Genomic DNA, 55,775 nt, shown 5'->3' on the forward strand with positions numbered 1-55,775 from the left:
TGCCGCATAGCCCGAGGCTGCCTGAAATATAGCGCCATTGGCGCTCGCCGGGGTTTGCGCTGGAAGAGGCGTCGCAACAGAGGCTTCGAAGCCTTGCTGCGGTTTTGCGCCGCCGCTACCCATGCAGCTAACTAGCAGAAATGGCGCAATTGTGACTGCCATTGCTGTCTTCGTAAGGGATGATATTTGCATGATGCTAAGGCCTCTCGCTCGAATGCTTATTTAAAGTTGCTGGTTAACGAATTGCAGCATTTCATCGGTGGCCGAGATCATTTTGGAATTGACCTCATAGGCGCGCTGCGTCTCGATCATATTAACCAGTTCTTCGACAATGTTGACATTAGACCCTTCCAGCGCACCCTGACGGATCGTGCCGAGGCCTTCCGCGCCTGCTTCACCCACTTGTGGTGCTCCGCTAGCGGCGGTTTCGGTCAGAATATTATTGCCCACTGAAAGCAGCCCGGCCGGATTGGTAAAATTGGCAAGTTCGATCTGCCCCAGTTCACTAACTTCGGATTGGCCCGCCAATGATGCTGTGACCGTACCATTATTACCGATGGTCAGGGCTGTCGCACCTTGCGGGACTTGTATCGCTGGCACCAATGGATAGCCATCGCTGGTGACAAGAGTGCCTTCAGCAGTCATGTTAAAATTGCCGGCGCGGGAATAGCCGGTCGTGCCGTCGGGCAGTTCCACTTGGAAAAATCCGGAACCTTCAATCGCCATATCAAGGGCATTTTCGCTATTTTGCAGCGTGCCTTGTGTATTGATTTTGCCGATCCCAGACAATTTGACGCCGGTGCCCAGTTGCAGGCCACTGGCAAAGCGGTTTTGCGCGTCGGACGGTGCGCCCGGCGTGACGATATTTTGATAGGCAAGCGTTTCAAAATCAGCGCGATCAGCTTTGAAACCTGTTGTGTTCACGTTCGCCAGGTTATTGGCGATAACGCGCATTTTTGTATTTTGTGCGTCCAGTCCGGTGCGCGCAACTTGTAAAGCAGCATTGCTCATTTCATAGTCTCCTTCGTGCGATTATCGCACCCGTTATCCTTGCGGCAAGTTCATGACGCTGGCACTGCTTTCATCCAGCTCTTCGGCGGTCCGCAGTAATTTTGCCTGAGTTTCCCAAGCGCGGCTTGTTTCAATCATGTCGACCAGCGCAGCGGTCATATTGACGTTGGATCCTTCCAATGCGCCAGAGATGACCCGTGCATTTTCATCAACGGGCAGGGTGCCATCATTAGCCACACGGAATAGCGTATCCGGTCCCTTGGAAATGGCGCTGCCCGTCATGCTCACCAGTTTAATCTTGTCGAGTTCCTGTGGCAGTGTTGGATCGCCACCTTGGGGAACAAAAAACACTGTGCCGTCTGCACCAATGTCCACCCGTTCTGCGGGGGGCATCGTGATCGGCCCACTGGAACCCATGACCGGAAAGCCATCACCCGTAACCATCGCGCCAGAGGCGGCGATGCGGAAATCGCCGCGCCGCGAATAGGCTTCTTTGCCATCCGCGCCTTGCACAGCAATCATCGCATCGCCTTCTAGCGCAATATCCATCGAACGGCCGGTTTGGGTAACCGTACCGGCGTTCATGTCCGCTTGCATATCCCGCTCAACCGCCATGGCGCGGCTGTCTAAACCGGGGCCTTTCAAATACTGGGCTTTTGCCGAAACCATGTCGGCTTTAAAACCTACAGTATTTGAGTTCGCCATATTATTGGCGATGGCTGTTTGCCGGTTCATCAGCGATTTCATCGCGTTGACGCCGGTATATGCAAGCTTATCCATAGAATATTCCTAGGTTGCTATCGCTTTCAGACCCTAGACCTGAAGGTTGATAATCGTCTGGCTAAGGGTGCTGGCGGTCTCAATTGCCTGGGCATTAGCTTGGAAATTACGCTGGGCAGAAATGAGCGATACCAGTTCTTCTGTGATATCCACATTGGCCAGCTCCAGAGAGCCAGAGCGAATCTGACCCAATGGACCGTTCGCGGCTTGGTTAATCAATGCCGGACCTGAATCGCCACTGGCTTGCCAGTGGGCATCACCAACCGGGCGCAAGCCTTCTACGGACGTGAAACTGGCCACTGCAAGGGCGCCAATATTAACCTGGTTTCCGTTGGAGAAGGTTGCGCTGACGACTCCTTCGCCGTTAATCGAAATATTGGTTAAAAGCGCAGCCGGATCAGTTGGGTCGACATCTGGTACAACGAAATCGAACATATCTGCTGCATTGGTCGATGTGGCGACACCATTGGCGTCAACCGGCAAAAGTTGCGCCTTCATTCCAACCGTATCAACAACCTCTCGGTTTTGATTGACCGAAAAAGCACCATTACGGGTGTAGTTTGTATCTTGACGGGGGGGCTGACCTTTGACGGTGAAAAAGCCGTCACCGGCAATCGCCAAATCCAGCGTTTTATCAGTGCCCTGTAACGTACCTTGGGTAAATTGTTGCGTGATACCGGTTAAACGAACACCCTGACCGGCCACCGTCTTGGTCGCCTGGGTTGGTGCTGCGGCGAAAAGATCGCCGAACATCGCACGGCTTTTCTTAAAACCGGTCGAGCTGACATTGGCGACGTTGTTGGAAATAACATTCAAGTCGGTTTGTGCGGCTTTCAGGCCGCTAAGAGATGTAAAGAAAGACATTATATTCTCCTGGTTAAATTGGGGTGGGGAAGCTTTTTGCTTATCCGATACGTAGAGCTTCAGATGGCAACACATTGCCAATCGGGGTTACAAGTGTGGGCGAACCGCTGGCATCAGATGTTTTGACAGATGCGACCGGTACCCATGTTGCGAGATTAGATATTGATCCACCATTCACGCGGACTTTCAACCGTCCGAGATCTTGTGGGGTGCCATCCGTATTTTTGCTGTCAAAGTTAAACTCTACCGGTCCGGCTTCCTGACGTCCTAATTCAGCAAACATCACAATTTCGCCGTTTTCGTTCAGCAGATCGATCGAGAGATTGTCGGTCGCCTGATTCAGTTCGAATTCGCCGGTATATTCACCATTTTTATTCGCGACTGCATAATTGCCGGAGACGAGTATCGAGTGACCGATCCATTCTTTCGCATCGGAAAGGCGATTGTCGCCGAGCATGGATGCAATATCAGTCAGCGATTTGTTCATTTCGGAAATTCCGGCAACGCTTGAAAATTGTGCGAGCTGGGCAACCATTGCCTGGTTGTCCACGGGATCAAACGGATCCTGAAATTTAAGCTGCGTTGTCATTAGACGAAGAAAGGAATCCTGCCCCATCGTGCTATCACCTTTAGCACCTGCTGGCTGAGCTTCGGTGAGGCCAGCGATAGTTGACGTTTTCTTTTCAAAAACTGTTGGTGAAATTTCCATTATTGGTTCCTTACCGTTTCTAGAATGAGTGATTTTGCGGTCTGTAAAACTTGTACGTTGTTCTGGTAGTTTCGCGCGGTTTCGAGCATGTCGATAAGCTCTGCCGTTTCATCGACGGCGGCTTCCCAGACATAACCTTCCTTGTCAGCGATGGGATTATTAGGATCATATCGTTTCTGTGGTTCTGCATCAGTCTGAACCACGCGTTCGACATCGATGGTCGCCATATTGTCGTCCATGACGGACCGGAAAACCGGTCGCATGGCACGATAGGCTTCATCTTTGCTGGAATAATCGGTCTGGGCGTTAGCCAGATTGGAGGCGGTCGTGTTCAACCGCACCATCTGTGCTGACATGGCCCGGCCCGCGACGTCAAAGACATTCATTCCGCTCATCTCTATTCCCCTTTCAAGGCGCGTTTAATCGTCGCGACTTCCGCCTGTAGGAAGGAAAGGGTCGTACGATATTGAATAGCGTTTTCTGCAAACAGGGTCTGTTCAACCGACAGTTCGACGGTATTGCCATCAAGCGAGGGTTGAAGCGGCACACGGAAGCCCGTGTGGTCGTCCATGGCTTTATCTACGGTACTGCCATTTTGTGCTTGCTGCATCGCCCGATCAAAATCGAGATCCTTCGCCTTATATCCAGGCGTGGATGCATTCGCGATGTTAGAGGCAAGCATGTTCAAACGCTGGGAACGCAACTGAAGCGCTCCACCGTTTAGTGCAAATACTTGGTCCAAACTCGGCATCAAACTAAATCCTGTCTTAATCGCGCGGCCTTTCGACCGTCACCTTGGGCATGAGAAACACCGGGATAGGTAATCTCGAACAATACTTAGCAATGTGCGTGCCAGTTTTTTGACGCATTGCGGTAAATGGCAGTTTTCAAGGATTTTATGGCAGTGAACGTGGGAATTACATTCAGGGATAGGCCCGACCGGCAAAATTTTGCCGGTTGCCGGAAAATATTTGCCGCTTTTGGGGAAATCATAATCTGATGGATATTGTGCTCAGCAATGTCGGACGGTTTTTCGATCCTTTAACATTCGTTCTTGTGCTCGGCAGCGTGCTGATCATGGCTTGGATACAAAACGGTCGGGGATCTTTTGTTCTGGCCCTCTCAGCGTTAATTAATTGCGGCAGAGATCCCTTTGCGGAGAGTGGAGAGAACGCCACCTTCATGTGCCGCCGTATTGATTTTGTATTGCGAGAGGAGGGCTTTTTAGGGCTGGAGCGGGTTCGTAGCCCAGATGTTTTCGTGACCCGCGTTATTCAGTACCTTCTGAACGCCAAGGATGCAAAAACGTTCGAAGAATGGGCGCGGCTCGAAGAACATGCGATCCAAAAGAAGCAGAATATGATGGCGACCTATTGGAGCGCAGCGTCAGAAATCGCTCCAGCCATTGGCTTGATCGGTACAATCATTGGCTTGGTCCAGCTTTTTGCGACTGGCATTGACCCCCTGAAAATGGGGCCAGCTATGAGCTTCACGCTGCTTACCAGTCTTTATGGATTATTCATTTCTAACATTGTTGCTTTTCCCATTTATGTACGCTTGCAGGCCAGAGCGGAGATATTAAATGCGTATCGCGCCGCCGCGGTGCAGCACATGATCGCAATCGCAAAACGGGAGTTGCTCATTGTCGGACCGGTTCATTTTTCTCCGCAACAGCCTTTGCGGGCCGCGAGCTGAACGGTGCACGCGGGTCGCACAACTCTGGCATTTTTGGACCTAGCATTGATGTTGCTCAGCGCCTTTGCTTATGCGCATTTTATGAATCTTGCGGACCCTAAAACGCGTGAGAAAATGGGGGCTAAAACCGCGCAGGCTCCAGCCGTGCTAGGTAGCTTTGAATATAAGCCCTCCGAATTTTTCGATGACAGCAACGCTATATTGACGGACTTTGCCCGCAATGAAATTGCTAAAATTCTGACCGTCCAGCAAAAGCAGTTACTGGTGATCCAGGTTCCTGCTGCAGCTGAAGCGCGGCACGGCCAAAGGCTGCGGCAATGGGAAAAAGTGGCTGCCCGTTCGGCCGCAATTGCCGACGCATTTGAAAAAGCGGGGCAGGACGGCAAAATGATTGTCCTGAAAGTACCGGATAAGCTGGTTTCCAAGGAGCAAGAAAAGCAGAAGATCATGCTTAGCTTTCTACCGGCAGAAAATACCATTCCTAAAAAATGATGAACGTAGGTGAGAAACTGGCATGAAACCTGCTTTGGTGACATCAACCAAAAGTGCACAGGAAAACATCATGCTTTATCATCGCGTCGCTTTGCCCATATTATTCATATTTTCAATGGGGGCAGCTTCTCCATTTGAGGACACGGCTCAACTCGACCGTCAGGTTGCGATGCATCTAAGCGCAAATATTGGTGATGCTGGTGGAGCGCGTGCGCCGATTGACACAAAATTGCGATTAACGCGTTGCCCCGGCACGCTGGATTTATCGGAAACCAATAATAGCGCCGTGATGGTGAGCTGTCCTGCATTGGGGTGGCGGATATTTGTTCCGGTGCAGCGCGGTCAAACACAGTCAACTAGTCAGGACGAATTTGTGGTTTTACGAAACCAGCCGTTGACCCTTGTAGTCAAACGTCCGAGCTTTAGTATAAGCTACGGTGTGATCGCCCAAGAAAATGGAAGGTTAGGGGACTATATTTCTGTCCGTTCCAGCCGTAAATCCAAGGAGATAATGGCCCGTGTCTCCGGATCTGGCGAAGTGGAATTGACCCAGTAAATTTTTTTTTGGTGAAGTTATTAATTTTTTCACAACGCACCGTAAATTGTTATGAAAGAACTTAGAGGCATTTCAACCGGGTTTAAAAAAACTTCAATAGGTTGAACGGATTAAGGATAGATAGAGATGAAACCTATTGAAAGCTACTCGGCTATTAATACAAGGTTGGATCGACCGATATTGCAGGACACTGCCGCACAAGTTGGTGCTAGCGTAGATGCTGGTCAGGCAAAGGCAAAGCCGTCGATTACTACCACCGCTTCTATATTGGCCGCTAAAACGCCGCCGTTTGATGCTGCGAAAGTTGCTGAAGTGCGGCAGAAAATCGCATCAGGCATGTATAGTGTAGATACTGCGGCTCTGGCGCAAAAGATGCTCGACACGGGCGTATTCGGAATGGAAACGGACACATGAAGCACATAGTTGAAACTCTCCGTAACTCGCAGGACGCATTGTTCTCGGCCCTTGAAGGCCATGACAGTGACGCGATTTTTCAGGCCAGCACGAATTTGGGGCAGGCAGCAGCTGAACTCGGCGCCATTGAAGCTAATGATTTCGACCCCGGCCTGCGGCCTTTGATGTCTGAAGTAGACGAGATGATGCAGGCGTCTATCTATCGGCTGCGTTTTTTGCGAGACCATAGTTCTACGCGCTTGCAATTGCTGGCGGGATTTCGTGAAAACCAAGCCAATACATATTCTGCGGCTGCTAGCGGTCGTTAAGTCGACAAGCGCATGTAATTTGCGAATTTAAATATCTAATATCGCCTCAGGCGATGGCTGAATTGCGCGCGACATAGCTATGTCTGTGCGCTTTTTCGTTTTGGCGACAAAATAACACTAAAAATATCTCCTGATACAAATTTTTGGCATGATCATTGCTTATCTCCATGGCAGGAGACTTTGATACCACCATGTCCAACTTTTCAATCACCAACCTGACCGAACGGCGCGATCTGCCGGGTGTTATTGCGCAATCTGCGCAGCGGACCGGTGTGAATTTTGAATATTTAATCGCTCAGGCCCAGCTTGAAAGCGGAATGCGGCCAGACGCAAAGGCGCAGACGTCGTCGGCAACTGGCCTTTATCAGTTTATCGATCAGACATGGTTGGGATTGGTCAAGGAAAAGGGCGACCAATACGGGCTCGGCTGGGCGCAAAATGCCATTTCCAGAAACAGCAACGGAACCCTGACTGTCTCCGATAAAGTGCAGAGATCCAACATATTGGCGCTCCGCAATAATCCCGAGATTTCTGCAAATCTGGCCGGTGAATTTGCCCGCGACAACAGCCAGTATCTGCAACGGAAAACGGGCCGTACACCGGAATCCGTTGATCTTTATCTGGCGCATTTCATGGGGCCTGCGGGGGCTGCGAAATTTTTGAATGAGATGAATGTCAATCCAGGCGGATCGGCAGCGGCGTCCTTTCCATCTGCTGCGCGCGCGAACCGAAATGTCTTTTTCAACTCGGCTGGCCAAGCGCGTAGCTTTGAGGACATTCGCGGCCGTTTCGAACAAAAACTGGCGAATGCTGTAGATCTAGTGGGTGGCGGCAACGGTTTGCCGTCGGGCGGAAATCCTTTGCCGCAGTACGCCGGCACACAGCGGACAGTGCAACCGGCAGACTATCTGCGGATCGCGCAAGCTCAGGCCGCCGACAAAAGCAATTTGAATCAATCGAAGCCATTAAGCGAGTCGGCACGTGCCGCCTATCTGATGCTCGCTACACTGGGGATGTAACCTGTAATGAACCGAAAATATTTTTCTGTGCAACGGATCGCTGATCACTTGAAGTCGGGCTTGCTACCTTCTGCGACGCTGTTGCTGGTCATCTTCATGGTATTGCCGCTGCCCACGCTGTTGCTGGATATTGGCTTCATTACAAATATTATGATTTCACTTGCGATCTTGATGGTCGCATTAAATGCTAATAAGCCGCTAGATTTTTCCAGTTTTCCAACGGTGCTATTATTCGCGACATTGCTGCGTCTCGGGCTAAACGTTGCATCGACGCGCGTTGTGTTGGTGGAAGGACATGGCGGTGGTGCTTCGGCAGGCCAGATTATTGAAGCCTTTGGCGGTCTTTTGCTCGGCGGCAACTATGTGGTCGGTATTTTTGTTTTCCTAATTGTCATGATTATCAACATGATCGTCATTACCAAGGGTGCCGGCCGGGTATCTGAAGTATCGGCCCGGTTCACGCTGGATGCCTTGCCCGGCAAACAAATGGCTATTGATGCGGATTTAAATGCCGGATTAATCGCGCCGGAAGAAGCGAAGGCGCGGCGGTCGGAAGTTGCGACCGAAGCCGATTTTTACGGTTCGATGGACGGTGCATCGAAATTCGTGAAAGGCGATGCAGTCGCCGGCGTCTTGATCCTTGCTGTGAATATTATCGGCGGCGTCGTTCTGGGTACGACAATGCATGGCATGGCATTTGGTGAAGCGATGAGCACTTATACTATGCTCGCAATCGGTGATGGCCTGGTGGCTCAGGTTCCCGCGTTGATCTTATCAATCGCAGCAGCTGCGATCGTGACCAGAGTGTCCTCGAGCAAGAATCTTCCCGACCAGATTACATCACAATTCGGGTCAGGTGCCGCCTGGGTTCCCGTGGCCGTTATCCTGACGATTTTGGGCGTCTTGCCCGGTATGCCGCATATGATTGTACTTCCGGCGGCGGCGATGGCAGGCGGGCTTGCTTTCTATTTGATACGCAAACCGAAGCCAGTGGAAGCACTTCCCGAGCCGGTTCAGGAAAAACAACCGGAACAGATTGACTGGGAAGACGTGTCCGAAAAAGCCCGGCTGGGTATTGAGATCGGCTATGGTCTGGTCTCGATGGTGGAAGACCGCAAAGGCGCACCGTTGATGAAACGGATTACCGGCATCCGTCGCCAGATTTCCAAAGAACTCGGTTTTGTCGTGCCGCTGGTGCGGATCAAAGATGATCTGGAACTGGAACCAAATAGCTACCGGATCATGATGGGCGGCATGGTTCTTGGCGAAGACACTGTCTGGCCCAATGACTTTTTGGCTCTTGATGACGGGCATGTGGATGCCGTTATCGAAGGGCGGCCGTGTAAAGATCCGACATTTGGTATGGATGCCATTTGGATCGGGGCTGAGAAAAAGTCGCAGGCTATTGCAGAAGGCTACACCGTTGTTGATGCGCCCACCGTTGTTGCAACGCATCTAAACGAAGTGGTTCGCCGAAACGCGTCGCAATTGTTCAGCATGGATGAAACACAGAAACTTCTCGACTTGCTCAAGGAAACATCACCGCAGCTGGTCGATAGTCTGACACCGCAGCCGCTGTCACTATTTGCTATCACGGCAATTTGTCGCGACCTTCTGGCAGAAAAAGTGCCCGTCAAAGACTTCCAGAAAATCTGTCTGGCGATGCTGGAGGCTTCCAATCATCATACTGAAACCGATAAAATCGTAGATATAATAAGGCAGAAAATAGGCAGCTTGATCATTCAGACGATGGTTCCGATTAATCTCCCGCTGCCGGTAGTGACGCTTGATGCGGAATTGGAAAGCTTGCTCGTCAAAGCGCTTAAAATCGGAGAAGACGCAAATTATCCGATCGAGCCGCAGTTGGCGCAGCAATTGGTCGAGGCTGTTGATGAAACCGCCCGCTCCTTGCCGATGGAAGCGCGTAATATTGCGCTCATCACATCGCCGATTGTCCGGCGCCCGTTGGGAGCGTTGCTGAAGAACCGTTTCCCGGATTTGACAGTGCTTTCTTATCAGGAACTGCCGGAAGATAAATCCATTGAAGTATTGGCCAAAATTGGCGTCCCACAAGTCCTACCCGACACGCCCCGGGTTCATGCTAACCAAATCTCATAACCGAGTGGAATGTAAATATGTTGCAATCAAAAATCAGAGCATCTCAAGCCTATGGCGCGATGCAGATTGACGAGACCAAATTGGTCAAGGATCATCAGGGCCTGGTGACCAAAATCGCCTGGCAGATTAAGTCATTCTCTCCCGACCAAATTGAAATAGAAGACCTGATTCAGGTTGGTTTGGTGGCGATGGTTGAGGCGGCCGGCAAATATGTTGACCAGGGGCATAATTTCAGCACTTATTTATACGTCCGGGTTCGCGGGGCGATGATCGACTATCTGCGGAATGTCTGCAGCTTGCGGCGAAGCTCAGTTGAATGGAATAAAAGGTTACGCCGCGTCAGCGACCAGTTGGCCCAGCAAAATGGTCAGGAACCAACTGAAGTCGAGATGGCTGAAGCTATGGGCATGGATCAGGCTGAGTTTCGCAAAAATGCCGATCGTGCCATCGACGTTCACGTGGATTCTCTAGATGAAGTTTATTGCGATTCCAGTAGCTGGTTTACCAATGACGAGGATGACCAGCACGAGGCATTGGAAAAAAGCCAGATGGTCGAGCTATTAGCTGCAAATTTGAAAAAACTGAATGAACGGGAACAGATGATCCTCAACTGTTACTTTATTGAAGAGATGCAATTGGATGAAATTGGTGCTGCGCTGGATGTGTCGTCGGTACGCGTCTGCCAGATTAAAAAGCGGGCTTTAGAAAAGTTGCAGGCAGCGATGAGTGCAAATTAGTACGCAGCCAGATTATATTTTATCATTTAATAATTCTACCCGACAAAGAAAAAGCCCCCTCCCATAAAGGGAAGAGGCTTTTCCGTTTCGCCTGGTCGATTAATTAACGAAGGAGGCTAAGTACAGACTGCTGCGACTGGTTAGCTTGTGCAAGCATGGCTGTAGAAGCCTGGCTCAGGATCTGGTTTTTGGCCAGCTCCGTGGTTTCTGCCGAAAAGTCGACATCCATGATCCGCGAACGTGATTCGGAGATATTGGAAACTCGATCAGCGAGGTTAGACACTGTGGTTTGCAGACGGTTCTGATCGGCACCCAAGGAAGCCTGTGCCGTTGTTACGGTGTCCAAAGCGGTATCCAGAGCGGTCAAGGCCGCTGCGGCACCGGCTTCGTCGCTGATATCCAGGGCATCAACACCCAAGGTAGCAGCCGTTACGTCGGTCAATGTAATGGCAAGACTTTGACTTGCATCGGAACCGGTTTGAATATTAATTGTGGCATTGGTACCGTCAAGCAAGGCAACATCGTTGAAGGTTGTCCGTGATGCAACATCGCCGATCTGAGCGATCAATGCGGTAACTTCGGTCTGAAGGTTGGTACGGTCACCGGCAGAAAGCGTGCCGTTGGCAGATTGTACAGACAGTTCACGCATACGTTGCAGCATGTTGGTAATTTCGTTCATGCCGCCTTCTGCGGTCTGGGCCAGCGAAATGCCGTCATTAGAGTTACGGATCGCCATGTTCAGGCCGCGGACTTCAGAGGTCATGCGGGTAGCGATGGCATTACCGGCAGCATCATCAGATGCAGAGTTGATACGCTGACCTGTTGACAGGCGTTCGATTGATTTTGCGAGACCCATTTCAGCTTGGTTAGAAGCATAGCTGGTACGCATAGCGGCTACGTTGGTTCCTATTACAGTCATAGTGACATCCTTTTCACAATTTACTTACACGATTGATACTGTGGGTCACCTCAGTCTCCAGAAGCGGCCTCAGAGGAGTTAACGGCGGGTCCGGAATAAATTAATAAGAAAAATTTGTCGGTTCTCCGACAGGTGCCCTCAATAGCTGTCCGGTTTCCGACATATCCGTCGGAAAACCGACGGATATAAAATAAGATATGACAGTTTTTAGCCAGTTCTCATAACTGGCACGCGGATTGCGAGGTGTCGGATGAGCACAACAAGGATCCCGTGTTCAGAGTAAAACGTTAGGGAATGAGATGGTCAACAACGCGATAAAGTCTAGCCTGGTCTCTAGGTTTCCAGAGCTTGTTGATATGCTTGGGAGTGTTGAACCCCTCCACTCCAGCCACGCATCATTATCTGCTGCCGCGCCACTATCCCACATGAATGGCGCAGCAAAAACAGGTATGAATAGTGGTCCAAAAGATCCTGTCGTGATTTATCGCGATGGCCCATTCCGTTTCGTTCCGGCTACCCTCAGCCAATCCCCACGCATCGAATTCGGTGAAGCAGACAAAGAATTTGGTTTGTCTTGCATTGTCGAATCCATGCGTGGGGGCAAGGGGCCTGCTTTTGCGGATCCCAAATCTATTGCCTTATATAAATATGCCGCCCGTGTGGCGAAGAGCGATGCCAATGTCATGATCACCGGCGAAACCGGTACCGGCAAAGAGGGCGTCGCGAGATATATTCACGAACATAGCACTCGCGCTAACAAGCAACTTGTCACCGTTAATTGTGCAGCAATTACCGAAACGATGATCGAGTCTATTTTGTTCGGTCATAAGAAAGGTGCTTTTACCGGCGCCTATTCCAGCGCGGTTGGTCTGTTTAAAGAAGCAGATGGCGGCACGATCTTCCTCGACGAGATTACTGAGATGCCGCTGGAAAGCCAGTCAAAGCTTTTGCGCGTGTTGCAAGAGGGTGAAATTCTTCCCGTCGGTGCATCGCGTCATGAAAAGATTGATGTTCGCATCATCTGTGCTGCAAACCGTAACTTCGCTGAAGAAGTTAAAGCCGGGAAATTCCGTGAAGATCTATATTGGCGTTTGAATGTCATGCCGGTTGAATTGGAACCGCTGGCATCGCGCCCAGCCGATATTGTTGCAATCTCTGCATTCATGATGATCGACTTCCAAAAGGGCCACGACAAATTTATCGGCTTGTCTAGATGCGCCATCGCGCGGCTCAAGGCCCATCAATGGCCCGGTAACGTCCGTGAGCTCGCTAACGTGCTGCAACGGGCACTTGTCATGTGTGACAGCGATCGGATCGAAGCCGCCGACCTGATGTTTTCCGGCGCGAGCCTTTCCGTTCAACCCAAGAAGGATGCCGTAGAACCAGGCAGCTCCGCACGGTTTGTTCGCGGCCGCGACCTGCAATCTATTTCAAAGAGCGTTGAATATGATGCGATCAATCAAACGCTAGAACAAACCAATGGTAACCGCCGCGAAGCTGCAAAAGAGCTTGGTATTTCAGAACGGACGCTGCGCTATCGGATGGCCGATATGCGTGCGTTGGTCGCTTGAGCAGGAGATAGGATATGTCTTCGGTAAACATGAATAGCTTGATGGCTGCACGCAATGCGATCCTGACCCGCAATAATGCGCTTCAGGATATTGCAGGCAAAACAGCTGGTCTGGCTGGTTCCGGTGCTTTAGTCGGTCCAGGTCAAACGCCGCCCATCGACAAAGCAAATGGACCAGTTGGATTTGCGGCGCAAATGACCAACGCTCTTCAGGAAGTGAACAAATTACAATCCACAGCAGAGGCTAATACCACGGCCTATCAAATGGGTGAAACCAATGACGTCGCGGCAGTGATGCTGTCAAAACATAAAGCCTCGATCGGCTTTGAATCCACTTTGCAGGTTAGGAACAAACTTTTGTCCGCCTACAAAGATATCATGAACATGTCGGTATAAGATGGCTGAGGATACATCCTTTAACAAGAACCTTATGCCCGTAACAACCGGCGGCATGAATTCGTCCGGGGCAGGCGGCATGCTGGGTTCGATTCAGGGGTTTACCCAACAACCTGCTATTGCGCGGGCAATGCCGCTCCTTATTTTGTCAGCAGTGATTATAGCGGCGCTGTCAGCATGGTTGGTTTTGCGCGAACCAGCGCAGCGTGACTTGTTTCGCGGATTGCCGGACAATGATAAATCAGCGGTGATGCAGGCTTTGCAGAGCGCAAATATCGAGTATCAGGTTGATGATACGACTGGCACATTGATGGTCAGTAACGAAGATTATCATACCGCCAGAATTGAATTGGCCGGTCAAGGCTTGCCCCGTTCAGCTCCTAGCGGAGATTCCATCATGTCGAGCATGCCTATGGGCGCCAGCCGCGCGGTTGAATCGGAAAAATTACGTACCGCCAGAGAAATGGATCTGGCTCGGTCGATCGAGGCCTTAGATACCGTCATATCCGCAAGGGTCCACTTGGCTGTCGAACAGCCAAGTATTTTTCTGCGTGACAGAAACGAACCGGCGGCGTCGGTTATATTGCACTTGGCCGGTACAACCAAATTGGATGAGCGGCAGACAACGGCCATTTTAAATCTGGTCGCCAGCTCTGTACCCGGTCTATCTGCTTCCAATGTATCCGTCATCGATCAAAATGGGCGCTTGCTCTCCGATCATGAAAATGAGGGATCACGTGAGAACGACACACAGTTAAAAATCAAGGCCGAGATTGAAGATCGCTATCGTCAGTCGCTGGCGAGCCTATTGACCCCCATTGTCGGTCCTGGAAACTTTGTTGCCGAAGTCACCGCCGATGTGAATTTTGACGAAAGACAGGCAGCGAGCGAAACATATCCTGCCGAAGGTTCGGTCTTGCGGTCAGAGCGCGGCTCGCGTTCGGAAGAACCCGTTGGCGGACAGCAAGTCGGCGGTATACCCGGTGCGCTTGCCAATCGTCCACCTGCTGCTGCTGAATTTGCTGATAAGCCAGGCGGCGAAGGAGAGCAGGGTACCAAACAGGCAGAGCCACAGAGAACCAGTGAAGAATATAACCGTAATTTCGAGCTCGCTCGTGAAATCGCCATAACCAATCAGGCCACCGGTCAAGTATCCCGGCTTTCGGTTGCGGTTGCGATTGATGACAAGGCATTGAAAAATACGAAATCACCAAAAGAGATTCAGGAAATCGAGAAATTGGTCAAAGGCACTGTCGGATTTAACGCCGAGCGTGGAGACCAGATTGCGGTTTCTGCTCGCCAGTTCCGGCCAGTAACCGAAAGTGATGCTGAACAGCCTTGGTATGAATCCCCATGGTTTGCGGTCATAAGCCGTAATGTCACAGCGTTGGTTGTTGCCTTGCTTATCATCTTCGTAATCGGCCGTCCGATATTGAACCGGTGGCTGAAATCAGAGAAAAACCTCAAAGCGAATGCCGGCGGTCCGATCAGTCTGGAGGCACAAGTTGCCAGCCTGCCAAATGCCGAAGCAGCAAATGGCGGTGCGGCTGGAGGAACCGGATCTGGTGCGCAGAACGACGGTAGCCCCGTCACGATTGATATGATCCAGGCAGCTCCAAGCTATCAAGAACGGGCTTTATTGACCCAGAGTTTTGTCAGACAAAATCCTGACCATGCCGCGTTGGTTGTCAAAGAGCTTCTGAAAGAAACAGAAGAGTTGGAGGAAGCCGATGGCTGAGCCAGCCCCCAAAAATCCAAAAGGATCTGGCGAAAACGGCCAGCAGCTTGAACTCATATCGGGTCGTCAGACGGCCGCGATCTTGATGTTGTTATTTGATGATGACGAAGCCGCGAAAATCCTTGAACGCCTAGAACCTCAGGAAGTGGAATTGCTGGGCGAGGCTATGTTTAGTGTCGCAGATGTCGATGCGGTTCAGATCGACGGATCGCTTGACCGCTTTTTGCAACTGACGAAAAACCAGACAATGCTTGCGTATAAGTCGGATGAAAAAGTCAGCCGGGTTTTCCGTCAAGCGCTGGGAACATCGCGGGCGGAAAACATGATGAACCGCTTTGCACCAAAACGGCCGAGCAATATTGCAGAATTGCTGAAATGGGTGCCGGTCAAGGATATTGCGGAACTCGTGCAAAATGAGCCGCCGCAGATCGCGGCCGTCCTGATTTCGTTCATGACTGCGGAAGTTGCTGCAGAAATGTTGCAATTGGTCCCTTCAGATTTACAGGAAGAACTTATATATCGCGTAGCCACATTAGGGCCAGTTAGCGCCCATGCACTGGCGCAAATTCATGGCTTGCTGGAAAGCAACGGACCGTCAGCCGAAGAAATTGCGCCGCCCATGAATATCGGCGGAGTGATGGACAGTGCCTCGATCGTCAACAGCCTGCCCAAGCAACTCAGCCAATCGATCCTGAAAGGCGTGACAAAACGCGACCGCAAAGTCGGTAAGGAGATCGAAGATGAAATGTTCGTATTCGCCGATTTGATGAACCTGTCGAAAAAGGACATTGGCACGGTGGTTCGCAAAGTGGATTCTTCCATATTAGTGCCTGCACTGCGCGGCGCATCGAGCGAACTCAAAGCGAAAATATTCGAAGCTATGTCGCAACGTGCAGCGGAAACCATCCAGGATGAAATGGACGAAACACCGCCGCAGCCGATGGAAGCAGTAATCGGCGCGCAGAAAGGCGTCATTGCGATAGCCAAAGCCATGATCGATAGCGGTGAAATCACGATGTCGGCTGGCGGTGCTGATTATGTCTGATCTACATGCCGAGCAAAATCTTCATCGTGCATTGGGGAATGATGAAGTCGTTCCGTTGTGGCGCATGCCGGTGGAGCAGAAAGAATTTTCTGCATGGTCTGGCAGTGTATCGCCTGAAGCACCCTCCAGTGCCAATCATCAGTTTCAAAGCTTTGATGAAGCAGAGCCTGTTTCCGGGAGCACTATCTCTGGCAACGTCGACGACGATATATTTGAAGCAGCCTATCGCAAAGGCTGGGAAGACGGGCAGGCCGCGTTGGCCGCTGAACAAGAGGCGAATGTTCAAGCGTCTGCGGTTCTGGCCGACGCGATCAAATATTTAAACGACCTCTATTCCACAGGCAGTTTCGCACTGATCCTGAACGCCATCGAATCTCTGTTCCGTCGCTGCTCCGAATTGGCTGTGCCGGATCAACAATTGCTGCAGGCTTGGGCCGTACAGCTGGCCGACAAAATCGATCAGGATCAAAAAGGCGCAAGTCTGATCCTTCATCCCGATGACATGGCATTGATCGATCAGGATGTGTGCAAGCTGCCGCTCCGTGCCGACCCGTCGATGATGCGCGGCAATTTGAAACTTAGCCATGCGGGCGGCTGGATTGAAAAAGGGTCGGAGGTTGTCCTGGACGAATTGCGCGGACTAATTGACGAATTTAGCGATCAACGGTCGGGCGCAGATCATGCGTGAGCCGGCAAAGTCATTTGTAAGCGATCCCAATAGCGGGAAGGGCATTCAAGGCCTGTTGGCGCGGATCGAACATATCAGTAATGAACCGCGCCATGTCGGCAAATTGTCAGCGCATGATAATGGCATGTTGGAAGTTACCGGTTTCCCTTATCCTCTGGGGTATTCGGGGCGCGTCATTGCGACTGATGGGCGGGAAATTAGCGCCGAAGTCGTTGGCTTTAAGGGATCACGCACACTGATGATCCCGATGGTACAGGATGCGCCGCTGCGTAGCGGAAGCCCTGTGCTGCCTTATGTCAAATCCAACGAGGCCGCAGTCGGCGATGCGCTATTTGGCCGGATCATCGGCCCTATGGGAGAGCCGATAGACGGGAAAGGCCCGATCCTCGCGACCGAAAGTATCCCGTTATCGGGAATTACCGGCAATGTGATGCGCCGCGCCAGTGTGACCAAGTCAATCGACATGGGTATCCGGGCGATTAACGGTCTGCTGACCTTTGGTCAGGGCCAACGCGTTGCGGTTATTGCCGGGTCCGGTGTCGGTAAGTCGATGCTGATAAACCAGATTCTGGACGGTGTCGTCGCCGATGTCGTGGTCGTCGGCCTGATCGGTGAGCGTGGCCGTGAGGTGAATGACTTCGTTAATCGCCGTAAAGAGAAAAAAGATGCCGTGCCGACGATCACCGTCGCTGTGCCAGCCGACCATTCTCCATCTTCCAGGTTGAAGGCAGCGCACCGGGCCACTGCAATTGCAGAGCATTTCCGGTCGCAAGGCAAATCGGTGGTGCTTGTTATTGATAGCCTGACCCGTGTCGCGCATGCGCAGCGCGAAATTGGACTGGCGGCGGGAGAGCCGCCCACTATGAAAGGCTATCCGCCCTCAGCCCTGTCGATGATCCCGCGGCTTATTGAAAGGGCAGGGAATGATAGTGAAACGGGCGGTTCGATCACTGCCATTTATACCGTCCTTGCTGACGGCGATGATCTGGATGATCCCGTGGTCGATAATGCCCGCGCCATTGCTGACGGTCACATCATATTATCCCGGTCGCTGGCGGAGCAGGGTATTTTCCCAGCTATTGATGTCGGTAAATCGATCAGCCGTGTTGCGGTTGATATTATTGATGAGAAGCATCACGCGGCTCAAACCCATTTCAAGCGCCTCTGGTCCATATATGAAGAAAACCGTGATCTGGTTTTAATGGGTGCTTATCAGGCCGGGAGTGACCCCAATATTGATGAAGCGCTCGCGCAATGGCCCGTCATGGTGGAATATCTAAAGCAAAAACCCCGTGAACTTATCAATTTTCAGCAAAGCGTCGGTGATCTGTTTCGCTTGTTTGAGCCATGACACGCAAAGTGAAGGGGTTGCAGCGCATCTTGAAGGTGCGTGATACCCAAAAGAAATTGAAAGAAAGCGCGCTAGCCAAAGCGAACAATCATTGTGTGGCACTAGAGCATAGTGCGAGCAGAATTCGAAGTTTGCAGACCGAAACGCTGTCCCATGCGCAAGCAATAGATGTGGATATGCTGTCTGCCAGAATGGAGCTGTCGGGTCGATTAGTCGATGCCGAACGATCGGTTGAAGCCTCCATGATAACGGCACGGCAAGATTTTGCCCATGCAGAGCGGCAAAACCTTGCCGCTCGTACCAGTTATGAGGGTACCGAGAAGCTCCTCCATTCCAACCTCCGCAAGGCCCGTAGAGCAGAAATGTTCAAGACGGATATTCGGCATAACATCTTGTATAATATCAGTAATAATAAGAAAAAGGACCGCAGCGATGATCGGTAAAATCATGTCAGAGGCCTCGCATTCGATAATTGGCATGGTTTCTGCAAAGCCATTAGACATGGAAACACGTACTGCAAATAACGAGTTCAGCTCCCTTCTGCTTCCCAGTGAAGATCGGTCTCTTCCGGCTGTTAAAAACGGCGTTGCAGAGACGGCTGATGAAAGTCGCAGTGACGAGTTTCTCCAACAGTTAATGGGTTATGATGCCCAGCCGGTTCCCGCAACGAACCAGACCATTGGTTTCGGAATCATCGCGGCGAATATCTCTGCCAACAGTGATGCGGGTGATATCGAAACTCCCTCTGATCTTCCACCAGCGACCAAGGCTGCGTCGGACTTGGAAAGTTTCAGCAAAACCCTGAAAGCCCCAGCAGCGGAATTGGCCGGAGACGACACCGAGCACAAACTAGCCGATGGAGCTAATGCTTCCAACACTTCCAAATTATCTCAAGTGGCTGATAAATTGTCCACGATATTTGCTAACCCGCAAGCGGACAGAAAAACTGCGACAGAAAATGCCGAAAAACTGGTGGATGCTAATATTCCCACAAACGGACTCGCCAAGCAGGTGCCCGGCATTGACATGCCCGTCACCGCAAAGCCCCGTTCTGACGTTGAAATGGCCGATCCCTCTAAGGATATTGGTCTGAGTGCGAAAATGCCAATGGCATCCGAAACAATGCAGGACGAAGGTTACCAACGGAAGTTACGCGATACGCTTGAGCTTCGTCTGGCTAGCCAAGGTAAGGTTGAACCTACAGGATCATCGATAGCCCCGAAATTTGATCTGGGTGAGGTCATGGCTTCCGCTGACAAACCAATGACCATTGATGTCAAATCTTCATTGCCAAAAGCAGATAACCTAACCGTTCCAACCCAATTGGAAAGCGATGGGGAAACGACAGTTCCAGTCCCGTCAGCTCCAGTTAACGGCGGGCAAGCCGTGACTGCCAAGACAGTTAGTCTTGATGGAAGCGCGCCCCAGTTTGCGGAGCGTTTTGCTGCGGAAATTAGAGACTTGAGCGTTACCGGAGATCTGAAGAAATTTGAAATTAATGGCAAAAATATGGGCCGCCTGGAAGTGTCGCTCATATCTCGCGGATCGTCCGAAATTGTAAGGATTGAAGCCGATAGTGAAGCCACACGCGAGATGATCATGCAACATAGTTCGGCGATTCAGGACATGCTGAAAGTGCAGGGACGGGCGGACCTGGCTCTGCGGGTGGATGTCAGAGAGAATATGTTCGCCGCATCCCAGAATAACGGCATGAATTTTGGCCAAGAATCCAGCGCTGATGCGCGGGATGAGGGATCGCTGCCCTCTCAAAATCGTGGCGGGACCATGCCAACCGAGAGCGATGCCGATCTGGGCCCGCCATCGGACAATAGTCGCTACGCCTGAGCAACAGTCGCAAAATCCTAAACATTAGAAATTTCAGAGGTTAAAAATGTCAGACACCAATCCAGAAGAAGAAAAGCCCAAAAAGAAAAAGGGCAAGATGAAAGGTCTCGTCATCGGGCTTTTGGCGGTAGCTGTACTGGGCGGCGGCGGTGCTGCCGGCGGGTTTTATGTTGCTGGTACAATGGGCGGCGAAGATCATGAACCGGAAGATCCAAACAAGCCGAAGATCATTTTGAAAGACGGCACAGCGGTTAGCGAAAAAGAAGCAAAGACAGCAGTTCCGGCCGAGACGGACAGCAAGTTCAAGGTTTCCTATCATCAGATTGAGCAGCCGTTCACGTCAAACCTGTCGAATTCAGAAAGCTTCGCTCAATTGTCGCTCGCGATTTCAACCTATTATGACGAGCGGGTTTTCCAGAATGTTACGGACCATGAAATCGCGATCAGGTCTGCTGTGTTGATGGAACTGGGTCAACAGGATCCGTTTGAGCTGGAAACATCTGAAGGAAAGCTCAAACTCAAGAAAAAATTGAGGGATGTTATCAACCAAACACTTACCGAGAAATCGGGATTTGGCGGGATTGAAGACGTCTATTTTACCAGCATCGTTGTTCAGTAAAAATTTGAGAAAGCGATAAGCCCATGTCCAACCCTTCCACAGAAAATATGTCTTCCGGCGGTGCCACTGCAGATAATACCGCTTCTCGCGCGCCCATCGAGCACAGCCTGCTGAAAAAAGGCGGCGCCGATGTTTCGCTTCTGACAGCCTATCGTAAAGTGGAAAAAAGAATGGGTGGTCAGCTCAAAGGCCATTTGATGAATGTTGTTGGCGCCGAACTGGCCGTCGAGTTGGCCCAGAATGATGCCACTCCATATACAGGTTGGCTTGACGCACAGGATGCGAGCGCGGTTTATCTGGAATATCATTCGGGCATTGCCGGACCACAAATATGGGTTCGGATTTCCCGGCTGTTTCTAACTGGCTGCGTTGACTGTTTCTTCGGCGGACAATTTGATGGTCAGTCATGTGCCGAAGGTAAGTTGACCCGGTCCGAAGTCGGGATGATTGAACGCCTAGCTCAGGCCATTGGTGATTGCTTGACCGAAAGTTGGTCGGTGCTTCTCGAAGCAAATTTTCGCTATGCCGGTTATTGTTTTGACAAAGATGATCTCGAGATGGAACTCGATGATCCCAATATCATCGTCAGCTCGACCCGGATCGCGCTTTCGGGCCATGCGGTTCACGCCATTGATTTTATGCAGTCCGTCGATGGTCTGCTTTCCATTGAGCCGCAATTAAATCGTCATGTCAGTCGCGAAATCGACCAGGTTGATCCGGTATGGAAGCGGTCGATGAAAGAGTCTTTTGATCAGGTCTATATGCCTGTTCGCTCTGTATTGGCGCGGCCAATCATGGATTTATCGCAACTGTCGAAACTTGCAGTGGGCGATATCTTGCCCGTCTCCCCGACCGATAACGTTCCGTTGATCGTAGGCGACCGCGTCTTTGCTTATGGCAGCATCGGTGAGCAAAATGGCGGCGTCGCCTTTAAAATTAAACAGTTTCTATAGGACCAGACTATGAACGATATGACCCATGACAATGAGGCTCTCGGAGCCGCAGAACCAGCCAGAGTAAACGTCAGTCAGCAGCAAGATCATTACGCATTTCTGGCTGATATAAAGGTTCGCCTGTCGGTGGAAGTTGGCAGCGTGTCGATGACCGTCTCCGAAATAATGGATCTTCGTGAAGGCTCGGTTGTGGAATTGGACCGGCAAGTCGACCAGCTCATTGATATTAACGTCAACGGTACGCTTGTGGCGCGCGGCGAGGTTGTTCCGGTCAAGAATAAATTCGGCGTGCGGATCGCGGAGATCGTGTCGAACGGCATGGCGCGGGCGCGGGTTGAAAGGCGCAACTAATGACCTTTTACATCCTTAAACTGGTGGTGATGCTGCCGCTTATTGGACTGCTTATTTACGGTTCGCTTTGGCTCTACCGCAAATATCAGCCGGCAACGATGATGCGTCAGAATTCGAACATCCTCAACATTGTCGAAGTTCTTCCAATCGGCGTGAACAATAAATTGGCGGTGGTCGATTTTGAAGGCCGCAAAATTCTCCTCTCTGTCACCCGTAATGGTGTTGCAAAGATTGACACGAAAAATGCAGATTAATTTCAAAATACTCTGGGTCTTGTTTGCGATTTTCGCCGTTGCGATTTTTGCAGACCCAGCATTGGCTCAAGCGCCTGCGGGCGGCGCATCAGGCGCCCTTGAACGTGCCCTTGGGGATGTTTCAGGCGACGGACAGCCGCTAAGCACGACATTACAAATCCTCATTCTCATGGGTTTGCTGACGATATTGCCGTCCCTTATTTTGATGATGACCAGCTTTACCCGCATCATCATTGTTCTTTCGATTTTACGCCATGCATTGGGTTTGCAGCAAACGCCGCCTAACCAAGTATTGATCGGCCTCTCCCTGTTTCTGTCCTTATTCGTGATGGCTCCCAGTATCGAGAAGATCAACGAACAGGCCATCACCCCTTATTCCACTGATCAAATCTCGCTGACCGAAGCAATCGATATTTCCGGCAAAGTCATGCACACATTCATGTCAAAACAGACACGGCAATCGGACCTGCGCTTGTTCATGGACCTCGCCAAAGAAGAAGGCTTTAAATCCACCGCAGACATCCCGTTTTCCATCATGCTGCCGGCTTTTGTCACCAGCGAACTGAAAACGGCGTTCCAAATCGGATTTCTTATATTCCTGCCATTTCTGATCATTGATCTCGTAGTGGCTGCCGTCCTGATGGCGCTCGGTATGATGATGCTATCTCCCGTGATTATCTCTATGCCGTTCAAGTTGCTGCTCTTCGTCCTTGTTGACGGCTGGGCCTTGACTATGGGCTCTCTAGCGGCATCGTTTGCGACCTAGACCATGACCGATAATGCAGATTTCTTTGTAGGCATTGCCCAGCAAGCATTGTGGATCACCGCCCTTGCGGCTGCTCCCTTGTTGATCCCCGCGCTACTTGTCGGGTTGGTATTGGGCATGGTGCAGGCCGCAACTTCGATCAATGAACAGACATTGAGCTTTGTGCCCAAGCTGATCATTGTTGCAGCCGTAGCAGCCGTTTTTGGCGGGTCGATCCTCGTGTTAATCGTCGATTTCACCAGAGAGATATTCGCCCGCATTCCGGACTTGCTGCTGTGATTGCACCGGGCTTCGCTGATGTCGAGAGCCAGATCTGGCTATGGATGATGGCGATGATCCGGCCAGGTGCAGCGATGTTCGTGGCGCCCGTATTTGGCGCAGCAAACGTACCCATTCAGGTCCGTATTATACTGGCATTTATGATCGGCTTGGTTGCCACCAACAGCGCCAGTTTCGATTTGCCTGCTGATTCTGCCATTAGCCTGGGAAATATAATATTTATTATGGGCGAAGTGCTAGTCGGTGTGGCCATCGGCTTTTCTCTGCAACTGGGCTATTCCAGCGTGTTAATTGCCGGCGAAACCATCAGTAACGCCATGGGCCTTGGCTTTGCAAGCATGTCCGACCCACAAACAGGACAGTCCACACCGGTTATTGGCCAGTTTTTGACCATTCTCGCGACCTTGTTGCTATTGGCCATTGATGGTCATTTGATGCTGATCCGAGTCATCGTCGACAGCTATACAGCATTGCCGCCGGGCTATGCGTTTCTTGGCGCTGATTTGGCGTTCGGGATCGTGAAATTTGGCGGCACTTTATTTTCCATGGGCTTGTTAATTGCTCTTCCGGTCGGCGGCGCGCTTATTCTCATTCAGCTGACAATGGGTTTTCTGGCCCGCACAGCTCCCGCGCTTAACCTTTTCGCCGTCGGCATTCCGGTTACAATTTCGGCTGGTTTGGTGATGCTCGCGATAACGGCGCCGATTATGGCGGATGCGATTACCCAGTCACTCGGTATGGGGCTTGATCACGCCGCCGCAATAGCGGGGGGCAAATAATGGCAGACGAACCCTCCGGTGGTGGAGAAAAGACCGAAGCACCAACCCCCAAGAAACTAAAGGACAGTGCTGAAAAAGGTGATGTCCTTCAATCCCGCGATCTTGGCGGTGCGATGGTTATATTCGTCGGAACGGCGGCCATGCTGATTTTTGGCGGTACATTGTTTCAGGCTTTGGCCGACATGGTGACCAATGCCCTGATATTTGACCATCAGGATGTCGAGATATTCGACGTTGGCGGACGCAGCTATACATTGGTTGCTGGATTAGCACCGGAATTTCTGGCTTTATTTGGTGCATTGCTAGCCGCGGCTATAGCAACACCGGCTCTGCTCGGTTCTCTCGGCTTCCGCTGGTCAGCCATGAAGCCCAAGCCATCGAAGATGGACCCGATTAAAGGGCTCAGCAAAATATTCGGTACAAATGGCCTGATGGAACTGGGCAAGTCACTGATGAAGGTCGTGTTGATCGGGATCGTCGGTAGCGTGATCTTGTACCAGCATTTGAATGATCTCGCCCAGCTTGCCGCACAGGATGTGTCAGGCGCGGTTGCAAGCTATGCCTCTCTATTCCTAACGTTGCTGGTAGGCATTACCGTCAGCCTTGCCGTAATCGCCATGATCGACGTGCCGATCCAGCTGTTCCAGCGCGGCAAGCGATTGAAAATGACCAAGCAGGAAATAAAGGACGAATATAAGCAGACGGAAGGTTCTCCCGACACACGCGCCCAGCAACGGCAACGCCGCAGTGAGATGTTGAACGATTCAACCCGCAAAGCTGTCACAGATGCAACGGTGTTGCTGGTCAATCCAACCCACTTTGCCGTCGCTTTGCGCTATGACCGGGAACAGGATTATGCACCTGTCATGCTGGGTAAAGGCTGCGATGCCATTGCTTTGGCCATGCGTGAAATGGCCGCTGAAGTGGGTACGCCGGTAATGGAATATCCAGAGCTTACACGTTCCATCTATTATACGTCGGAAGTCGGACAAACTATTGATGATCGCCTCTATGCCGTCGTCGCAGCAGTCCTGAGCTTCCTGATCCAGCTTGATGCCAAAATGGTCAGCGCAATCCGCAAGCCAAATATCCGCCTGCCGGAAGATATGCGATATGCAGCCGACGGGAGCCGCTTGGCATGATCTGTAAAAAAGGCCCCCTCTTAATCCGTCCCCCCGCACGCCGTAAATCATCTGAAAGGTGAGAAAAGCGAATGTATAGCAGTGTCATAAATAGCCTCGGTGCCGGTTCAGGTCTCAACTCTTCTCAGTTGGTGACTGATCTGGTAGCGGCATCAACCGGCGTGAAGTTGCAGCAGCTTAATGCAAAGAGCCAGCTTAATACCACTCGGATTTCCGCAATGGCGTCAACCGCTTCGGCGTTGACCACATTTGCTGCTGCCGTCAAAGAAACGCTGAACGGACAGGGGTTTGTTGGTGAGCTAATATCCAGCAAGACGAATTTGGCCAATGCCACTGCAGTGGAAGGTTCTCGGCCTGAAGGACTGCCAGCTTCGGTGGAAGTTGTCCAAGTCGCCACTGCACAGCGGGAAATGACAGCGGTATTTGCCAGTCCATCCGCTGCAATTGGCGAACGGACGATGACGATCACCAACGGAGGTGGCAGTTTTGATATTGTGATCGATGCTACCAATAACAGCCTGACCGGATTGAAAAATGCCATAAATGCCAGCAACAGCGGCGTTACAGCATCCATCATAACGGACAAAGCCGGATCCCGCCTTATATTAGAGGGCCAAGAAGGCATCGACAACAGCTTTACGATTGCGGAGAGCGGACCGTCGGCCGCCATGGCTTTAACCAATATCGGCGCAGCCGCAGATAGCATTATCCGGATTGATGGCATTGAGCTGACCAATAATAGCAATATTGTAGAAGGCGCTATTCCCGGTGTGAAGCTATCTTTGTTGGCCGCCGAACCGGGTACCACTTTCACCATTAGCGGCGATTCAGAACCGCTTGATGTGCGCAGCCTGGTGACAGAATTTGTCACCGCTTATAACGAACTGCGCAAGGCATTAAATGCCGCAACAGCGCCTGGGCTGGAGGGCGGAAGCGGTGGTCCGCTGGCTGGAGATCGCGGCGCGCGGGAAGTGATCCGGCGTCTGAGCCAGCTGACATCGACTCCGTTGGCCGGCACCGGTGACTTTAAAACGCTGGCGGATATTGGTGTGCGAACGGGAAATGATGGCACCTTGTCCATTAACGACGCCCGTCTTGACGCTGCGCTCGCCTTGGATTCCGGCGCGATTAAATTGATGCTGGAACCTGTTGTGGCAACAGAGACAAATATTGGACTAAGCGGCGCGCTTGATGCGATTTCATCGACGTTGCAGGCCGATAACGGGGCCTTGGCACTGGCGAAGGAACGGCTTAATACAATCAAGGAGTCGATCGCAGAGCGGCGTCAGAAAATTACCGATGAAGGTGATCGCCTCCGTGAACAGTTACAGACAACATTTTCGGGGTTGGAGCGGCAGCTCTCTCTCCTGCGTTCGACCCAATCCTATCTCACACAGCAATTCGCTTCTTATGATGACAACTGACTTTAGAAAGTTTTAAAGTATGACATTTCAATCAAATATCCGTCGCTCATCCAGCTATCAATCCGTTCAAAAAAATAGCCACGTGCTTTCTGCGAACCCTTATGATCTGGTTGCGATATTATTCTCTGAACTGCGCGACAATCTCGATCTGATGATCGAAAGTGCGCGCCGCAAGGACCACGGGAAACTGTTTGAATTTCGGGCCAAAGCCTTGAGTATTCTTAATGGGTTGGATGAATCGCTGGATTTTCAGTCAGCGGGTGAACTCGCCCAAACGTTGCACAGTATTTATACTGAAGCAGGGCGCCGTATTCAGGCAGAAGTCGGTGCATCATTCATCCAACGAGTTGAGTCGGCGCGCGAAATGCTACATGAAATTGAAAAGGCTTGGATGGCGATCGCGCCGGGCAGATAAGAGGTGAAGCGGTTATTCGAACAGGCGATATGGGATTTAGAAACCGGCGGCCACAGCCACGTTTTCTTCCCATTGCTTGTCGATACTATGTTTGCGCATTTTGTCGATAAAGGTTGTCCGCTTGATATTGATCGACCGCGCTGCCTTTGAAACAACCCCATGGGATGTCTCCAACGCCTGCATGATGATGCGCCGCTCTTCATTTTTAAGATGGGCATTCAGATCGATTACATTATTGGTACGGGCCGGTTCGATGAACGGACTTTTTTGCGCAAAAGCCATATCGTCGCCGGAGCGTGAAGCATTTTCAATAAACTGTGACCGTGTATCCAAATGATCTGGTTGAAACGCTGGGGTTGGGGCCGCGAGTTCGCCTTGGATGACGGGCGCGATTTCTGATTTAACCAGCGTCGCGATATCATGCGCGTGAACTTGTTCGCCAGAAAAGAATACCGTAGCGCGTTCAACCACATTGCGCAGCTCACGCACATTGCCCGGCCAATTATAGCTTTGAAGAGCTGTAAAAGCCTCTGCGGTGAAAATTGGCGGAGGATTGCTATCTGATTGATTGTTCAGAAAATGTTCGACTAACGCCGGGATATCTTCGGTGCGTTCGTTGAGGGCAGGGACTTCGATCGGTACGACGCAAAGTCGGTAGAAAAGATCCTCGCGAAAAGACCCGCCCTGGATCGCCGCGCCCAGATTTTTATGCGTGGCCGCAATCACTCTGACATCTATCGGAATATTCTGGCTGCCACCAACCCGGTTAACGATTCGTGATTCCAGCACCCGTAGCAATTTGACCTGCATGTTCAGCGGCATGTCACCGATTTCATCCAGAAAAATAGTGCCGTTGTTGGATTGTTCAAACAAGCCGACATGCTTGTTAAATGCACCCGTGAAGCTGCCTTTTTCGTGGCCGAATAATTCTGATTCAATTAACTGTTCGGGCAATGCGCCGCAATTGACAGTGATATTGGGACTGGCTGTGCGTTGTGAGATGCTGTGAATAGCTTCTGCCACAACTTCCTTACCACTACCCGAAGGACCTGTGATCATAATCGAGCTGTTGCAGCGTCCGGCGAATTTCACCAACATCCGCAATTGCTGCATTTTTGGACTGCTGCCGATCAACTTTGATGCAAGGAGCGTCTCTAAATTTGCGTTACTCATTTAACTACCCAGATAACTAATCACAAGATCCGGCAAAGCCGGGGATGGGTGGCCCGGAGATCCCGCAATCTCCGAACCGTCACCTGGTAAAAACATAAATGAACAAAGATAGTTAAGTTCGAGTTAACGCGATTGTTTCGCTAGATAGAAATCTGCAGAAACGCAATTTCTGCCGCGTGATATTTAGGTAAACTCTTGTCAATTAGCGGGGGTGCGGTCCAGCAGTGCAATCAGGTTAGAAAGCGCAATATGGTGGAAATTTTATCTTTGCAGATGTCAGTGCTGGAAATAAATATCATGCGATGGTCCGACGGATTTGGCGATTTTTTTAGCAGACCTTCTGCGGACATGACATTAATGTAGCGCATCGCGGTAGTCATCGGAATGCCAGAGCTATGGGCTATAGAAGAGACGGTGATCTGTTTGTCTTTTAGATCGCAAATATAAACATCCAGACACATGTTCCAGCAGGAGTCCGCAAATAAGCCTGAACCCAAATTCAGTGTTTTTGATTTGAACCGACTCCACTCGAGCAATTTCTCTGCGCGGGAAACCAGCTCTTCGGTGCTGATATCTTCATCGGCCGAGAGAGGTTGATCGCGTGGTGCATTATCATCAGAGACGATCAGCTCATCCAGAGCCGCTATTTTTTGGGTTGCGAGCGCTAATGCCGATTTTATCGCGGCAATTTCAACACTGACTTCGCCCATATCTATAGACCGTGCTTTCTCATAACTTATATAAGTAGCTGACCTTGTTGAGAATAGCTACAAAATTACTGGATAGCAGGTGCTGGATATGCATATATTTTAATTCTCGGTATGTTGAGACATATATAAGAATAAAATGATCGTTTGTGCACAGTGACCAATATATCTGGTATCTATGATGACGACCAACTGCGATCGTTGCGATCTGGCCTGGGTTTGGTTTAAGCGGGGCTGTCATGTTTATCCGCGCAGCTCTTTAATCTTACTAACCTTGCAGATGCTCCACTTCCTCGGCCAGTTCCAGCCAGCGCATCTCGGCCTCGTCTTTCTCATCAATTAAGGCCGCGTTTTCTGCCGACAGCTTATCAAATTGCGCAAAATCTCTGGTATAGAGATCTGCATCGGAAAGGGCGGCGGTAATTTCCAACATTCGCGCATCAATCGCTTCTATTCGCGCCGGTAGCATGTCATAGTCACGCTGGTCCTTGTAACTGAGCTTCTTCGCTGGACTGTTCGATTTTACAGTTGCTTTTGCAACCACCGGTTTGTTTTTGGCCTTTGCTGCATCGCCATCTTCTTTGCGCTTGGCTTCCCATTCCGCATAGCCCCCGGCAACAATATCCACTTTTCCGCTGCCATCGAGACCCAAAGTGACGGTCACGGTGCGGTCGAGGAAGTCGCGGTCATGGCTGACGAGCAGCACAGTGCCCTCATAATCTGCGATGACTTCCTGAAGCAGATCGAGTGTTTCGAGGTCGAGGTCATTGGTCGGCTCATCGAGGACTAGCAAATTGGACGTGCGCGCAAATTCGCGGGCAAGGAGCAGCCGTGATTGCTCGCCACCGGATAAGGTGCCGACTTTGGCGTCGATCAGGCTGGGGGCAAACATAAAGTCTTTGAGATAGCCCTGGACATGTTTCTTCTCGCCGCGCACTTCCACCCAGTCACTGCCATCCGCAATTATGTCGCGGACTGTTTTATTATCTTCCAAAAGGCTGCGTTGTTGGTCGATGAAGACAGCATTGAGCGTTTTAGCCAAGATGACAGAGCCGGTATCGGGGGCCAGTTCACCGGTTAGCATCTTCAGCAAAGTGGTTTTGCCCGCACCATTGGCGCCGACAATACCAATCCGGTCTCCGCGCTGGATGCGTAAGGAAAAGTCGCGGATAATGGTGCGCTGAGTTTCGCCTTCTCCAAATATCTTGGAAATATTCTCGGCTCTGATAACGGATTTCGTCCGCACATCATCGCTCTGCGCTTTCAAATTGGCTGTTCCCGCCGGTCCGATCATCGCTGCGCGTTGTGCCCGCATTTGATAGAGTTTCTCTAGCCGTCCCTGATTGCGCTTACGCCGCGCAGTCACGCCGCGTTCGAGCCAACGGGCTTCAAGTTTCAGTTTCGCATCGATTTTATGGGCGGCCTGCGCTTCATCGGCGTGGATTTTCTCCATCCATGCGTCATAGCCGCCAAAACCGATTTCCTGACGCCGCAGTGCGACGCGATCCAGCCAGATAGTCTGTTTGGTCAGTCGGGTGAGGAAGGTCCGGTCATGCGATATGGTAATAAACGCGCCCTTATAACGCCGTAGCCAATCTTCCAGCCAGTCAATCGCACCGAGGTCGAGATGGTTGGTCGGTTCGTCCAGAAGCAACAGGTCCGGTTCCAAGGCTAGCGCCCGGCAGATGGCTGCCCGGCGCTTTTCGCCGCCACTGGCTTTGTCTGCCCGGATGGAAAGGTTGGTGGATAGCTGGTCTGCAATGGACAGGACTTCATATTCTGCCGGACCCGGATTTCCTGACATGGCGAAGTCAAGCAGGGTTTCGAATGGCGTGAAGTCCGGTTCCTGTTCCAGCATCACGATATTCGTGCCCGGCTGGATCATCCGCTTGCCTTTGTCAGGCTCGATTTGATCGGCGATCAGGCGCAGCAATGTGGTTTTTCCCGCACCATTGCGGCCGATTAGTGCCAGCCGGTCGCGCGGTCCGACGTGTAGATCAAGGTCTTTGAACAACCAACCTTCTCCTTGATGGAGGGAGAGTTGGTCATAAGAAAAAATAGGAGGTTGTGACATGGTCCTTGCGCGTTAGGGCTAAGCTGCGTTTTGCTCAAGGGACGTTTTCAAAAAACAAGGCCAATAGGAACTAATAAGAGAGAACAGCGTACATATGGCGTACATATATTGGCCCATAACAGGGCGTATAGCGTGAAATTTTTTTGGAGGGATTATATGAAATATTTTGCACCGATCAGTCTGGCTGCGGCACTGGTGGGAGCCAGTCCGATGGCTTACGCTGCGAACGTTCAGGTCACGACTCAAAATCCCGTAATCGAATTGAGTATATCCGAACAGATTGATAGTCGTCCCGATACAGCAACCTTTAGCACAGGTGTCGAAACCAAGGCACCCACAGCGACACAGGCAATGCGCGACAATTCGCGTCAGGCCAAGGTGGTAATCGACAAGTTAAAGTCGCTTGGCATCGCGGAGAAGGATATCCAGACGACCGGAATCAACCTGAACGCCGATTATGAATATGATCGCACAAGCGAAACAAACCGTTTTGTCGGCTATCGCGTTTCTAATCAGGTTCAGGCGACGGTCCGCAACATAGATAAGCTTGGCACAATATTGGATAGTTTAGTCAGTAGCGGCGGTGCGACAAATCTAAGTGGACCATATTTTTCCCTTGATGATGATGTTGCGATTAAAAAATTGGCGCGGGAGCGTGCGCTTATTAGCGGTAAGCAGCGGGCAGAAAGCTATGCTAAAGCATCGGGATATAGCGGTGTCAGAGTGATTTCTATTTCCGAAGCAATGAGCAACAATAGTCTCGGCCCTATGCCTGTTAGTCGCATGGCGGCGGTACAGGAAAAATCCGTTCCCGTGGCACCGGGGCAGGTCGGAACAACGATTAATCTCAATATTAGCTATGAAATGACGCGTTGAGCTTATAAAGCGGCAAGGTGAACTAGCTGTTCACGTGATGTTAAAAGCGCCGAAGGTAAACATTGGACCATGTTGAACAAGATCACTCTGATCCTCGGTGCTTTTACCGCTTTTGCCGTCACCACACTTCCGGTGGACGCAGTGGAGCGCCGTGACGAGCAAAATGGTGCGCGCCAGCAAATGATCGCGGGCCAGGTGAAATCTTTGCGTTCGATTGAAAACAACATTTTGCCGAGAATGGCAGGCAGTCAGTATATCGGTCCCGAATATGATTCCTCGGCTCAGGTTTACCGGTTGAAATTCATTCGCGATGGCCGTGTCATTTTTATCGACGTGGATGGTCGGACGGGCACTGTCCTGCGCCAGCACCGCTAAGTTGATTTTCTCTCCCTGTGCGGCCGCCGGTCGCCCATTACTTCCAACTATCCAGTGTTTTCTGCTTGGGGGTCTTTATCATTGTGGGATTTAATGATGGTGATATAGCTATATCATCATGAAAAACGGTTTTCTGGAGTAACTTTATGCGCGTGCTTATAGTCGAAGATGAACCTACATTAGGGCAGCAGCTAAAATCGACGCTGGAAAGCAATGGCTATGCGATTGACTTGTCCACCGATGGTGAAGATGGCCATTTTATGGGGTCAACCGAGGAATATGACGCGGTCATATTGGACCTTGGCTTGCCGGAAATTGACGGGCTGACGGTTTTGGACCGCTGGCGCAAGGAAGACCGCAATTTCCCTGTGCTCGTCCTGACCGCCCGCGATAGCTGGTCGGATAAAGTCGCTGGTTTGGATGCCGGCGCAGATGATTATCTTGCAAAGCCGTTTCAGACAGAAGAGCTTATTGCCCGGCTACGCGCGCTTATTCGCCGCGCATCGGGCAATGCGTCGTCTGAACTTACGGCGGGGGATGTCCGGCTTGATACGCGCTCCGGTAAAGTGACTTTGGATGGCAGTCCGGTAAAAATGACGGCACAGGAATATAAGCTTTTATCCTATCTGATGCATCATAAGGGCAAGGTTGTGTCTCGTACGGAACTTATCGAGCATATTTACGATCAGGATTTTGATCGTGATTCCAATACCATCGAAGTTTTTGTCACACGAATACGGAAAAAACTGGGCGCGGAAGTGATTTCGACCATCAGGGGGCTGGGCTATAGTCTTGAGGATCCCGACAGCTGAATGAAACAAGCCAAATAGATTCGCCGCCCGAAAAGGCGGCCGCAGAAACAGCTCCTGAAGCTAGCATTCGGCAAGTCACGCAAACCACAGGGTCGCTAAGTCGGCGCATGATCGGGATAGCGGCGGCTTGGATCATTGTGCTATTATTGGGCGGCGGCGTCGCGCTCGACCGCGTGCTAGTCAATGCGGTGACGCGCAATTTTGATAACCAACTGGAATATGTTCTAACGGCCATGATCGCTTCGGCAGAAATAGGACCGGACGGAGAGATATTGCTGAACCGGCCTCTGGGTGACCAAAGGTTCCTCGAACCTAATAGCGGCCTTTATTGGCAGATTAGCGGAGAAGGTTTTGATGACTTTTCTTCTAGGTCACTATGGGACCGGACATTGGAAGATGTTGTCAGCCATGACGACCCCGAAACGCATATTTATGACAGCGATCAATTTCCCGATGAACCATTAAGGATGTTGGAGCGGACGATTATTCTACCGGATTCCGACGTGCAATGGGTCTTTCAGGTCGGCCAGAGCCGCGACGGGCTGGATGCGCAGATAAGCGAAATACGATCGATATTGGTCAATAGTTTCCTGCTTTTGGCGGTGGGTTTGATCGGTATGGCGGCGTTGCAAACGCTCTATGGATTATGGCCGCTGCGTAAAATCCGCAAAGCGATTGGCGAGATGCGCAACGGACAGCAAAAACGGGTTAGCGAACCTATGCCGAATGAGGTGACTCCCATGGTTGACGAGCTGAACGAGCTACTCGACCATAATGAGAAACAGGCGGAAGAAGCGCGGCGCCATGCAGGCAATCTGGCCCATGCGCTGAAGACTCCGCTGACCGTCATCATGAACAGCGCCACGGCAAAGGCGGACGATCTGGCCGATACCGTCATCAGGGAATCGGGCGTGATGCGCCGCCAAGTGGACCACCATCTGGCCCGCGCCCGCGCTGTCGGTCGGCGCGGTCATGCGCATAGCCGATCGCGGGTATGGCCCAGCTTGCAAGCGGTGGAGCGCGCTGTCGGTCGGCTCTATAAACATGTTCGTATCGATATTGACGGCGATCAGGACGCGGTTGTGTCCGTCGAGCGGCAGGATCTGGATGAGATGATCGGCAATCTCGTCGAAAATGCCGCGAAATATGGTGGCGGTAGCGTCTTTGTGACGGTCGAAACCGGCGACGAATTTGTCGAATTGCTCATCGAAGATGATGGTAGAGGCATCCCGGAAGAAGAACGCCAGCGTATTTTTGATCGCGGTGTCCGGCTGGATACAGGCAAGCCCGGCACGGGCCTTGGCCTTGCCATTGTTCGCGATGTGGCGGAAATTTATCAGGGCAAGGTATCGCTCGAAGAAAGCGAAGATCTTGGTGGATTGATGGTCCGGCTATGCTTGCCGAAGTCTCAGGTTCAAAAGCCTAGCTAGCTTCTTCGCGAATTTGATCATGGTGGCGGATGACTTCGTCAATGATGAAGCGCAGGAATTTTTCGGAAAATTCGGGATCCAGATTGGCCTCGCTGGCGAGTTTCCGGAGGCGGGCTATCTGTTCCTTTTCACGCGACGGATCAGCAGGCGGTAACTTGTTCGCGGCCTTATATTCGCCGACGGCCTGTGTGACTTTGAACCGTTCTGCCAGCATGAAGACCAAGGCGGCGTCGATATTGTTGATGCTTTCGCGATATTGCTTGAGCTTGTCTTCCATGGATAGATGCCTGATTTGCCTAAAACATTTCGTGCCTGATAGTCCCGCCTGCAAGTTTTGCAATGGTTACTCAAAAAACTGAACCGCTGTTGCTGTGAATTCACTTGCCTTATCTTTAATCCCTTGCCACATCGCGGGCAACATGTCTGCAACTGTCCATCATTTGGGGCGCAAAGCTACCCCTTCGCTCGAACCGCTTATGGCGCTTGTCGCCAGTGATATGAACCATGTGAATAGCGTGATCCTGAACCGGATGCAGTCCGAAATTCCGTTAATTCCCGAACTCGCTGGCCACTTGATCGCTGGAGGCGGCAAAAGAATGCGGCCTATGCTGACGTTGGCCGCGGCAAAATTGATCGGATATGAGGGCGACCGTCATTTCAAGCTGGCCGCTGCAGTGGAATTTATACACACGGCGACATTATTGCATGATGATGTGGTGGACGGCTCTGACCTCAGACGCGGCAAAAAGACCGCCAATCTGGTTTTCGGCAATCCTGCGACTGTGCTGGTCGGCGACTTTCTCTTTAGCCGTGCTTTCGAACTGATGGTGGAAGACGGATCGTTGAAGGTTTTGAAGATTTTATCCAGCGCCTCGGCCGTGATCGCAGAGGGTGAGGTTAACCAGTTAACCGCCCAGCGCAAGATCGACACGAGCGAAGACCGTTATCTTGATATCATCGGTTCTAAAACTGCGGCTTTATTCGCCGCTGCCAGCCGTATTTCGGCGGTTGTAGCAGAACGCGACGAAGAAACGGAAATGGCGCTCGATTCTTACGGCCATAATTTGGGAATCGCGTTCCAGTTGGTCGATGACGCTATTGATTATTCGTCCGATAGCGCGACCATGGGCAAAGAGGCTGGCGATGATTTCCGTGAGGGTAAAGTTACTTTGCCGGTGATTCTGGCCTATGCACGCGGTAATGAAGAAGAACGCAAATTCTGGAAAGACGCGGTTATCGGCCATAAAGTGACCGAAGATGATCTGGGTTTTGCCAATATTTTGCTGAAGAAAACCGGAGCGATAGACGACACTATTTCCCGCGCGCGCCATTATGGCCAACGGGCAATTGATGCGCTGGGCATTTTTCCTTCGGGCAAGGCGAGGGCCGCAATGACCGAAGCAGTTGAATTTGCGATTTCACGCGCTTATTGAGGCGACCATTAACGAAGGAAAATGTGATGGCTGCACGGATTTATCAAATACCCATGAATGCTATGCAGTCGGGCAGGGCGCTCACCGATAAATGGATGCTGGAATTCGAACCAGCCGAAGCGCGCAAACCCGATCCTTTGACCGGTTGGGCTGGCTCCGGTGATACCCAGCGGCAAGTGCAGTTGAAATTCCCGAATGTTGAGGCTGCGATAGCCTATGCCGATAAATACGGGATAGCATATTCAGTCGTACCAACGCCGCATAAGACCCTTAAAATACAGGCTTATGCCGACAATTTCCGGTAAAATACAAGCAGCGTCAATATTTCTCAAATCAGGTTGGACAATAATAGCAGGCGCACATCAATGCCGGTGCCTTCCTGCCGCTTTGCTGCAATAAAATCGTCAAGGCTCGCCAATGCGACGCGGTGGACGGTAATATTCTCGCCATCAACGCCGCCGCCTTCGCCGACTTTGGTCAAGCCGGTGGCTTTGAATAGGGAGAAACTCTCCGACACCATGCCGGGCGAGGAATAATATTGCCCGCAATCTTCCATAGCTTCGGCGCGATAGCCGGTTTCTTCTTCTAGCTCCCGTATGGCGGCCAGAGATGGGTCTTCGTCCTTATTCGCGTCATGATCGCCAACAAGCCCCGCAGGTAATTCAATGCAATATTTGCCCAGCGGAACACGATATTGTTCCACGAGTAGGACATGATCGTCATCAACGGCCAATATTACCGCTGCCTTTATGCCGCGGCTGCGTGAGACATATTCCCAACGACCTTGCCGCTTGGCTGTGATGAAGCGGCCTTCCCACATTGTTTCGACTGTTGCATCGGAATCGACGGTGCTCAAAGCTCTATCAGCCGATCGGGTAATTCATTGGGATTATTGTCGGTTTTGGGAAAATGTTCCGCCAGAACAATGCCGATTTGGTGGACCGCAGCGGCCATGCCTTCGCCGGGCCGACCGGCTCTGATTTTATCGATCAGCGCAACCATGGCATCGCCCCAAATTTCGGAGGATACTTTTTCGGCAATCGCCGCATCAGCAACGATTTCAGCGCGATGTTCTTTCAACGAAACATAAATTAATATGCCGGTAAGGCCCATTGTGCGGCGCTCTGCGCCAACTTTAAAGAAATCTATCGCCCGGCTGCGCACGCGCCGCTGTTTGATGCTTTTCGGGGTTACGAAGAGCCGGAGAGGCTTCCACGTGAATATAAACCATGAGACCACAAACAAAACCAGACTGGTAATGAAAAGCACCGACATCTGTTCACCCGCTGTCGTAAAATCCTGTTCCCATCCGCCGAAAAGGCCGACGATCATGGATTGATAAAAAGCCGGAAAAATCGCCAATGACGACAGGAATAAAAAGGTTATGCCAATGGGCCATTGCAAACCGACATCATCATATTTGTCGGACATGTTGGTGACGATGGTGACAATTTCTCCATCGGTTGATTTCTCTGCCTCACCGACTGCTGTGGTGACGAGTTTGTGATCCGCTTCGGAAAGCTGGTTTACCTTTTTCATTACCATCCCCCTGATGCGCCGCCGCCGCCAAAGCTTCCGCCTCCGCCGCCGAAACCGCCGCCGCCAAAGCCGCCAGAGCTTCCGCCGCCCCAGCTGCTGCCACCGCCGGAATGATGACCACCACCCCAGATGACGACGGGACCAGCGCCGCCGCGATGTCTGCGGCCACCGCGGGAATTACCGACCGACATGAAGAATATAATGACCATCACAACGATCCAGAATATGACTAATCCGCCTTCGCCGTCACTGGCCTGTTTGCGCTGCTGCGCAACAGCCTGCGCCGCAACAGCGCGTGCTTGTTCTGGGGGCAGAGCTAGCTGCGAGGCAATTCTGTCGATACCGGCATCAATCCCGGCGGGCATGTCGCCCGCGCGAAATTGCGGTAGGATATCATTCTGGATGATCACGCTGGACAGGGCATCGGTTAAAATGCCTTCCAGGCCGTAACCGACTTCGATACGGACTTTGCGGTCATTGGGGGCGACCAGCAATAATATACCGTTGTCTTTTTCCGCTTCCCCTTCGCTATCATGGCCTATGCCCCATGTGCGGCCTAACCTATAACCATAATCGGCAATATCATTGCCTTCGAGATCAGAAATAGTGGCGACGACCAACTGCCGGTTTGAACTGGCCTCAAGCGCCTCTAGCTTGGCTGTGAGAGCGGCTTCCTGCGCAGGATCGAGTAGATCTGCCTGATCCACCACCCGGCCCGTCAGCGCAGGAAAATTCTGCGCTGCGGCGGGTAGTGCGGGAACCATGACCAATAGGGCTAAGGCAACCCAGATAGCCTTGATTGAAACCTCTTTGATTATGCGGTGGGTAGTTTTACCCATCACCCGTTAAAATCAACGGTTGGCGCTTCATCCGCACCTTCGCTGGTGGCCTTAAACGGCTCCATCGGTTTTGCGCCATGAATAATCTTTGCGCCAATAATATCGGGGAAAGTCCGGATGGTCGTATTATATTCCCGTACCGCTTCGTTATAGTCACGGCGCGCCACGTTAATGCGGTTTTCCGTGCCTTCCAACTGGCTTTGCAACGCCAGGAAATTCTGGTTAGATTTCAAATCAGGATAAGCCTCTACGGTTGCCATTAGGCGGCCAAGGCCTTGCGAAAGCGCACCTTGTGCTGCGGCAAATTCCTGAATTTTCGAGGCATCGCCAAGATCGTTGGCGCTGACTTGAATGGATGATGCCTTCGCACGTGCTTCAACCACTGCGGTCAATGTGTCTTGTTCCTGTGTGGCAAAGCCCTTCACGGTCGCAACCAGATTGGGGATAAGGTCAGCGCGGCGTTGATAGGAGCTTTCGACATCAGCCCATTTGGCTTTTGCCTGTTCTTCTGCCGTCGGCACACTGTTTATGCCACAGGCGCTGAGCGCTAGTGCCACAACCGGTACCATCAATAACTTGATAAACTTGCCGCGCATTTTGATTTTCTCCCACGTTCAGACTGATCGCCTCTTCAAATGTAAAAATAGGTATGGAAACAGCAAATTGCAATGAGTTCCCTCGACAAATTAGGGCCTGTCAGGCATTTAACCAACAACTAAAGGGAAGAGGAATATTGCAATGTTTTCAGAATTTAAAGATTTCATATTAAAGGGCAATGTGCTGGATTTGGCTGTTGCGGTCATTATCGGCGCAGCTTTCGCTACGATTACGACCTCGTTGACCGAAGACGTTATCATGCCGGTCGTTAGTGCCATTTTCGGCGCGCCTGATTTTTCCAGCATGTTCATCATCCTTGCTACGCCGCCCGCTGAATTGGTAGGGTCAACCGATTATGCCGCACTGAAAGAAGCTGGCGTTCCGATGCTGGGTTGGGGCCAGTTTTTGACTGTTGTGATCAACTTTGTGATTCTAGCGTTCATCATTTTCATGATCGTCCGCTATGCAAATAAAGTCATGGCGAAAAAAGAAGCCGAAGCGCCATCCGGTCCAAGTGAAATTGATTTGCTGACCGAAATTCGCGACAGCCTAAAAAAATAATACTTAAAACAATAAGTTATAAAAAAATTTAATCCCTTTGGGAACTGACCGGCATTTTGCTCGTTGGATTTCCAGAGGGATTTTTTTGTCCCTTTATTTAAATGAGGGAATTTACACATGCGTAAAATAGCAATTGCAACCGTTAGCGCCGCCACCTTGGCACTTGCAGCCTGCGCCGGTGAAGATACATCAGGTGCAGAAACCGAAACAGAAGCAGCAGCACAAAAAGCCGAAATGGAAGCGGATAGATTAGACGAAGCCGCTGACAATGCGACCACAGAAGCCGGTGAAGAAGCTATGGAAAACAAAGCCGAGGCCATGGAAGACAAGGCAGACGTTCTGGAAGATAAAGCTGACGCAGAAGAAGGCGTTTTGGCTCAGTAATTTGATATTGCTTAATTAGAAATCACGGATTTCCCCTTGGGGAACTAGAGGAGGGCTAATCGGTTTTAACCGGTTGGCCCTTTTCCGTTACAGACACTAGTCATTCATAATTTAATGCCTATATAGGTCCTGTCCGCTTCGGCGGTCTATGGTGATAAATTGTGATGTGCAATAGGCACAACGGACCCGGGGGCGGTACCCGGCGGCTCCACCATTTGGGATGTTTTCGGACATCTTGGTTGATGGGGCCGAACTAGGATCGACGTGTGTTGAAAAGCATTATTTTTACCCGGCCTGAGTACGCCGTGATTGCTCAAAAACTATAAGTGCAAACGATAATGAAGCACTCGCAATAGCGGCTTAAGCCAACAACCTCACGGTTGTAACTTAGGAAGTTAAAGCGCGGTTGGACCCACCGGGCAACAGAAGGGATACCGGCGGTTTGGTGAGCACCGAGCAACAGAAGCTCACCACTTTATGTTTTTCGGGGGAGCGCCGAGCAACAGAAACCCCCACCTTCAAAAAACACGAAATGCTTAAATGCTAATAATCGCGGCCATAGGCTTTGTGATAATCAATCGCGTCGATCATTTTTGCGCCTGCCATGAATACCGACCCCGTGCAGGCCAGAAACAACAGCACGCCGCCATAGCCGGGATATTGGACCAGATAATCCTCTCCGCGTGCAATGGCCCCTGTAGCAAGGGCATAAGTGATCAAAAAAACCTCAAACTTGGTCTTGATAATGAACAGTCTTTTGATCTTTTTCCACATGTAAAATAAAGTAGCAAGGCCTGTGCCAAGCCCGGAAAACTGGGAAATTTTCAAAGGGCAACATGGTTAACTGTAAGTTAATTCGACAGTCGGCGGGAAGCCGTTAGGCTGCAAGTTCCATAAGCCCGCATATTTGCAAAAGTTTGCGGCGTGCATTCCCAACGCTTTTAAGCAGGTCAATATCTGCCAACTGATCGGGTGTGATCGTTTTGGGCCAATATTGCTCGACCACCTGTGCGATAGTCTCCAGCTTTTCTGATGTCGCGATAAAGCGCGGATCGACCGCAGCGGGATCGGCAACCACGCGCAATCGTAAACATGCCGGTCCGCCGCCATTGGCCATCGATTGACGAACATTAACGGGGTATAGCGTGCGGATGGAACCATTTCCGGCAATAAGTTGCTGGAGATAGGTCCAGACCGCTGCATTTTCTTTGGCTTCCGTCGGTAAAATCAGCGCCATTCCACCATTATTAGGTAATGTCACGAGCTGCGCATTGAACAGATAGGATTTAATGGCATCCGACAGGCTGACCTGGTCGGCGGGTACAGTGATAATCTCTGCTTCCGGAAATTTGACCAATAGTTCGGCGTAGAAATCTTCACGATGTTCAAACGCGTCTTCATGAGCGAATAAAACCCGCTCATTGGCGACTGCCACCACATCATTATGGAACGCGCCGGCAGCAATGGCTTTCTCCGATTGCTGGGCAAATAGGATGCGTTCCTGATCAAGCCCGTGCCGCCTTGCAACCGCTTTGCTGGACTCGACATGTTGTCGGGCAGGGAAGGGGCCTCCGCTTTTGCCATAGACAAATATCTCGACACCTGCCTCATCATGAACGCTGCATAGCCGCATATGATTGGCCGCGCCTTCATCGCCAAAGGGGGTCGGGACGGGCTGGTGAACCACAAAATGGTCGGAATTAGCGAAAGCAATTTTAAGCTGTGCCAACGTACCCGGCCATTCGTGGCTGCGATGCGGCATGGTCATCAAATTGGCCACGGTCAGATGGCATTTGCCGTCATCGCTATCTGGCGTTGGCGATACGGTGGCCGCATTGGCGGCCCACATGGAGGATGCGGAATAGGCGGCTGCGCGCAAATGTGGCTCCGCCGCAGTAAGGTCGGTTCCCAAAGATTTTAACCAGCCCGTATTGGGCCGATCCAGCGGCATGAAAAACCCCTGCGCCAGCCCTAGGCCTAAATTGTGACGCATCTTGGCAATGCCCTGAAGCGCGGCTTCACGCGGGTAAGAGGCCTCTCCGCTATGGGTGGAAGACGCGATATTGCCGAGGCTGAGCCCCGCATAATTATGGCTGGGACCGATAATGCCATCGAAATTAATTTCCTGAAGCTTGGACATGTCGTTCTGCTACCTTGGAATGTGCCGGATGGTGTCGCCAACCGTCAGGCCGATATTGGTCGCCGCATTTTCGTCAATCGTCACGCCGCCTTCTGCTTCGCGGATATAGGCGTAAGTCGCCTGAAAATCATGCAGCCTCCCATAGGATATGATGGATTTTAGACCGTCTTGGGAGTTTGTGATTGCGGTAATTATATCGGACTTTGCGTTTCTTACGCTCGTCACGTCATTGGTCTTGGCGATCATCGTTGGGCCGCCGTCAAAAATATCGACATAGCCATCATAGGAAAAATTCTCGTTCTCCAACATCCGCATGGCGGCCCGGCCCTTGGGGTGGGGAATACCGATGGCGGCGCGCGCGGTGTCGTTTAGCATCGCGGTATATATCGGATGTTTGGGCATCAGATCGGCGATGAACTGGTTGCCATGAATGGCATTGAAATAATCCGCTTCCTGAAAGCCCATGCCGAAAAACCGGCCAGCCAACCCGTCCCAAAAGGGGGAGCCACCGGCTTCGTCAATCACGCCGCGTAATTCTGCGAACAGCCGGTCGCCAAAGCGGGAGCGATGTTCCTTGATGAACAAATAACGGCTGCGTGCGAGCAACATGCCCAGCCCGCCAGCGCGTTCCCCTGGATGGAGGAATAAACCGCCGACTTCGCTCGCACCCTCCAGATCAGTGACCAGCGTCAGCATCTCCGCCCGAAATGTCCGGTTCAATTCCTTGCTGGTTTGGGACAAGGTGCTCAGCCGATAGGAATAAAAGGGCCAGCTTTGCCCGACCATCGTGAAAAGCTGTGACGTGCCGCGCACCGCGCCGGTTTCAATATTCTCCAGCACCATGACGAACAGGTCATTGCCATGGTCGTCGGTATCTCGGTCACAGGCTCTTGCCGAGCGTTCCAGTTTGGCGATCAAGCTATCCTTGTCGGCGGGCAGGTTGGTAAACCCGCCGCCTGTCAGCTTGGCCATTTCATAAAGATGTTGCAAATCATCTGTCCGCGCGGCTCTGATCCTGAAGCTCATAATCCTCCCTTTTCGGCGATGCGTATGATGGTCAGCGCCGATAACTGTGTGCGTTCGACCAGACTGTCGCTGATCAGAAATTCATCGGCGCTGTGGATCGCTCCGCCGCATACACCCATCGTATCCACCACCGGTACACCGCAAGCCGCGATATTATTCCCGTCGCAAACTCCGCCCGTGCTGCGCCAGCCAATATCGAGGCCAAGGTCTGCACCGCAGCTTTTAACCAGATGAAATAATTTTTGGGCCTGCGGATCAATCGGTTTGGGCGGGCGTCCAAAACCACCATGGCAATGGACGTCGAGATCATGGCCGCGAGCAATGATAGCAACCAGATTATCGAGCGTGTGCTGGGCCTCTTCTTGATCCGCCAGCGATTTGGGCCGGAAATTTACCCGTAATATAGCATGATCCGGAACCGCATTATTCGGCCCGCCGCCCTCGATTTTAGCTGGATTAACGCTCAATCCTTCCCGGTGCAAAGCTTTGAGCTGCAATGTCATGTCTGCTGCGGCGACAAGCGCATTGCGGCCTTCATCGGGGTTCCGGCCAGCATGAGCGCTTTTGCCCGTGAAAATTATCGAGAAATTACCGCTGCCGCCGCGTTCTCCCGCCAATGTACCATCCGGCAGGGCAGGCTCATAGGTGAGGGCGGCGACCTTACCCTTCGCGCATCGTTCGATCAAAGCGGCGGAGGAACCTGAACCGACTTCTTCGTCGCTATTGATCATGATGTCATAACCAATGCGGCTCGCCTGCTCGCTTTGCTCCAGCAATTGCAAAGCGCCGAGCATGACCGATAGTCCGCCCTTCATATCCGCAACGCCGGGGCCATTGAGTATGCCGTCTTCCAGCCATGTGAGCTTTTGGAAGGGGTGATCGGCCGCGAATACTGTGTCCATATGTCCGGTGAGCAATATGCGGACGGGTGCATCGGGCCGGATGGTTCCCAAAAGATGCTGGCCGCGCTGAATTTTGCTGATGGAACCATCGGGGCATACCGCCTCCACAGGAGTGGGTTCAACCAGCTCTATGGTTCCAGGTAAGACTGTAAACGCATCGGCCAGATATCCGGCAACGATTTTCAGTCCATCCAAATTGGTGGTGCCGCTGTTGATCTTTGCCCATTGCTCTGTACGCTTGAGCAGCGGCAGGTCATTTGCTTTGTTGAGCAGGGGCGTTTCTGGCAATATTGGACTGGTCATAGCAAACTGATAGCATTTGCAATCAATTGCTGTCATCTTTTTCCGTTAAAGCCGGAGCGTAACGCCAGTTTAACAAAGCGAGTTTGACAGGGACGGCTTAGCAGCGACAGTTCAATTACGGGCCTCTGCGATCAGGCCGTTAACGCCTGTCTGGATCTCTTTCCAAAGGGCGTGTTCGTCCCGCTGTTCGTCAGGGATAGTTTCGCTAATGACATATACTGCAGCATCGACGAGTCCGCGGAACCAATCACTGTTTACGTGGAGCGTTTCCTCATGATGCGGCACGGTACTGCCAAATATAATGCGAATTTCCTGTGGCGCTTCGAGCCAGTTCATCAGGGCGTATAAGACGCTTTCTACCATATCGGCTTCAAGCTTTACCGTGTTGCCCAATCCATGTTCGTGGAAGGATGCACGCGCATCCGGATATAGGCTATAGTAGCGTTTCATCACGGGGTCGGTAATGTCACCCAGTTTGTCCGCTGCACGTTCAAGACTGGTTTCCAGCAGTGCAGTTTTCTTATCTATGTCCATCAGCAGTGATTTTTAAACTATCCCCATTCCATCGGCAAGGATAAGATTTCGATCATTTACAAAAACTGCCTCACCGGCCATAGGATGGGGCCAATTCCTCCCCGGATTATCTGCTAATATGCTCAGACAACATGTCGGGGCGTAATAATTTTTATATGAATAAGAGGAACTGCGCATGTCCGAATATGTAAACCAAAATGGTATCCAGATTTCCCGGGAGCTGTTTGATTTTATCAATGATCGCGCTTTACCGGGCACATCGCTGGATCAGGGACAATTTTGGTCCGGCTTTGCCGAGCTTCTCGGTAAATTTGCTCCACAAAATGCTGATTTATTGGCCAAGCGTGAAAAGCTGCAATCCCGGATTGATGACTGGCATATTGCCAATAAAGGCAAGCCGATTGAGCAGCCTGCCTATCAGGCCTTTTTGAAAGAAATCGGCTATTTGGTGGACGAACCAGCACCTTTTGAGATTAGCACTGAAAATGTTGATCCGGAAATTGCGACCATGGCGGGACCGCAGTTGGTGGTGCCATCGCTTAACGACCGGTTCGTGCTCAATGCCGCTAATGCGCGCTGGGGCAGCCTTTATGACGCTTTTTATGGCACGGATGCTCTGGATGCTGCACCAGCCCAGCCGGGCGGTTATGATCCTGTGCGCGGCGCGGCGGTGATCAAAGCGGCCAAGGCATTTCTGGACGAGACATTTCCGTTAGCATCCGGTTCCTGGACCGGCTTTACCGGCGGCGTACCTGCCTTGCAGGATGCAGCGCAGCTCATCGGCCGTAAAGGTGACTCGCTGCTGTTCAAGCATAATGGCCTGCATGTTGAAGTTGTGATCAACGCCAATCATCCGATTGGCAAAGATGATCCGGCACATATTTCCGATGTGCTCATGGAAGCGGCGCTGACCACCATCATTGATATGGAAGATTCAGTCGCAGCGGTGGATGCCGAGGACAAGGTGCTTGCCTATACCAATTGGTTTGGCCTGATGCGCGGCGATTTGGCCGCTAAATTTATGAAAGGCGGCTCCGAAGCAGAACGGCGTGCCAATCCTGACCGCGAATATCAGGATATGGACGGCGGTTCCTTTACCCTATCCGGACGCAGCCTGATGTTCGTTCGCAATGTCGGTCATTTAATGACCACCCCGGCGGTTCTGTTGGCTGATGGTTCAGAAGCGCCGGAAGGCTTGCTGGACGGCGTGTTCACTAGCCTGATCGCTATGCACGACCTCAAAGGATTGGGCGACTTGCGCAACAGCAAGGTCGGATCAATCTATATCGTGAAGCCGAAAATGCACGGACCGGAAGAATGTGCCTTCACCAATAATCTATTTGATGCCGTCGAAGATTTATTGGGGCTTTCCCGCAATACGATCAAGGTCGGGGTCATGGATGAAGAGCGCCGGACTTCTGCCAATCTTGCGGCCTGTATATATGCCGTGAAAGACCGGATCGTGTTTATCAATACTGGTTTCCTTGATCGTACGGGTGACGAAATTCACACCAGCATGCAAGCAGGCGCCATGGTGGCGAAGGCTGACATGAAATCCAGCGACTGGATTCAATCTTATGAAGCGCGCAATGTCGCCATTGGCCTGGACTGCGGCATGTCCGGCAAAGCACAGATCGGCAAGGGCATGTGGGCTGCCCCCGATAGGATGGCGGATATGATGGAGCAGAAAATCGGCCACCCGATGACCGGCGCCAATACCGCATGGGTGCCCAGTCCGACAGCGGCGACGCTGCATGCCATTCACTATCACCGGCTCGACGTGTTTGCGCGCCAGAAAATAGTGGCTGGTGAAGGGATTCCCTCGTTGGATAAGCTGCTTACCATTCCTTTAGCGGAAGGCCATAACTGGTCGGCGGAGGAAATTGAGCGCGAGCTGGATAATAATGCACAAGGCATATTGGGTTATGTGGTGCGCTGGATTGATCAGGGCATCGGCTGTTCCAAAGTGCCCGATATTAACGACGTCGGTTTGATGGAAGACCGTGCAACCTTGCGGATTTCTTCGCAGCATATGGCCAATTGGATGCTCCACGGCGTCTGTTCCGCGGAGCAGGTTGATGCGGCGTTGCTGCGTATGGCGGCCAAGGTCGACGGGCAAAATGCGGGAGACCCGCTTTATCATCCGATGGCGAGCCATCCGGCGGTCAGCTTAGCCTTTCAGGCGGCACGGGATTTGGTGTTCAGGGGCGTTGAACAACCAAGCGGTTATACCGAGCCATTATTACATGCCTATCGCAAGAAATTGAAAGCGGCGGGGTAAATCCTGTCGAGACATATTCCGCTAAGAGACTGTTCTCCTAGATATATTGAGATATGATAGCTTCTGCATTGAACGATATTATCGATCTCTGGGCGTAAAAGCGGGGCTATTTGGAGAGAAAGCGAGCAAGAGCGACAAATTCTTCGACGCTGACGGTCTCGGGTCGGCGCGCGCCGTCAATGCCGGTATCGCTCAAAGCATCTAAACCGCCGGGAAGACCTTTCAGGCTTTGGCGCAACATTTTGCGGCGCTGGCTAAAGGCTGTCTGGGTCAGTTTGGCCAAAATCTCTGGTTCGACGCCTTCGGGTTGAGCTTTCGGTGTCAAATGGACAATGGCTGACATCACCTTGGGCGGAGGGGTAAAGGCGGAACGATGGACCGACATGGCGAGCTTTGCATGGCATCGCCACTGGGCCAATATGGACAGACGCCCGTAGGTCCCGTCGCCTTCTTTGGCGACAATCCGGTCCGCGACTTCGCGCTGAAACATGAGCGTGAGCGATTGCCATGCAGGAGGCCATTGGGGATTGGACAGCCACTTGATCAACAAGGCCGAACCGACATTATAGGGCAGGTTGGACACGATATGAAACGGCGTATCGAACAGCTCGGTCAAATCGATTTTCAGGGCGTCTTCGTTAATGACATGCAGTTTATTAGGGAAATGGTCGGAGAGGTCTTTCAACGCCGGAAGGCATCGCTCGTCCCGTTCCACCGCGGTCACATGGGCACCGGCTTGCAGCAAAGCCTGCGTCAATCCGCCGGGACCGGGGCCAACCTCAAAGACTTTGCTGTCCCGCAAATCGCCCGGGACAGCCGCTATGCGGGACAATAATTGGGTATCGAGCAGGAAATTCTGGCCCAATGCCTTGTTGGCAGTCAGTCCGTGTTTTTTGATTACCTCCCGTAAGGGGGGCAGGGATGGAATATCGCTCAATGGTCGTATTTTTCGCGATTGTCGGCGGCCATCGCGGCCATCTGGATGGCCGCGATCATTGAACGGGGGTCAGCAATACCTTGCCCGGCTATTCCAAATGCGGTGCCATGATCGGGCGACGTGCGGATGATGGGAAGCCCCAAGGTCATATTTACGCCATCGAAAAAATGCAATGTTTTCAGAGGTATTAACGCCTGATCATGATAGGGGCACAGAGCAACGTCATATCGTGACCGCGCCTCTTCATGGAACATCGTATCGGCAGGAAACGGCCCCGTCACATCAAGGCCTTGCGCTACTAGTTCGTCGATCGCAGGTTGCATGACTAGATTTTCTTCGTCACCTAAATTGCCATTTTCACCGGCATGTGGGTTCAGGCCAGCAATAGCGATCCGAGGTTTCGCGATGCCAAAATTACGTATCATGGCCTTATGTGCCGCTTTAGCGCGGGCGATAATCAACGCTTTGGTTAGCTGGGCCGGTACATCTTTCAATGCTATATGGGAGGTCATTGGAATAACGCGCAGCGAAGGACCAGCCAGCATCATCACCGCATTTTCCCGCGCTATGCCGCAGCGTTCCGATACAAATTCGGTTTGGCCGGGATAGCGGAAACCGACATTGTAAAGCTGTGATTTGGATACTGGGGCGGTGATAACTGCACCTGCATCCCCGGACCGTGCAAGACCGCATGCGATTTCCAACGCATGTAGCGCGCATTGCGCTCCATCAAGGGTTGGCTCTCCCGGTATGGTCGGTTCCCCATCATGGACATGAAAAACCGGTAGGGCTTTATCAAACTGGTCAACGGCTTCGGCCGGTTCGGATATTTTGACGATGGGAACGCCGCACAGCCCTTTGCCATCCGGTCCTTTGAAATCTTCAAAATTCCCAGCGACAAAAAACGGTTTCAGGCCTGTTGCTTTTCGCTGAAGCCAGCTTTTACAAATAATTTCAGGCCCAATTCCGGCAGGGTCTCCGCATGAAAGGGCAAAGGGTTTTGTCACCCCAGCCTCCCTCAATTATAGTCGATAATGGCGTCGCGGCGTAAATCCCGTAGGTAGATTTGCGCGCGTTTATTCACCCGCTCATTCTCCAGTTGCGACATGATTTGGTCAAAAGACGGTGCCGCAGCGGTTTGCGGATCATCGCGGCCACATAAGATTAGGACACGTACACCGTCTGCGACGGAGCCAAAGGGTTGGCTCGCTTGGCCAATTGGCAAAGTTTCAATGGTGCTTTGCAATGGTCCTGGCAGATCTTTTAAACGGACCTGGTCATTGTCGACAATGGCAGCACCAATGCTGCTCGCGACTTCATTTGCTGCTCCGCAGCCTTTGATATTCTGGGTCGCCTTCGCGAACTTTGCGGCCTGCGCAGCTGCCTGTGGTTCGGTCGTGCCTTCCGGAAAACTGATCGATAGCTGCTTCAGGCTCAGCAAGGCATTGCGCGGATCGGCAGTTAGAATCTGCCGCTGGTCGATTAGGTAAAGGATCGAGAAGCCGCCGGGGACCTCAATGGGCCCCACAACTTGACCAATTTGCATCTGTGATGCGGCATCAGCTAAGGATTGAGGCAATTGGCCCGGGCGAACCCAACCCAGATCGCCGCCGGTTACAGCCGTAGAGGCCTCAGAAAATTGCCGTGCATATGCAACGAAAGAACCGCCTTGACGGATTTGATCCAATATTTGACGCATGTTCGCTGCGACTTGTTCGGCTGCTTCCGGTGGAGCGGACATGTAAATCTCGCCAATGCGATATTCGGTGGTACCTTTGGACGCGTTTAGCCGTTCGATAATTGCATTCACTTCTTCATCACCGACATTGATGAAGGGTTGGATATTGCGGCGTAGCAAGCGGCTCCACGCCAGCTCGCCCTTAATCTGGCGCTTCAGCGTTTCTGCAGATGACCCTTTAGTTCGCAGGTAAGCGTCAAAAGCGCTGATATCCTGTTTGAAATTCTGTTGGGCCACCTGATTAAATGTCTGCTGAACTTCCTCAGGAGAAATCGTGATTTCATTCGCTTCGGCTTCCTGAATCTGAAGCGTCTCGTCGATCAGGTTGCGAAGCACCTGCAAACGTAGACGTTGCATTTCCTGTTCGGCGATTGCACCGCCATTCGCTGCCACGATAAGAGCCAGACGATGCCCGACATCCGTACCGGTTATAATGTCTCCGTTGACCAATGCGGTTGCTCTTCGGACGTTGGGGTCATTTTTTCCAAAAATCGTGAGTTCTTCCGGAATATTGAGTCCCGCTTGGGGTACTCCATTGTCCGAAACTGTCTGACTGGATGAAGGGGTGGTCGCGAATAAAGCTGCGGTTGCAGCAATCGCAAATTTTGCGTTTTTGCCGGATATTTTGGTACGCATAAAATTCATTTTTTGTTTCTTTTCAAACTCTAAGAACATTTTCAAGTCAGCTAATATAAAATAACGGCTGAACCTAATATGAGCGATTAGTTATCGTTAACAAATACCCTACACACCCAAATTGCGTAAGGCTAGCCGGAACAGGAAAGTGCTACCTCGTTGGTCGTCACCCGTATCGTCATAATCATATCTCCACGTCACGCCAAGCGAAAGACAGCCGTCATCATAGGCGACACCGATACGGTGCCGGATCGGTTCAAAGCCATCAGCAGAAGAAAGCGGGTCTTCACGAGCATCCGTTAGATCAATAATAGCGGAGCCAAAGACAGACCAATATCTATCGATTTGATAGCGCCCGCCAACCCGCATTTCTTCTCGGTCACCAAGATCTTCAATTCCCGAACTAATATCTCGATTCAGCCTTAAATAGCCGACTTGCATATAAGTGTTGTTTGATCCGATTGTCGCGTCAATTTCATTGCGCCTGATCGCAAGATTGTCTTTATCGAGGCGGTACCGGTGGGTAAATTTGACAATATCTTTAAACCGAACCTCGGTCCGCCCCGCTATATCGGAAAAGCGTTCGGAAAGTCCGGTCCCTTCCGGCACGATATTGCTGTTATTAGCTAGCCGGTAGCTTTGGCCAACAATCGTATCGACCGTCAAATTGGAACGCGTGAGATTCCATTCCAGACCATAGGTCGCCCGGACATTATCTTCATAGCGATCATAGCCGGGAAAACGGTTCAGAGAAAAAAGATTAGTGTCTTCCAGTTCGACAGAACGGGAGTCTTCATTGGGAATAGATAAATTGGCAATGGCCGGTGTCGCAACGACCTGAAAACGGGGAGTAAGCGTCTGGGTTCCGCCAAAGGCTTGGCCAATAAATGGCCATTTCATATCAACGGCTGCGGTAACGATGCCCCGGCTTTGCCAACCAGAATCGCCGCGATAAAGGGCGGTCTCGTTAAGTGCGTTGTCGCTGCTATTATAGACATCACCGCGGGCGAAGCCGGTCAGTGTTATTTCCTGCCCCATGTCGGTCAATGTGCGCAAATCCCACCGCGCAGAAACAAATGCACGTTGTGTATCCTGTCCTTCGGTTCGCCCGATCGCGAGGCTGTTAAAATGAACTTGCGCGTTTCCGCCTAATATCGGTTCTGCAAAACGCTTTCGATAATCAACAACGGGCAGGGCAATCGGAACTTGGTTTTGCGGATCACTAGCGCGCAATGTCTGGAACGCCCAACCCGCCAATGAAAAATAGCTGCTGTCGTCGATCCGTTCAACATTGATGGTCGAGCGCAAACTGTCATCATCGCTAATGTCATAACGCCGTAAGAAAGTACGATCAGAGGCGATGCGCGCGGATTGTGAAATGCTCCAGTTTTCGTCCAAAATGAACCGACCACTTGTTGCAAAATAGCCCCTGAAATCCTTTTCCGAATCAGGCAGGGCACCCGACGCTCCAGTTGGAATGCGCGAACCATAGGTCGCATAACCCGTTATCTGGAATGCGCCTTTATCATCCAGTTTTCTATATGTTCCGCTGATCAGGGGGGCAACTTCGGTAAAAATCTGCGCGGTGATTGTTGCATCCTGATTGGGAGCAATATTGAAATAATAAGGAAGCGATACCGCAACCCCGTTGGTCGAATCGAATCTCAGGTTGGGAACTAAAACCCCGCTACGATTCTCGTCGCTGATAGGATGAGATAGACCGGGTAAGGGGATGACAGGTAATCCGAATATTTCTATCCGTGCTCCATCATAGCTAACCCGCTTTTTAATCGGATCATATCTGACTTTAACGGCCTTGATTTGCCAGCTAGGGTTTTTGGGGCAGCCATCTTCGGTCGTGACCGAACAAGCTGTGTAAGCGGCATTGTCCAGCGCCAGCGAGCCATCGGCAAACCGCTCGCCTTTGCGCGCGGCCAGACGGCTCTCGTCTTCCAGCACAATCAGCAGATTATCAACGATACCATCCCGTAAACTATCGCTTAGGACGATGCTGTCGCCATAGGCGGTTTGCCCATCTGGTCCGGTTGAACGGATATTGCCCTTTGCTTCGACCATGCCGGTCTTGCGGTTCCAGATCACGGTGTCAGAGCGCAGTTTATATCCGTCGCGATTGAGCAGGACGTCACCGGTGGCAGTCACAATATCATTTTCAAAATCATAGTCGACTGTGTCGGCGCTAAATTCGATTTCGTCAGACTGTACAGGTTGCTTTACACTTGCAGTCGGGCGCGCATCCTGCTCGTCTTGCGCCAAGACGGATGATGGATGGGCCAGAGGAAGAGCCAGAGCAATCAGTGCGATTGAAGATTTCATCGACGAGAGTAACCTACCTTTGGCCCCATGAGATATTGGCGCACTTGTTTTGCCGCCAACCCGATCACCGCCCTATTGCACCAGATTGCGTCGGCTGCAAATTTTCTGTGTCAGATTTTTGGTAAACTCCCGATCTGTTCGCTAATGGAAGTGAAATGATGATTGCAAAGACAGAGCCGATCTTTCATTGCTTCACCCTGAACAGAAGATCAAATATCCGCGATATTAGCGCAGCTGATCCATTGATAAGGACGTTTTACTCATGAAATTTATATTTGCCGCTAGTCCCCCTTCCGCACCCGACGCCATTGTTTTTGCAATTGGCAAAGATGCGCTGGAGCGCGCTGAATTGTCCCTCGAACAAACGGATGTGGTGCGAACTGCAGCCAAAGCCGGAAGGTTTGAAGGCAAGACCGGGCAAATATTTCAGACATTTGTCAAAGAAGGTGATGCTGTTATTCAGATTGTTCTGACGGGCATCGGAAAAGGGGAGCGCAAAGATTGCGAAGCCGCTGGTGGCGCTGTTATTGCCAAGTTGATGACTTCAGGGGTGAAGCAGCTTGCGATCAATGGAAAAGGGCTTGCGCAGGATCAACTGGCCCGTCTGCTATTCGGCGCTAAATTGCGCAGCTGGAGAATCGACAAATATCGTACGACTATGCCCGAGAACTCAAAGCCGACGATTGAAGCTATTACGGTGCTCGATACGGATATGGAATCGGCACAAGTTTGGCAGGATCTGTCTGCTGTAGCCGATGGCGTCGCGTTGACTCGTGAATTAGTCTCAGAACCTGCCAACGTCATTTATCCGGAAAGCTTTGTTGCGCGCTGCGAAGAGCTTCGGGATATGGGCGTGGAAATTACAGTGCTCGGCCAAGAAGAAATGGAAAAGCTTGGTATGGGCGCGCTGCTAGGTGTGTCGCAAGGCTCTGTTCGTCCGCCGCGTATGCTGGCGATGCGTTGGGATGGAACCAACGGCGCACAGGAAAAACCGCTTGCTCTGGTCGGAAAGGGCGTGACCTTTGATACCGGGGGCATTTCGCTAAAGCCGCCGCTCGGCATGGAAGACATGAAATGGGATATGGGCGGTGCCGGTGCAGTTGCTGGCACGATGAAGGCGTTGGCCGGCCGTAAAGCCAAAGCACATGTTATTGGCGTCTGCGGGCTCGTTGAGAATATGCCAGATGGCAATGCCCAGCGTCCCGGCGATGTTGTGACCAGCATGAGCGGTCAGACCATTGAAGTGATCAATACCGATGCCGAAGGGCGTTTGGTATTATGCGATGCGCTGCATTGGACGCAGGAGACATTCCAACCGGAAGTAGTCATCAATCTGGCGACGCTGACTGGCGCCATCATCGTGTCTTTGGGCAGTGAGCATGCCGGTTGTTTCAGCAATGACGATGGTTTGTCCGACAATCTGTTGGCTGCCGGTACGAAGGCGGGTGATCCACTCTGGCGCTTCCCGCTTAGCGCAGCCTATGACAAGCAGATAAATTCACCGATTGCGGATATGAAAAATGTTGGCGGTAAGGGTGCCGGTTCAATTACAGCTGCGCAATTCCTCAAGCGGTTCATCAAAGACGGCGTGAAATGGGCGCATCTTGATATTGCTGGTATGGTCTGGGCAGATAAGCCGGGACCAGTTTGGGACAAAGGTGCAACCGGTTTTGGTGTGCGTTTACTCGATCAATATGTGGCCGACAATTTTGAGCAATAAGCTAAGCTGAAGGACTATTTGACCGGTGCAGGTCGATTTTTATCATTTGACCCGTGATCCTGCGGAAAAGTTGGTGCCAGTGCTCGCCCAAAAAACGCTGGATGGTGGGCAAAGGATGCTGTTGGTATCGAGCTTTGTCGGTCAGTTGGAGAAGCTGAGTAGCGCCTTGTGGCATTCCGGCCCGACCAGCTTTCTTGCCCATGCCCTGTCCGGAAAGGGGCAAGACGACATGCAGCCCATTCTCATATCCGCTAATTGTGAAGCGCCTAATGGCGCAAAATATATTGCATTAACGGATGGCGAGTGGCGGGAGGATGCGTTGACCTTTGATCGCGTTTTTTATCTGTTCACAGCTGACCAGATCGACAACGCAAGGGTTGCTTGGCGTGCCTTGTCGGCAAAAGTTGATGTGACTCCCCGCTACTGGAAACAGGATGGCGGCCGTTGGGTCGAAGGGCCTTGAGATACTCTCTGTTCCCGCTATGCCTGTTGCCAGCGAAGGCTTGTCGCTAAACGACCGCCATCGTTATCGGTAGTAAGAATGGGGCTCGTAAATCGCGGCCCCATTCTGAGAGAACTTGCTAAGCTGGGAAAGTCCGGCTAGTGGCGGCGCAAACCTAAATTACACCCTTATTACGGAGCAAAATCATGGCCGGTACACGGACATTTTCGATCATTAAACCAGATGCTACAAAGCGCAACATTACCGGTGCAGTCACCAAAATGCTGGAAGAGGCTGGTCTGCGCATTATCGCGTCTAAGCGTATCCACATGTCTCGCGACCAAGCGGAAGGTTTTTACGCGGTTCATAAAGAGCGCCCTTTCTTTGGCGAACTGGTCGATTTCATGATCAGCGGACCCGTTATTGTTCAGGTTCTTGAAGGCGAAAATGCTATGCAGCGTAATCGCGACATCATGGGCGCCACCAACCCTGCGGATGCTGCTCCTGGTACTATTCGTAAAGAACTGGCCGAGAGCATTGAAGCCAATACGGTTCACGGTTCTGACAGCGATGAAAATGCAGCGATTGAAATCGCGTATTTCTTCAACGAAGACGAAATCGTAGGCTAATCTTATTCGCGCTTAGACCCTGCTTATCTGGGGCTTGAGCGTGTTTTTTACTATGATCCGTTACTCTACAATTTGACCTCCGACGCAGAATGGGAATTTCTGTGTCGGAGGGTTAT

The 55,775-nt window shown here is 51.6% G+C and carries 63 protein-coding genes and 1 other RNA gene (1 of these 64 cut by a window edge); 39 read left to right on the forward strand and 25 right to left on the reverse strand.

The features are described from left to right. The 7 genes in view from V7676_RS01670 to flgB are tightly spaced (at most 60 nt apart) and all read right to left on the reverse strand, a layout consistent with a single transcriptional unit that may run on beyond the window. Window positions 1-162, reverse strand: partial view of a flagellar basal body L-ring protein FlgH gene (locus V7676_RS01670; protein WP_335657922.1) — the start only. The gene continues 495 nt to the left of window position 1, outside the view; 162 of the gene's 657 nt are visible here — the first part of the coding sequence; the start codon lies at window positions 160-162; the stop codon falls past the left edge of the window. Window positions 163-222: 60 nt separating this feature from the next. Further along, window positions 223-1,011, reverse strand: a complete 789-nt coding sequence (flgG, locus tag V7676_RS01675; protein WP_335657923.1) for a flagellar basal-body rod protein FlgG — start codon at window positions 1,009-1,011, stop codon at window positions 223-225. 33 nt (window positions 1,012-1,044) lie between these two features. Next, entirely contained in the window at window positions 1,045-1,791 is a 747-nt protein-coding gene (locus V7676_RS01680) for a flagellar basal body rod protein FlgF (protein ID WP_335657924.1), read from the reverse strand. A 33-nt stretch (window positions 1,792-1,824) separates the two neighbouring features. Further along, window positions 1,825-2,655, reverse strand: coding sequence for a flagellar hook-basal body complex protein (locus tag V7676_RS01685; protein WP_335657925.1), 831 nt, complete (start codon window positions 2,653-2,655; stop codon window positions 1,825-1,827). A gap of 40 nt (window positions 2,656-2,695) precedes the next feature. Further along, a complete protein-coding gene (locus tag V7676_RS01690) occupies window positions 2,696-3,364 on the reverse strand; it encodes a flagellar hook assembly protein FlgD (RefSeq protein ID WP_335657926.1) in 669 nt (222 codons plus the stop codon). Continuing rightward, the gene (gene flgC / locus V7676_RS01695) at window positions 3,364-3,750 is read right to left on the reverse strand and encodes a flagellar basal body rod protein FlgC (protein WP_442955404.1); all 387 of its coding nucleotides are present in this window, start codon (window positions 3,748-3,750) and stop codon (window positions 3,364-3,366) included. The genes V7676_RS01690 and flgC overlap by 1 nt, the downstream gene beginning before the upstream one ends. Window positions 3,751-3,761: 11 nt before the next feature. Next, window positions 3,762-4,115 (reverse strand): flagellar basal body rod protein FlgB, encoded by a 354-nt coding sequence (gene flgB / locus V7676_RS01700; RefSeq protein WP_335657928.1) that lies wholly within the window; start codon window positions 4,113-4,115, stop codon window positions 3,762-3,764. 248 nt (window positions 4,116-4,363) lie between these two features. On the opposite strand from flgB, the gene V7676_RS01705 reads away from it, so the two are divergent. From V7676_RS01705 to V7676_RS01740, 8 genes are all read left to right on the forward strand, one after another. After that, entirely contained in the window at window positions 4,364-5,059 is a 696-nt protein-coding gene (locus V7676_RS01705) for a MotA/TolQ/ExbB proton channel family protein (RefSeq protein ID WP_335657929.1), read from the forward strand. A 45-nt stretch (window positions 5,060-5,104) separates the two neighbouring features. Continuing rightward, window positions 5,105-5,551 (forward strand): hypothetical protein, encoded by a 447-nt coding sequence (locus tag V7676_RS01710; protein WP_335657930.1) that lies wholly within the window; start codon window positions 5,105-5,107, stop codon window positions 5,549-5,551. 22 nt (window positions 5,552-5,573) lie between these two features. Then, window positions 5,574-6,107 carry a flagella basal body P-ring formation protein FlgA gene (locus V7676_RS01715; protein WP_335657931.1) on the forward strand — a complete coding sequence of 178 codons (534 nt, stop codon included), beginning with the start codon at window positions 5,574-5,576 and terminating at the stop codon, window positions 6,105-6,107. A 126-nt stretch (window positions 6,108-6,233) separates the two neighbouring features. Then, on the forward strand, window positions 6,234-6,521 hold the full coding sequence (gene flgM / locus V7676_RS01720) for a flagellar biosynthesis anti-sigma factor FlgM (RefSeq protein ID WP_335657932.1): 288 nt from the start codon (window positions 6,234-6,236) through the stop codon (window positions 6,519-6,521). Beyond that, on the forward strand, window positions 6,518-6,829 hold the full coding sequence (locus V7676_RS01725; protein WP_335657933.1) for a hypothetical protein: 312 nt from the start codon (window positions 6,518-6,520) through the stop codon (window positions 6,827-6,829). Before flgM ends, V7676_RS01725 begins: the two co-directional genes overlap by 4 nt. Window positions 6,830-7,020: 191 nt before the next feature. Beyond that, a complete protein-coding gene (locus tag V7676_RS01730) occupies window positions 7,021-7,848 on the forward strand; it encodes a transglycosylase SLT domain-containing protein (RefSeq protein ID WP_335657934.1) in 828 nt (275 codons plus the stop codon). Window positions 7,849-7,854: 6 nt separating this feature from the next. After that, window positions 7,855-9,966 carry a flagellar biosynthesis protein FlhA gene (gene flhA, locus V7676_RS01735; protein ID WP_335657935.1) on the forward strand — a complete coding sequence of 704 codons (2,112 nt, stop codon included), beginning with the start codon at window positions 7,855-7,857 and terminating at the stop codon, window positions 9,964-9,966. Window positions 9,967-10,046: 80 nt separating this feature from the next. Continuing rightward, complete coding sequence (locus V7676_RS01740) at window positions 10,047-10,703, forward strand: sigma-70 family RNA polymerase sigma factor (protein WP_335657936.1); 657 nt, start codon at window positions 10,047-10,049, stop codon at window positions 10,701-10,703. Window positions 10,704-10,806: 103 nt separating this feature from the next. On the opposite strand, the gene V7676_RS01745 is transcribed toward V7676_RS01740, so the two are convergent. Next, window positions 10,807-11,622, reverse strand: coding sequence for a flagellin N-terminal helical domain-containing protein (locus tag V7676_RS01745; RefSeq protein WP_335657937.1), 816 nt, complete (start codon window positions 11,620-11,622; stop codon window positions 10,807-10,809). A gap of 449 nt (window positions 11,623-12,071) precedes the next feature. Between V7676_RS01745 and V7676_RS01750 the strand changes: the two genes are divergently transcribed. From V7676_RS01750 to V7676_RS01835, 18 genes are all read left to right on the forward strand, one after another. Beyond that, window positions 12,072-13,193: a sigma-54 interaction domain-containing protein gene (locus V7676_RS01750; protein ID WP_335657938.1), complete on the forward strand. Its 1,122-nt coding sequence runs from the start codon at window positions 12,072-12,074 to the stop codon at window positions 13,191-13,193. 14 nt (window positions 13,194-13,207) lie between these two features. Next, the gene (gene fliE, locus V7676_RS01755; protein WP_335657939.1) at window positions 13,208-13,588 is read left to right on the forward strand and encodes a flagellar hook-basal body complex protein FliE; all 381 of its coding nucleotides are present in this window, start codon (window positions 13,208-13,210) and stop codon (window positions 13,586-13,588) included. Between the two features lies 1 nt (window position 13,589). Next, window positions 13,590-15,326, forward strand: coding sequence for a flagellar basal-body MS-ring/collar protein FliF (gene fliF, locus V7676_RS01760; protein ID WP_335657940.1), 1,737 nt, complete (start codon window positions 13,590-13,592; stop codon window positions 15,324-15,326). Further along, window positions 15,319-16,371: a flagellar motor switch protein FliG gene (locus V7676_RS01765; RefSeq protein ID WP_335657941.1), complete on the forward strand. Its 1,053-nt coding sequence runs from the start codon at window positions 15,319-15,321 to the stop codon at window positions 16,369-16,371. The genes fliF and V7676_RS01765 overlap by 8 nt, the downstream gene beginning before the upstream one ends. Continuing rightward, window positions 16,364-17,059 carry a hypothetical protein gene (locus V7676_RS01770; protein ID WP_335657942.1) on the forward strand — a complete coding sequence of 232 codons (696 nt, stop codon included), beginning with the start codon at window positions 16,364-16,366 and terminating at the stop codon, window positions 17,057-17,059. The genes V7676_RS01765 and V7676_RS01770 overlap by 8 nt, the downstream gene beginning before the upstream one ends. Beyond that, window positions 17,052-18,410 (forward strand): FliI/YscN family ATPase, encoded by a 1,359-nt coding sequence (locus V7676_RS01775; RefSeq protein WP_335657943.1) that lies wholly within the window; start codon window positions 17,052-17,054, stop codon window positions 18,408-18,410. Before V7676_RS01770 ends, V7676_RS01775 begins: the two co-directional genes overlap by 8 nt. Continuing rightward, entirely contained in the window at window positions 18,407-18,853 is a 447-nt protein-coding gene (locus tag V7676_RS01780) for a hypothetical protein (protein WP_335657944.1), read from the forward strand. Before V7676_RS01775 ends, V7676_RS01780 begins: the two co-directional genes overlap by 4 nt. Beyond that, window positions 18,843-20,255, forward strand: a complete 1,413-nt coding sequence (locus V7676_RS01785) for a hypothetical protein (protein WP_335657945.1) — start codon at window positions 18,843-18,845, stop codon at window positions 20,253-20,255. The genes V7676_RS01780 and V7676_RS01785 overlap by 11 nt, the downstream gene beginning before the upstream one ends. 46 nt (window positions 20,256-20,301) lie before the next feature. Further along, complete coding sequence (locus V7676_RS01790) at window positions 20,302-20,874, forward strand: flagellar basal body-associated FliL family protein (protein WP_335657946.1); 573 nt, start codon at window positions 20,302-20,304, stop codon at window positions 20,872-20,874. A gap of 23 nt (window positions 20,875-20,897) precedes the next feature. Beyond that, the gene (locus tag V7676_RS01795; RefSeq protein WP_335657947.1) at window positions 20,898-21,827 is read left to right on the forward strand and encodes a FliM/FliN family flagellar motor switch protein; all 930 of its coding nucleotides are present in this window, start codon (window positions 20,898-20,900) and stop codon (window positions 21,825-21,827) included. A gap of 9 nt (window positions 21,828-21,836) precedes the next feature. Next, window positions 21,837-22,178 carry a flagellar motor switch protein FliN gene (gene fliN, locus V7676_RS01800; protein ID WP_335657948.1) on the forward strand — a complete coding sequence of 114 codons (342 nt, stop codon included), beginning with the start codon at window positions 21,837-21,839 and terminating at the stop codon, window positions 22,176-22,178. Continuing rightward, entirely contained in the window at window positions 22,178-22,432 is a 255-nt protein-coding gene (locus V7676_RS01805) for a FliO/MopB family protein (RefSeq protein WP_335657949.1), read from the forward strand. Before fliN ends, V7676_RS01805 begins: the two co-directional genes overlap by 1 nt. Then, window positions 22,422-23,198, forward strand: coding sequence for a flagellar type III secretion system pore protein FliP (fliP, locus tag V7676_RS01810; protein ID WP_335657950.1), 777 nt, complete (start codon window positions 22,422-22,424; stop codon window positions 23,196-23,198). The genes V7676_RS01805 and fliP overlap by 11 nt, the downstream gene beginning before the upstream one ends. Window positions 23,199-23,201: 3 nt before the next feature. Beyond that, on the forward strand, window positions 23,202-23,477 hold the full coding sequence (gene fliQ, locus V7676_RS01815) for a flagellar biosynthesis protein FliQ (protein ID WP_335657951.1): 276 nt from the start codon (window positions 23,202-23,204) through the stop codon (window positions 23,475-23,477). Beyond that, window positions 23,474-24,256: a flagellar biosynthetic protein FliR gene (gene fliR, locus V7676_RS01820; protein WP_335657952.1), complete on the forward strand. Its 783-nt coding sequence runs from the start codon at window positions 23,474-23,476 to the stop codon at window positions 24,254-24,256. The genes fliQ and fliR overlap by 4 nt, the downstream gene beginning before the upstream one ends. Next, on the forward strand, window positions 24,256-25,398 hold the full coding sequence (gene flhB / locus V7676_RS01825) for a flagellar type III secretion system protein FlhB (protein WP_335657953.1): 1,143 nt from the start codon (window positions 24,256-24,258) through the stop codon (window positions 25,396-25,398). Before fliR ends, flhB begins: the two co-directional genes overlap by 1 nt. A 71-nt stretch (window positions 25,399-25,469) precedes the next feature. Then, complete coding sequence (gene fliD, locus V7676_RS01830) at window positions 25,470-26,822, forward strand: flagellar filament capping protein FliD (RefSeq protein WP_335657954.1); 1,353 nt, start codon at window positions 25,470-25,472, stop codon at window positions 26,820-26,822. Between the two features lie 19 nt (window positions 26,823-26,841). Continuing rightward, window positions 26,842-27,237, forward strand: a complete 396-nt coding sequence (locus tag V7676_RS01835; RefSeq protein ID WP_335657955.1) for a flagellar export chaperone FliS — start codon at window positions 26,842-26,844, stop codon at window positions 27,235-27,237. A gap of 36 nt (window positions 27,238-27,273) precedes the next feature. Here the strand turns inward: V7676_RS01835 and V7676_RS01840 are convergent, their stop codons facing one another. The 3 genes from V7676_RS01840 to V7676_RS01850 all read right to left on the reverse strand — a co-directional run bounded on the left by V7676_RS01840 (window position 27,274) and on the right by V7676_RS01850 (window position 31,191). Next, the gene (locus tag V7676_RS01840; RefSeq protein WP_335657956.1) at window positions 27,274-28,410 is read right to left on the reverse strand and encodes a sigma-54 interaction domain-containing protein; all 1,137 of its coding nucleotides are present in this window, start codon (window positions 28,408-28,410) and stop codon (window positions 27,274-27,276) included. A gap of 230 nt (window positions 28,411-28,640) precedes the next feature. Next, window positions 28,641-29,120 carry a hypothetical protein gene (locus V7676_RS01845; protein ID WP_335657957.1) on the reverse strand — a complete coding sequence of 160 codons (480 nt, stop codon included), beginning with the start codon at window positions 29,118-29,120 and terminating at the stop codon, window positions 28,641-28,643. 265 nt (window positions 29,121-29,385) lie between these two features. Beyond that, window positions 29,386-31,191: an ABC-F family ATP-binding cassette domain-containing protein gene (locus V7676_RS01850; RefSeq protein WP_335657958.1), complete on the reverse strand. Its 1,806-nt coding sequence runs from the start codon at window positions 31,189-31,191 to the stop codon at window positions 29,386-29,388. Window positions 31,192-31,347: 156 nt separating this feature from the next. Here V7676_RS01850 and V7676_RS01855 point away from each other — a divergent pair, with 156 nt between their 5' ends. From V7676_RS01855 to V7676_RS01870, 4 genes are all read left to right on the forward strand, one after another. Then, window positions 31,348-32,067, forward strand: a complete 720-nt coding sequence (locus V7676_RS01855; protein ID WP_335657959.1) for an SIMPL domain-containing protein — start codon at window positions 31,348-31,350, stop codon at window positions 32,065-32,067. Between the two features lie 69 nt (window positions 32,068-32,136). Further along, window positions 32,137-32,442: a hypothetical protein gene (locus V7676_RS01860; RefSeq protein ID WP_335657960.1), complete on the forward strand. Its 306-nt coding sequence runs from the start codon at window positions 32,137-32,139 to the stop codon at window positions 32,440-32,442. A gap of 146 nt (window positions 32,443-32,588) precedes the next feature. Continuing rightward, the gene (locus V7676_RS01865; protein ID WP_335657961.1) at window positions 32,589-33,254 is read left to right on the forward strand and encodes a response regulator transcription factor; all 666 of its coding nucleotides are present in this window, start codon (window positions 32,589-32,591) and stop codon (window positions 33,252-33,254) included. Between the two features lie 107 nt (window positions 33,255-33,361). Beyond that, entirely contained in the window at window positions 33,362-34,684 is a 1,323-nt protein-coding gene (locus V7676_RS01870) for a sensor histidine kinase (protein WP_335657962.1), read from the forward strand. On the opposite strand, the gene V7676_RS01875 is transcribed toward V7676_RS01870, so the two are convergent. After that, the gene (locus V7676_RS01875; protein WP_335657963.1) at window positions 34,677-34,961 is read right to left on the reverse strand and encodes a chorismate mutase; all 285 of its coding nucleotides are present in this window, start codon (window positions 34,959-34,961) and stop codon (window positions 34,677-34,679) included. The two genes, V7676_RS01870 and V7676_RS01875, sit on opposite strands and share 8 nt — an antisense overlap. A gap of 142 nt (window positions 34,962-35,103) precedes the next feature. Between V7676_RS01875 and V7676_RS01880 the strand changes: the two genes are divergently transcribed. Next, on the forward strand, window positions 35,104-36,117 hold the full coding sequence (locus tag V7676_RS01880) for a polyprenyl synthetase family protein (protein WP_335657964.1): 1,014 nt from the start codon (window positions 35,104-35,106) through the stop codon (window positions 36,115-36,117). A gap of 26 nt (window positions 36,118-36,143) precedes the next feature. Continuing rightward, a complete protein-coding gene (locus V7676_RS01885) occupies window positions 36,144-36,422 on the forward strand; it encodes an ETC complex I subunit (RefSeq protein WP_335657965.1) in 279 nt (92 codons plus the stop codon). Window positions 36,423-36,445: 23 nt separating this feature from the next. Here the strand turns inward: V7676_RS01885 and V7676_RS01890 are convergent, their stop codons facing one another. From V7676_RS01890 to V7676_RS01905, 4 genes are read right to left on the reverse strand one after another with little or no spacing between them, the layout of a single operon-like run. After that, on the reverse strand, window positions 36,446-36,937 hold the full coding sequence (locus V7676_RS01890) for an NUDIX hydrolase (protein ID WP_335658882.1): 492 nt from the start codon (window positions 36,935-36,937) through the stop codon (window positions 36,446-36,448). Between the two features lie 32 nt (window positions 36,938-36,969). Then, on the reverse strand, window positions 36,970-37,656 hold the full coding sequence (locus V7676_RS01895) for a TPM domain-containing protein (protein WP_335657966.1): 687 nt from the start codon (window positions 37,654-37,656) through the stop codon (window positions 36,970-36,972). Beyond that, entirely contained in the window at window positions 37,656-38,495 is an 840-nt protein-coding gene (locus V7676_RS01900; protein WP_335657967.1) for a TPM domain-containing protein, read from the reverse strand. The genes V7676_RS01895 and V7676_RS01900 overlap by 1 nt, the downstream gene beginning before the upstream one ends. Continuing rightward, a complete protein-coding gene (locus V7676_RS01905; RefSeq protein WP_335657968.1) occupies window positions 38,495-39,091 on the reverse strand; it encodes a LemA family protein in 597 nt (198 codons plus the stop codon). Before V7676_RS01905 ends, V7676_RS01900 begins: the two co-directional genes overlap by 1 nt. 142 nt (window positions 39,092-39,233) lie before the next feature. Here V7676_RS01905 and mscL point away from each other — a divergent pair, with 142 nt between their 5' ends. From mscL to ssrA, 3 genes are all read left to right on the forward strand, one after another. After that, window positions 39,234-39,653 (forward strand): large conductance mechanosensitive channel protein MscL, encoded by a 420-nt coding sequence (gene mscL, locus V7676_RS01910; protein WP_335657969.1) that lies wholly within the window; start codon window positions 39,234-39,236, stop codon window positions 39,651-39,653. Between the two features lie 117 nt (window positions 39,654-39,770). Continuing rightward, window positions 39,771-40,037: a hypothetical protein gene (locus V7676_RS01915; protein ID WP_335657970.1), complete on the forward strand. Its 267-nt coding sequence runs from the start codon at window positions 39,771-39,773 to the stop codon at window positions 40,035-40,037. Window positions 40,038-40,130: 93 nt separating this feature from the next. Next, window positions 40,131-40,474, forward strand: a transfer-messenger RNA (tmRNA) gene (gene ssrA / locus V7676_RS01920). Window positions 40,475-40,580: 106 nt separating this feature from the next. Here the strand turns inward: ssrA and V7676_RS01925 are convergent. From V7676_RS01925 to V7676_RS01945, 5 genes are all read right to left on the reverse strand, one after another. Then, window positions 40,581-40,865, reverse strand: a complete 285-nt coding sequence (locus tag V7676_RS01925) for a hypothetical protein (protein ID WP_335657971.1) — start codon at window positions 40,863-40,865, stop codon at window positions 40,581-40,583. 49 nt (window positions 40,866-40,914) lie between these two features. After that, window positions 40,915-42,177 (reverse strand): N-succinylarginine dihydrolase, encoded by a 1,263-nt coding sequence (locus tag V7676_RS01930; protein ID WP_335657972.1) that lies wholly within the window; start codon window positions 42,175-42,177, stop codon window positions 40,915-40,917. Window positions 42,178-42,186: 9 nt separating this feature from the next. Continuing rightward, complete coding sequence (locus tag V7676_RS01935; protein ID WP_335657973.1) at window positions 42,187-43,203, reverse strand: arginine N-succinyltransferase; 1,017 nt, start codon at window positions 43,201-43,203, stop codon at window positions 42,187-42,189. Continuing rightward, entirely contained in the window at window positions 43,200-44,408 is a 1,209-nt protein-coding gene (locus V7676_RS01940) for a hydrolase (protein WP_335657974.1), read from the reverse strand. The genes V7676_RS01935 and V7676_RS01940 overlap by 4 nt, the downstream gene beginning before the upstream one ends. Window positions 44,409-44,519: 111 nt before the next feature. Further along, window positions 44,520-44,942 (reverse strand): hypothetical protein, encoded by a 423-nt coding sequence (locus V7676_RS01945; RefSeq protein WP_335657975.1) that lies wholly within the window; start codon window positions 44,940-44,942, stop codon window positions 44,520-44,522. A 175-nt stretch (window positions 44,943-45,117) separates the two neighbouring features. On the opposite strand from V7676_RS01945, the gene V7676_RS01950 reads away from it, so the two are divergent. After that, window positions 45,118-47,223, forward strand: coding sequence for a malate synthase G (locus tag V7676_RS01950; RefSeq protein WP_335657976.1), 2,106 nt, complete (start codon window positions 45,118-45,120; stop codon window positions 47,221-47,223). Between the two features lie 106 nt (window positions 47,224-47,329). Here V7676_RS01950 and rsmA read toward each other — a convergent pair whose 3' ends face one another. From rsmA to V7676_RS01970, 4 genes are all read right to left on the reverse strand, one after another. Beyond that, window positions 47,330-48,151, reverse strand: coding sequence for a 16S rRNA (adenine(1518)-N(6)/adenine(1519)-N(6))-dimethyltransferase RsmA (gene rsmA, locus V7676_RS01955; RefSeq protein WP_335658883.1), 822 nt, complete (start codon window positions 48,149-48,151; stop codon window positions 47,330-47,332). A gap of 5 nt (window positions 48,152-48,156) precedes the next feature. Continuing rightward, window positions 48,157-49,167 (reverse strand): 4-hydroxythreonine-4-phosphate dehydrogenase PdxA, encoded by a 1,011-nt coding sequence (pdxA, locus tag V7676_RS01960; RefSeq protein WP_335657977.1) that lies wholly within the window; start codon window positions 49,165-49,167, stop codon window positions 48,157-48,159. An 11-nt stretch (window positions 49,168-49,178) separates the two neighbouring features. Continuing rightward, entirely contained in the window at window positions 49,179-50,543 is a 1,365-nt protein-coding gene (locus V7676_RS01965; RefSeq protein ID WP_335657978.1) for a peptidylprolyl isomerase, read from the reverse strand. A 99-nt stretch (window positions 50,544-50,642) separates the two neighbouring features. Further along, complete coding sequence (locus tag V7676_RS01970; RefSeq protein ID WP_335657979.1) at window positions 50,643-52,868, reverse strand: LPS-assembly protein LptD; 2,226 nt, start codon at window positions 52,866-52,868, stop codon at window positions 50,643-50,645. A gap of 262 nt (window positions 52,869-53,130) precedes the next feature. On the opposite strand from V7676_RS01970, the gene V7676_RS01975 reads away from it, so the two are divergent. The 3 genes from V7676_RS01975 (at window position 53,131) to ndk (ending at window position 55,659) form a co-directional block, all read left to right on the forward strand. Beyond that, on the forward strand, window positions 53,131-54,588 hold the full coding sequence (locus tag V7676_RS01975; protein WP_335657980.1) for a leucyl aminopeptidase: 1,458 nt from the start codon (window positions 53,131-53,133) through the stop codon (window positions 54,586-54,588). Window positions 54,589-54,613: 25 nt separating this feature from the next. Then, window positions 54,614-55,051: a DNA polymerase III subunit chi gene (locus V7676_RS01980; RefSeq protein ID WP_335657981.1), complete on the forward strand. Its 438-nt coding sequence runs from the start codon at window positions 54,614-54,616 to the stop codon at window positions 55,049-55,051. A gap of 185 nt (window positions 55,052-55,236) precedes the next feature. Then, window positions 55,237-55,659: a nucleoside-diphosphate kinase gene (gene ndk, locus V7676_RS01985; protein WP_335657982.1), complete on the forward strand. Its 423-nt coding sequence runs from the start codon at window positions 55,237-55,239 to the stop codon at window positions 55,657-55,659. The last annotated feature ends 116 nt before the right edge of the window (window positions 55,660-55,775 follow it).

Source organism: Parasphingorhabdus sp. (assembly GCF_036963805.1).
Taxonomy (GTDB): Bacteria; Pseudomonadota; Alphaproteobacteria; order Sphingomonadales; family Sphingomonadaceae; genus Parasphingorhabdus.

Coding starts and splice junctions, on each gene's coding strand:
- flgG (WP_335657923.1), bottom strand. CDS start 1,011: ATGAGCAATGCTGCTTTACAAGTTGCGCGCACCGGACTGGACGCACAA.
- V7676_RS01680 (WP_335657924.1), bottom strand. CDS start 1,791: ATGGATAAGCTTGCATATACCGGCGTCAACGCGATGAAATCGCTGATG.
- V7676_RS01685 (WP_335657925.1), bottom strand. CDS start 2,655: ATGTCTTTCTTTACATCTCTTAGCGGCCTGAAAGCCGCACAAACCGAC.
- V7676_RS01690 (WP_335657926.1), bottom strand. CDS start 3,364: ATGGAAATTTCACCAACAGTTTTTGAAAAGAAAACGTCAACTATCGCT.
- flgC (WP_442955404.1), bottom strand. CDS start 3,750: ATGAATGTCTTTGACGTCGCGGGCCGGGCCATGTCAGCACAGATGGTG.
- flgB (WP_335657928.1), bottom strand. CDS start 4,115: ATGCCGAGTTTGGACCAAGTATTTGCACTAAACGGTGGAGCGCTTCAG.
- V7676_RS01705 (WP_335657929.1), top strand. CDS start 4,364: ATGGATATTGTGCTCAGCAATGTCGGACGGTTTTTCGATCCTTTAACA.
- V7676_RS01715 (WP_335657931.1), top strand. CDS start 5,574: ATGAAACCTGCTTTGGTGACATCAACCAAAAGTGCACAGGAAAACATC.
- flgM (WP_335657932.1), top strand. CDS start 6,234: ATGAAACCTATTGAAAGCTACTCGGCTATTAATACAAGGTTGGATCGA.
- V7676_RS01725 (WP_335657933.1), top strand. CDS start 6,518: ATGAAGCACATAGTTGAAACTCTCCGTAACTCGCAGGACGCATTGTTC.
- V7676_RS01730 (WP_335657934.1), top strand. CDS start 7,021: ATGTCCAACTTTTCAATCACCAACCTGACCGAACGGCGCGATCTGCCG.
- flhA (WP_335657935.1), top strand. CDS start 7,855: ATGAACCGAAAATATTTTTCTGTGCAACGGATCGCTGATCACTTGAAG.
- V7676_RS01745 (WP_335657937.1), bottom strand. CDS start 11,622: ATGACTGTAATAGGAACCAACGTAGCCGCTATGCGTACCAGCTATGCT.
- V7676_RS01750 (WP_335657938.1), top strand. CDS start 12,072: ATGAATAGTGGTCCAAAAGATCCTGTCGTGATTTATCGCGATGGCCCA.
- fliE (WP_335657939.1), top strand. CDS start 13,208: ATGTCTTCGGTAAACATGAATAGCTTGATGGCTGCACGCAATGCGATC.
- fliF (WP_335657940.1), top strand. CDS start 13,590: ATGGCTGAGGATACATCCTTTAACAAGAACCTTATGCCCGTAACAACC.
- V7676_RS01765 (WP_335657941.1), top strand. CDS start 15,319: ATGGCTGAGCCAGCCCCCAAAAATCCAAAAGGATCTGGCGAAAACGGC.
- V7676_RS01770 (WP_335657942.1), top strand. CDS start 16,364: ATGTCTGATCTACATGCCGAGCAAAATCTTCATCGTGCATTGGGGAAT.
- V7676_RS01775 (WP_335657943.1), top strand. CDS start 17,052: ATGCGTGAGCCGGCAAAGTCATTTGTAAGCGATCCCAATAGCGGGAAG.
- V7676_RS01780 (WP_335657944.1), top strand. CDS start 18,407: ATGACACGCAAAGTGAAGGGGTTGCAGCGCATCTTGAAGGTGCGTGAT.
- V7676_RS01785 (WP_335657945.1), top strand. CDS start 18,843: ATGATCGGTAAAATCATGTCAGAGGCCTCGCATTCGATAATTGGCATG.
- V7676_RS01790 (WP_335657946.1), top strand. CDS start 20,302: ATGTCAGACACCAATCCAGAAGAAGAAAAGCCCAAAAAGAAAAAGGGC.
- V7676_RS01795 (WP_335657947.1), top strand. CDS start 20,898: ATGTCCAACCCTTCCACAGAAAATATGTCTTCCGGCGGTGCCACTGCA.
- fliN (WP_335657948.1), top strand. CDS start 21,837: ATGAACGATATGACCCATGACAATGAGGCTCTCGGAGCCGCAGAACCA.
- V7676_RS01805 (WP_335657949.1), top strand. CDS start 22,178: ATGACCTTTTACATCCTTAAACTGGTGGTGATGCTGCCGCTTATTGGA.
- fliP (WP_335657950.1), top strand. CDS start 22,422: ATGCAGATTAATTTCAAAATACTCTGGGTCTTGTTTGCGATTTTCGCC.
- fliQ (WP_335657951.1), top strand. CDS start 23,202: ATGACCGATAATGCAGATTTCTTTGTAGGCATTGCCCAGCAAGCATTG.
- flhB (WP_335657953.1), top strand. CDS start 24,256: ATGGCAGACGAACCCTCCGGTGGTGGAGAAAAGACCGAAGCACCAACC.
- fliD (WP_335657954.1), top strand. CDS start 25,470: ATGTATAGCAGTGTCATAAATAGCCTCGGTGCCGGTTCAGGTCTCAAC.
- V7676_RS01835 (WP_335657955.1), top strand. CDS start 26,842: ATGACATTTCAATCAAATATCCGTCGCTCATCCAGCTATCAATCCGTT.
- V7676_RS01840 (WP_335657956.1), bottom strand. CDS start 28,410: ATGAGTAACGCAAATTTAGAGACGCTCCTTGCATCAAAGTTGATCGGC.
- V7676_RS01845 (WP_335657957.1), bottom strand. CDS start 29,120: ATGGGCGAAGTCAGTGTTGAAATTGCCGCGATAAAATCGGCATTAGCG.
- V7676_RS01850 (WP_335657958.1), bottom strand. CDS start 31,191: ATGTCACAACCTCCTATTTTTTCTTATGACCAACTCTCCCTCCATCAA.
- V7676_RS01855 (WP_335657959.1), top strand. CDS start 31,348: ATGAAATATTTTGCACCGATCAGTCTGGCTGCGGCACTGGTGGGAGCC.
- V7676_RS01860 (WP_335657960.1), top strand. CDS start 32,137: ATGTTGAACAAGATCACTCTGATCCTCGGTGCTTTTACCGCTTTTGCC.
- V7676_RS01865 (WP_335657961.1), top strand. CDS start 32,589: ATGCGCGTGCTTATAGTCGAAGATGAACCTACATTAGGGCAGCAGCTA.
- V7676_RS01870 (WP_335657962.1), top strand. CDS start 33,362: ATGATCGGGATAGCGGCGGCTTGGATCATTGTGCTATTATTGGGCGGC.
- V7676_RS01875 (WP_335657963.1), bottom strand. CDS start 34,961: ATGGAAGACAAGCTCAAGCAATATCGCGAAAGCATCAACAATATCGAC.
- V7676_RS01880 (WP_335657964.1), top strand. CDS start 35,104: ATGTCTGCAACTGTCCATCATTTGGGGCGCAAAGCTACCCCTTCGCTC.
- V7676_RS01885 (WP_335657965.1), top strand. CDS start 36,144: ATGGCTGCACGGATTTATCAAATACCCATGAATGCTATGCAGTCGGGC.
- V7676_RS01890 (WP_335658882.1), bottom strand. CDS start 36,937: ATGTGGGAAGGCCGCTTCATCACAGCCAAGCGGCAAGGTCGTTGGGAA.
- V7676_RS01895 (WP_335657966.1), bottom strand. CDS start 37,656: ATGAAAAAGGTAAACCAGCTTTCCGAAGCGGATCACAAACTCGTCACC.
- V7676_RS01900 (WP_335657967.1), bottom strand. CDS start 38,495: ATGGGTAAAACTACCCACCGCATAATCAAAGAGGTTTCAATCAAGGCT.
- V7676_RS01905 (WP_335657968.1), bottom strand. CDS start 39,091: ATGCGCGGCAAGTTTATCAAGTTATTGATGGTACCGGTTGTGGCACTA.
- mscL (WP_335657969.1), top strand. CDS start 39,234: ATGTTTTCAGAATTTAAAGATTTCATATTAAAGGGCAATGTGCTGGAT.
- V7676_RS01915 (WP_335657970.1), top strand. CDS start 39,771: ATGCGTAAAATAGCAATTGCAACCGTTAGCGCCGCCACCTTGGCACTT.
- V7676_RS01930 (WP_335657972.1), bottom strand. CDS start 42,177: ATGTCCAAGCTTCAGGAAATTAATTTCGATGGCATTATCGGTCCCAGC.
- V7676_RS01935 (WP_335657973.1), bottom strand. CDS start 43,203: ATGAGCTTCAGGATCAGAGCCGCGCGGACAGATGATTTGCAACATCTT.
- V7676_RS01940 (WP_335657974.1), bottom strand. CDS start 44,408: ATGACCAGTCCAATATTGCCAGAAACGCCCCTGCTCAACAAAGCAAAT.
- V7676_RS01945 (WP_335657975.1), bottom strand. CDS start 44,942: ATGGACATAGATAAGAAAACTGCACTGCTGGAAACCAGTCTTGAACGT.
- V7676_RS01950 (WP_335657976.1), top strand. CDS start 45,118: ATGTCCGAATATGTAAACCAAAATGGTATCCAGATTTCCCGGGAGCTG.
- V7676_RS01965 (WP_335657978.1), bottom strand. CDS start 50,543: ATGAATTTTATGCGTACCAAAATATCCGGCAAAAACGCAAAATTTGCG.
- V7676_RS01970 (WP_335657979.1), bottom strand. CDS start 52,868: ATGAAATCTTCAATCGCACTGATTGCTCTGGCTCTTCCTCTGGCCCAT.
- V7676_RS01975 (WP_335657980.1), top strand. CDS start 53,131: ATGAAATTTATATTTGCCGCTAGTCCCCCTTCCGCACCCGACGCCATT.
- ndk (WP_335657982.1), top strand. CDS start 55,237: ATGGCCGGTACACGGACATTTTCGATCATTAAACCAGATGCTACAAAG.